This is a genomic window from Herminiimonas sp., from assembly GCF_030655415.1.
On record NZ_JAURVN010000017.1, the window covers coordinates 1 to 57671 of the forward strand.

Sequence of the window (57671 nt, forward strand, 5' to 3'; positions counted from 1 at the left end):
GATGCTCTATGCATCTCTTTTACTTTTATGCTTTACTAGAAAAATGCCACAGCGCATTGTACAAATGCGCTTGAGTTCTCGCATCCCATATTCTTGGGAGGTCGGAAATCAAGCGCATTTGCTTTGCTATGCGAAATGATGAGAATGGTTGCTGATTTGCAGCGAAAGCTGACCAACGTTTAGAACACTATCCTACTTACCAAAATGAGTATGAGATTGGAGTGATCGACGTGGCATTACTTGGAATTATTCGACGCTGGCACCTTCGTGACCAGGTCTCATTGAGGGAGATATCCAAACGATTGGGTATCTCTCGAAATACCGCCAGGCGTTATCTACGTGCTGAAACTGTCGAGCCAGCCTACGCTGATCGACGTTCCCCGGCTTCAGAGTCAGACTTTTTCCCAACAGAAAATTTTGAAAGAGCAGATAAAAGCCATTCCGCTTGTTCTGTTATGTGCAGTATCCCTATGCGTACGGGTGGCGCGATAACATGTTTTTCTCGATCTGGAGTTTTGCTAAGATTTTCTTGCTTGATGTGTTCTGTACGCGTGTCGGTTCGCCTGCGCATCATAAAGCGCATGATGTTCTGGCAATCCTGAGTGTTTAAAAAAATCATAAAGCATTAACTCAACGATCTCGTTGCTCACCAACTTATATCGGCACCAAGTTGGCACGCGATGATCTAAAGCGTCACAGAATAAATCCCAATCTGTTTGATAATCGACGCAAATAAATACATCTTCTTTGTCGCGTCGGACGATGTCAAGCCATTTGATAATTTCCAGGTGAAGATTATCGATCGTAAAATATGAATGCGGTATTTGACGCAGCAAGGGTATGACTGCTTCTCGGACGAATGCAGAGCAGGCGTGGTCCGGATATGGAACTTCAGCGTAGAAGTCCTCCCCGTACTCGGATGCCATGCCTAAACTGATAAGGTGGGGATTAAAAAAATCCGTGAATTCAGTATCTATAAAAACATTCATATATGTTCATTTATGAGAGTATCGACTCTTTCGTATATCCTGCGGTATGAAATTCCATTCCGCATAATTGGCACATATCTACAAAACTTTTTACCTCTGACCTGACGATGCATATTACTAATTGGGTTAGGAATTGAACCCTTGAACAAGTAAAAATTTAAAGTTTATCTTTATAAAGATTAGCATTCCTCTTTAAATCTTTCGCCGTGTGCTTTCCTTTATTATTAAATGGTATGACCTGACTAGACTTTTTGGTCCCCTTCGTGATGGCGCGCTTAACATCCGACAATCGACGACGTTCGTCAACAGACAACGCGGCAGTGAGTTCTGCTTCTGCTAATAGCTCTTTTCTAAGCGAAATCGAAGACTCAAGAAATGTTGTTGCCGAATTATTTGGCAATGGGATCGGACACCACAAATCCTTCCTTTTAGGGTCGGGGCAATTTTGAATTTCCTGCGTAGTTAAAATTTCGGTCTCATCACGGTACACAGCATACTCACTTGAGAAATAGGCGCGCCTTATCGCTTCTCGGTCCACTTTTTTACTTCGTGTGTATTCAGCGCGGAACGCCAACACAATCAGCTTTGCCATGGCACGCTTCCGTCCTGCCGAGTATGCATGTAAGGCTTCCGAATCCAGAACTGGATCAAAAATCAGCACCTCCGGAGCAACGTCACGCTGCGCTTTGAGTGTGTTCTGCCAATCAAGACTCTTACCGTGATCAGGAAAAAGAACGATCGGATCTGCGAGCAATCGCTGTTGCTCCTCACCTGGGCGGCGTTGGAGCCGACGAATCAAAGTGAAGTTCGCTGCGAATACGAATGGAAGACCAATGTATCCAAGGGAAAGTAACATTTGTGCGACACGTGCATTCGCACTTTCGCTCCCTGTGGCAAATTGGAACTCATCACCAATAAGACAAGGTATCCCATCACGATAGGCCAAACGACGGCACTTCTTGATCAGATCAACAAGACTCCCCTTCACTTGCGTAAGGGAACAAAGAACCTCCAAAGGAGAGCTACACGCCTGCACAGTTATTTTCCAAGGTCCTTTTACCGGAAAGGGGGAATGGCTTTCATCGACCAAGATTTGCTGTTCATCATTACCGCAAACTCTGCAAAATGCGTTTATCAGTTCTGATTTCCCAGTGCCTGCCAAGCCTGTTAAACATATTGGTGAAGAAAAACTGGGAAGTGGCGATTCTTGCGCATATAAGCCATTGAGAAATGTTTTCCCATCTGGATATTTGGCTACGCAATGTGCGTGCGCCACTCCGACCAAGCGCTTAAGGACTGTTATGCATTGCTCGGTCGGATAGAAAACCGTTTGAAGCGCCGTTTCAAGTTGGTGACATGCCAATTCAACCGGGAAAGAAGACAAGTTAGATAAAGGGGGGACCGTTACTAATGCGCGTCGCTTGAGTTCATCGGTATCAAGCAATGTCTCAAAGCGATCCGCCCAATAAGAAGTTGTTCGGATAGTCACGCTGCTTTCCTCTTCTTAGTGGTTCTTGATTCGTCCTGCTGTTGCACCTTAGCTCGTTTAGGCTTTCCAGATCTTCGCTGCCCCGCATCCCATGATTTTCCAGTGTTTGATTCAAAACGTTCACGAAAGTCCGAGGAATTAGCATTCTGATGCACACGAAACGCCGATTTAATTTCACGACGAACATCTACCCATTGTTCAAGCTCAACAACCGACGTCCATAGTGTTTCTTCATCCCCTCTTATCCGCAACATTGCGTCGAGCATAAGCAACTTTCCATCGACCTCCACCCATACATGACGTACACACATATCCAAGACGTACCCCTGAATGCGCGGCTTCATGCCGTGAGATATGTTGCATCTTTCTAGAGCACCCGTGCATTCAAAATCTGATGAGTAATAGCGACGGCCATTCAGATATACCCCGTCTTCGCTCACCAAAAATTCGGTAGGTGTCAGGAACGTGCGAATTGCCTCATCGATTCGCATTGGATGAGCATCATTCCGAAAAATTTTGTCGTAGTAGTTCCATAATCCGATCGGGCTAGGAGTGACGAATGCCAATTCACTATCTGGATCGAAACGGGCCTCCATATCCGCTCCGTTATTAAACTCAATCAATCTCAATATTTCTCGCTTGGCTAACTCCACAGGAGTAAGTGCACTTTGTACGTAAGTCGGCTCTCCTTCAAATTTCAGATCTTTGGGGTGCGACGACTCGACTGTTGCTTTGGATTGCCCAGACCATGAGGGAGCCAGATCTCGTATTGGGAAACGTTGCTCCATCGCTTCGATCAACTCCTTTCGAGCACCAGGACCGCGATCAATACCAAAGTGACCAGGCAACCCAACGCTGCTCCACTCAATTGTGTCGAATGGAACTCCAAATAATCGACAAAAATAATCTTTGGGGACTGCCATGCAGAACAACATCATTCGATAAGCGGTGGATCGTTCCGCACCAAATGAAAATCCGATGCCAAGCTTCAAGCCCGAGAGGACATCTCGACTAACAACGACACATAGTGGCGGAAGATTTTTTCCTTCTATATATCCTTTGGAACGCTCCTTCAAGTAATAACCATCTGCCTCTACTTTTTCCATTAGATTGCAAATTTCTTCCGAGAAACGTCCCTTGGACGCTGCGATACGAGTTCTGTGCCGAGTAGATCCATAAAGTGATTTCTGAACCTGCTCCATTCCAATGTTTTTAACAACTCGATATTTGAACTGCCAATACGTTGGGATTGGTTCGCCTTGCGGGTGAACATAAACCTTCATGCCAGACTCATGAGTGACAATCCTGCAATGAAAATCCTCTACCATTGCGTCCTCAAAGATCTTGGTCATGAATTTACCTATTCCAGCCCGTTTTAAATAACTCTTGATGCAGGCTTCTTCCAGTTCCTTGCTGCAACCGTGTCCATAATTCTTTCCGAATGCAATGGACGGTGCACCAAATTTTTGATCCGGATAGCACTCCCGATCCCAATGGCCGATTCGATGAAAAGGCGGAAGCAATGTCCATATATCTTGACCAAAGCAAAGGTAAGTAAGAAGCCACAAACGAAATCTTGATTCGTTCTGAGGCGGATTGCACTGAGCTGCGCGACGATTAATTTCCGCTTGTGGATCTGTACTGGACAAAATACTTTCCATATCTCGAACCGACGGAGCGATGTGTAGAAAACGGTTTTCGACGCGAACTTGATGGGAAATCTTTGCCTTTGTACGCAGGCGATCTATCTGATCAAGATTCATTCCGTCCAACGATTCAAGCCAAGGCGGCAGGCTCATTTGATGAGGTAATGGCATGATTTGATCCGAAGCTGCCCCCTCTTCAAAAGCTCGTCTTGGCACCGTCAAGAGATGCGCTTTAGGCTGCCCTATATTGTTACCGTTATCAAAGTGCACGATAAAAACCCGGCCGCTCTTGAAGTCACTACGTAAGAAGTAATAAACTAGACCCTTCATCAAGGTCCCACAACCATCCGCTGCAATGATTTGAGTACCTATCTTCACAGTTTTACTCCGAACCACTCAGCATAGACAACTGTCACATCTCGCACTTCAGGATGCATTGGTCTATTGATAAGGATCGGTTGAAATAAATCGACCCTAAGCTGTCGATACCAAATTGCCTGATAAAAAACTGTCCGGCATTCGTCAACGGAATAACGACCTCGCTCAACAAATAAAGTAATAACTTCCGCAGGCGTGATACCTAACGCCATGGCGTCTTGGAATTTTTGAAGAATTTCTGCGCGCTGATTTTCCGAAATAGATAACTGACGACGGTGATAAAGGAAGAGCTGCCTCAAGTTGGCCGCAACATTCAAATTAATCTCTTCGCCAGCTATCCGTATAGTTTTAATATTTGCATCCAAATATAAAGTCGCTTCAATTTCATGGCGCGCCAAGATAGCCCGAGTAGGCTCTGATGACTGAGGTCTTCCATATCGGCTTGGCCCAGCTCGCATGAAATTTTGGCGCTTGTCTTTAATCGTCCAATTAATGCAATCGATATGACTGCCGGCTCTGGCGATCGCCCACAACAGATCGCCGCACCATGGATAAACAACCGTCATTTGTTCGCCAGCTATTTCTGGATGCGAAACCTTAATACGAGGCAGAACATCCAAAGCATCGAGTCGATCTGCAACATCAATCAATCCATTCAAAGGACGTAGTGAGCTACGGTCGATACCTGGATATGTCCAAAGGGGATGCACGGCAGGTTCCGGTGCGAGTATCCGTTGTTCCTGCAGTCCCACTACATCCGGATGATAAATTCCAAGTAAAGCCGCATCTCGTTCAGCAGTGGATAACAAATGAATTTCCCGACCGCCAAATTTCTTTGGAGTCAGAATGAAAGCACGCGAAATGGAGGGGGCCTCCTGAGGAGTGGCCAAAATCCCCGGCACATAATTCAAATCCCACATGGGATTTTGTTGGCGCTGATAAAGAACCTTCAGCTTCGCAGACGAGATGCGTTTTTGATAACTCACTATCGCCTCAGAAGGCAAGGTGAGAAAAGATTAGAGGACATGTAGCACTCCTTGAGCTAATCAAAGTTATTTATTCCATACACTCACTAAGATTTATGAATGTTTGGACGACACAAGACCTTTGACTTACCCGAAAAAACAGGAGATACTTCAAGTGCTAGCAAGAAGTCTCCCTGCGTAAGCAGGTAAGCCGGATCTTTCAGTAATGAGGGGTTCGGCTTTTGTTTTATATCCAGCTAATCTCCTATTTTTCAGAATCTAATGCCGTCAACTGCTCAACAAGTTGACGCGACAATTCGTCTATACCCAAGGCAACGCCTTGCTTTAATCCAAGTGCAAGCGCAATTTTGTGGCTTTGCCCTCTCATACACTTTCTACGCCCCTCAAGAACTTGATAAACCAGTCCCGCAGAAAATCCTCGAACCCTAGCCCACTCGGCAACTGAAGTGCCAGAGCGCTCAAATAAATTTTTAGCAGCAGAGGCATCAAGGACAGGCTCATTCATGGATTCTACCAAAATGTATGCTTAAGCGATCAATTTATCACATACTTGCCTATTTGCGCTTCTGTACATACAATTAATAACATGACTGTACAAATATCTACACTTCAAAGCGTTGGCATCCCTCTAGGTTTTGGAATTCGACTCAAAGAAGAGCGCAAACGTTTGGGTCTAAATCAAGCCGAATTTGCGCAAATTGGAGGAGTCGGACGTTTGGCTCAGTTGCAATATGAGTCTGAAGCGACTGCGCCGACAACACGCTATCTATCTGCAATTGGCGCCATTGGTGTCGATTTGGTTTATCTCGTAGCAAACATACGTTTAGAAGCAGATGGTTTGAGAGCGGCGCAACGAGAGAGCGTCGAACGGCGTGCGTTCGAGTGGGTGGAAACATATGCAGAGACTCTAGCAAACGGAAAAATGAGTGCAGAAGCTAGGCGTTTTATCTACCAAATCATTCGTGGCGTTCTGATTCAAATGGAATTGGGAGCATTGCCGGAAGACTTCGACATCGGTCTTTTAATGTCACAAAAGATTGGTAATTTTCAGTAAGGGGTAATTGCAATGGACGAGATGAAACTCCTTCCTGCCTTTTTAGCCGCACTCAGGCAAACCATCAGTGATCACCAAACCTCTCGTCATAATGACGATGCACTTGATCAAAAATTCAAATCTCTTTTCCACGAAAAAGTAGCCAGTGTTACGAATAGCGATTGTAAATCGTCTCAATCCTTCACTGGACGTGTAGTTCGTTTACCAACTCGTGCGCTTAATAAAAATCCAAGTGAATCAAGGGTTCTTCTTGAGATTTGCAGACCATTACCTGATGAGATTATTCAAGGCTGGAGAGGGCGTATGCGAGCCGCAAACTGCATAAGCCCAAAAGAAAAAATTGAAGAACTGATTGAAGCGCATGCACGCAGCATAGATAGAGATGTCACAGTTGGTACTGATTTTTTTCAAGATGCTGCCTGCATTCTCAATATGCAACGTGAACAACTGTTGCAGCAACACACACTGACACCTTTTTTCAATTGTCTTCACGGATTAAAAGCTAGTGGCAAACTCGGAACTAAATCCTCGAAGCACAGAGAGGCTAGAGAACGTTATGCTCTTTTCAGTTTTGGAGGAAAGCATCCTCGGTATTGTTGGCAATGTGCACAAGAGGATCGCTCCTCTTTAGGCTTCTCCTACTGGCGACGAGCTCATCAAATTCCAGGATTGCTTTGGTGCCCTAAGCATAGCAGCCAACTTTTAACTGTTCCGCGATCTGATGCCTTCAATCACGGTCCGCATGAGATGACGGACACTACAGTCAATGAAAAAATTCATGACCTCAATAACGAGCAAACAGAATTATTAAAAAGGTATGCATTCATCGTAAATGAGATATTCGAACAGATGCCTGAGATTGACAGTCGAACGGCAAGTGCCACCTTTGGAAAAATGGCTAGGGCTGCCGACCTACGATTTTCAAAAATAGGGACGCGTTCAACTGTAAGTAATCACCTCATGGAAAGACTTCCACTATGGTGGCTAAATGACGTCTCACGAGTAACCTGGATCCCAAACAAATATATTTCGACTGTTGATGGCATATGCACTCCTGATGCCACTCGGTACACCACCGTGACATTGTGTCTGTTGGCAGCATTGTTTTATGACGACGCGGAATTAGCCGTTGCCGAAATTCTCAAACCAGCATCACTTACTCAAAGTAAAACGCTTGGCTCAATTTTTTGGGGTAGCAAGAAAGTTTTCGATGAATACGTTGCTCAAAAAGGAAATGTTAGTAATGTTGCGGAACAACTTTCAATTCCAGTCAGCACGACTTCACTTGGGTTATTGAATCAAGGATTGCCTGGTTTGGGCAAATCGACCACTGTAATTAATGCGGTGCATGCTTTTTTATCAGGCGAGCCGCTGGCTGAGGTATGCACAAATTACAACGCCACAAGCGATGAGGTCAAAGCATTCTTGCGCCTGTCTGGTACTAAACTAAAAACTGCGCTTGATAAAATTCATGGAAAATCCTGTGAGAATTCGCAGTCAAGTAGCCCAACCATGAAAAAGCAAGTGTCAGTAAGATCGGCCTAGTACGACCGTACTCCTACTAAAAACAAGTACTTGGGCACGCCGCTAAAACCGCCTTTCATCGCCCTAGTAATTTATCCTCATAGGGAAACTAGAGCAGTTTTCCATTATTAAACCTTTCACAGGTACTTCTCCTCTATCCGACAGACTTTATTCCGCCCCCGACAGACTTTATTGTTTTCGGTCAGCGACTTGAAATATAAGGCAACCGTCCCTATACTTAGCACTCACCGGAAGAGAGTGCTAACAATTCTCCCCGACTGACCCAACTTTCTGGTGCGGCACGTATGCACTGTAAAGCGCGCTTTGCAGCAGCAGTGCCGCAAAAAATTATCCTAACTTATTGAAAACTAAGGAGTTTGTATGAACCTTCGTCCTTTGCACGATCGCGTCATCGTCAAGCGCCTCGACCAGGAAACAAAAACTGCGTCCGGCCTCATCATTCCTGAAGCAGCAGCTGAAAAGCCTGATCAAGGTGAAGTTCTGGCTATCGGCAACGGCAAAATCCTCGACGACGGCAAAGTTCGCCCACTCGACGTTAAAGTTGGTGACCGCGTTTTGTTCGGCAAATATGCTGGTCAAGCAGTCAAAGTCGACGGCAACGAAGTCCTCGTGATGCGCGAAGAAGACATCATGGCAATCGTACAAAAATGATGCCGATTTTTCGAACGCGCGGCACTGCTGCAGCGATCGAAACCGGTTTCATCCCACAGTGATCAACTCGCTCAACGCGAATCACTTAACGAATATCAGGAGCATTAAACATGGCAGCTAAAGAAGTTATTTTCGGCGACGCAGCCCGTGCAAAGATGGTCGAAGGCGTCAACATTCTGGCCAACGCAGTTAAAGTCACCTTGGGCCCTAAAGGCCGTAACGTGGTGTTGGAACGCTCGTTCGGCGCGCCTACCGTTACTAAAGATGGCGTTTCGGTCGCTAAAGAAATCGAACTCAAAGACAAATTGCAAAACATGGGCGCGCAGCTCGTGAAAGAAGTGGCTTCCCGCACCAGCGACAACGCAGGCGACGGCACCACTACTGCTACCGTTTTGGCACAAGCGATCGTTCGCGAAGGCATGAAATACGTTGCAGCCGGCATGAACCCTATGGATCTGAAACGCGGTATCGACAAAGCTGTTGCAGCAACTGTTGAACAACTCGCACTGATCGCTAAACCATGCACCACAACTAAAGAAATCGCTCAAGTTGGCGCGATCTCGGCGAACTCGGACTACTCGATCGGCGAGCGTATCGCTGAAGCGATGGAAAAAGTCGGCAAGGAAGGCGTCATCACAGTTGAAGACGGCAAATCCCTGAACGACGAACTCGATATCGTTGAAGGTATGCAGTTTGACCGCGGCTACCTGTCACCATACTTCATCAACAGCCCGGAAAAGCAAACTGCAATTCTGGAAAATCCGTTCATCCTGTTGTGCGACAAAAAAATCTCCAACATCCGGGACCTGCTCCCGGTATTGGAACAAGTCGCTAAAGCCGGTCGTCCACTGCTGATCATCGCAGAAGACATCGAAGGCGAAGCACTGGCAACTCTGGTTGTGAACAACATCCGCGGCATTCTGAAAACTTGTGCTGTTAAAGCGCCAGGCTTCGGCGATCGTCGTAAAGCCATGTTGGAAGACATCGCTATCTTGAGTGGCGGCCAAGTCGTTGCTGAAGAAGTCGGTCTGACACTGGAAAAAATCACGCTGGAAGAATTGGGCCAGGCTAAACGTATCGAAATCGGCAAAGAAAACACCACGCTGATCGACGGTAACGGCCAAGCTATCAACATCGAAGCACGCGTTAAACAAATCCGCGCGCAAATCGAAGAAGCAACTTCGGACTACGACCGCGAAAAACTGCAAGAACGCGTTGCCAAATTGGCAGGCGGCGTTGCAGTCATCAAAGTCGGTGCAGCTACCGAAGTTGAAATGAAAGAGAAAAAAGCACGCGTTGAAGATGCATTGCACGCGACTCGCGCTGCAGTCGAAGAAGGCATCGTTCCTGGCGGCGGCGTTGCATTGTTGCGCGCACGTGCCAACATCAATGTCAAAGGCGACAACTCGGATCAAGATGCTGGTATCCGCATCGTTCTGCGCGCGATGGAAGAACCACTGCGCATGATCGTGCAAAACGCCGGTGAAGAAGCATCCGTCGTTGTAGCTAAAGTACTCGAAGGCAAAGGTAACTTCGGTTACAACGCTGCCAACGGTACCTACGGCGACATGGTTGAAATGGGTGTTCTCGATCCAGCTAAAGTAACTCGTTCGGCATTGCAAAATGCTGCTTCGATCGCTGCGCTGTTGTTGACCACAGATTGCATGGTTGCCGAAATCGCTGAAGACAAACCAGCTGGTGGCGACATGGGTGGTATGGGCGGCATGGGTGGTATGGGCGGCATGATGTAATTGCTGTTCCGCTTCGGCATCGTGCAAACGATGTCGAACACCATGCACTTTTCAGCAATGAAAACGCATAGTAAAAAGCCTGCAAGGTTCACGCCTTGCAGGCTTTTTTGTTTTCGTGTGAAGAATGTTCGTCAAAAATGCGGGCGAATCTGCAGCATGCATTTTACGAATATGGATATAGGAAAAGCTTCGTTGTTCATCGGCAATGCCTTCGGTAATGTGAGCGCTTAACGTTTTTTTAACAAAGGATTTCGATAGCGAAATCTGAAAAAACGAATTAATTAACCACCGGAGGAGAGCAATGAAGATCATCAAGTCCCTGCTGATTGCAGGTAGTTTATTACTGGGTACGGTGCATGCTGCACCTAGCGATTTCCTCGTCAGCACAGACTGGCTAGAAAAAAACATCAGCAACCCAAAAGTGAAATTGATTGAAGTCAGCGTCAATCCTGGCGTGTTCGAACGTGCACACATTCCAGGCGCCATCAACTTTGAATGGCACACCGATCTGGTCGATACCGTACGTCGCGACATCGTCAGCCAACAAAATTTTGAAACCCTGCTGCGCAAAGCCGGCATCAATAACGACAGCACCATCATCTTGTACGGCGACACCAATAACTGGTTCGCAGCATGGGGCGCGTGGGTGTTCGATATCTATGGCGTGAAAGAAGTCAAACTGCTGGATGGTGGCCGTAAAAAATGGGAAGCAGAAAATCGCCCATTGGTCGCTGTCACCAAAATCCCTAGCGTCGGCAACATCAAAGTCAGCGCAGCCAACCCTGCCCTGCGTGCACGTTTATCCGACGTGGTTGCCGTAGCAGAGAAGAAAAGCAATGTCGCATTGGTCGATATCCGCTCGGCTGATGAATACAGCGGCAAAGTATTCGCACCTGCCGGCGTACAAGAATTGGCAGTCCGCGCTGGTCACGTACCAGGCGCGACCAACGTACCTTGGGGTCAAGCAGTCGCGGCCGATGGCACATTCAAATCAGTCGATGAACTGAAAAAAATCTACGCTGCAGCCGGCGTCGATGGCAGCAAACCTGTCATCACTTATTGCCGCATCGGCGAACGTTCGAGCCACACATGGTTCGCACTGAAAAAATTGCTGGGCTATGACGTACGCAACTACGACGGGTCGTGGACGGAATACGGTAACGCAGTTGGCGTACCGGTTTCCAACCCTGCCGGTACGGTGTGAGGCGGCAAATAATTGGCTGAACTTGCATTGCCGCCAGCACGGCGGCTGGTGCCCGCTGCAATCGTTATTGCAGCGGCACTCTGGTTTGTCCAAACCCTGGGCGGCATTGCCGAGGGTGGTCGGGAGCTGGCCCTTTCTGCATTGATCGGGCTGGCTTTTGGCATTGTGTTGCAGCGTTCGCGCTTCTGCTTTTTTTGCGTGAGTCGCGATTTTATCGAGCGACGTGATGCACGCGGTTTGCTCGGCATACTTGCGGCATTGGCCGTTGGGCTGATCGGCTATCACGTTGTATTTGGCGCGTTCATGCCGGTGCCGACTATCGGTCGTCTGCCGCCACAAGCGCATATCGGACCATTGAGTTGGGTGTTAGCTGCGGGTGCATTCAGCTTCGGCATCGGCACGGCAATTTCTGGCTCATGCATCAGCGCGCATCTGTACCGACTGGGCGAAGGCGCAACTGCTTCACCATTTGCATTACTTGGTGTGTTGTTCGGTTTTGGGCTGGGCTTTTTGAGCTGGAATTATCTGTATCTGTCCGGCATCCAGGAAGCACCTGTCGTGTGGTTACCGCATCATCTTGGTTACGCCGGATCGCTGGCTTTGCAATTATTTGCATTGGCCGTGATTGCGGTGCTGCTGTGGCGTGGACATCGCGAGCAATTACCGTCTGATCTTTCTACCGAACAAACTGGCGGTATCTGGTCGCGTCGCTGGCCAGTGTATGTCGGTGGTTTGCTGATTGCCTTCATCGCTGTGCTGTCTTATTTCCGCATTGGGCCTTTAGGCGTGACGGCGGAACTGGGTAGCGTGGCGCGTACTGGTGGCAATGCACTTGGCTGGTTGCCGACACGGCTGGAAGGACTGGATACGTTTTCCGGCTGTGCGACTGCAATCAAGGAAACGCTGTGGTCGCAGAACGGCGTGTTTGTCGTCAGCTTGATATTGGGATCACTGGCTGCAGCTTTATCGGCGGGTGACTTCAAACCACGCGTGCCGCGTCTGCAAGAAATCGTGCGCGCATTCTTCGGCGGCATCCTGATGGGCTGGGGCTCCATGGTGGCACTGGGTTGCACGGTCGGCACGCTGCTGTCGGGCATCATGGCTGGCGCAGCATCGGGCTGGGTGTTTGCCTTGTTCCTGGCAGGCGGGCTGTATCTGGGCTGGCGTGTGCGGACGCGCTTCAACTGGTTTTGAATCAGACGCTTAAGCTAATGTAGTGAACGCATTCATAACAGTAGAAACAAAAAAGGAATCGCATCTGCGATTCCTTTTTTTATTAACGTCGTCGAACGAATGGCTCGTCTGGACTTTCTTCTTCTGGTTCTTCCGGCTCACCTTCGACATCACTCAACGAAGGTGGCGGCTGGAAAGTCGCCAGCAATTCGACGCGACTTTCCGGTGTCTCCAGGCTGATACGTCCGAGCAGGCCGGTCCGATAATCTTGCAGGAAAATATGCGCAGCTTTTTCCAGGTCGAGGTCACCGCCCTTGATGCGCAAACCGCGACGCACAGCGACGCCTTCGATCACACTTACGCCATCGATGCCTTCGACATTCATGCCGTAACGTGCAGCCACCAGCGCCGGATAACGCGCAAGGATGATATCGGCCAAAAAGGTCGCAACTTCTTCTTCGATCAATGCATTGCTACCAATTGCATGGCTGGCGGCCAGCATCAGGCCATCGCTCGGATACGCGATCTTTGGCCACATCATCCCCGGCGTATCGGTCAGCACGATGTTATTGCCGAGATAAAGACGCTGCTGCATTTTGGTCACGGCAGGTTCATCACCCACCTTGGCGACGCGCTTCTTGAGCAGCGCATTCATCAAGGTCGATTTGCCGACGTTAGGAATCCCCATGATCATGATGCGCAAAGGCTTCAAGGCCGTACCGCGATGCGGCGCGATCTTCATGCTCATTGCAGGAATCTTAAGGACGTCGGATGGTTTCTTGCAACTGAGTGCGACTGCATGCACGTTCTTTTGCTTGTTGTAAAAATCCAGCCATTGCTGGGTCGCAGCAGGATCAGCCAAATCACTCTTATTGAGGATCTTGAGGCAAGGCCGCTGGCGGAAGGTGCGCAGCTCTTCGATCATCGGATTGCAACTGGCTTGCGGCACGCGCGCGTCCAGTACTTCGATGATCATGTCGACCTTTTCCATGGCTTCCGCCGCCTTTTTGCGGGCGGCGTTCATGTGGCCTGGGTACCATTGTATGGACATGCGTAACTTTATCTGTGGGAAGCAAGGCGCTATTTTACCTGCTGGCGACCTTATCAGCGGCAGCCGATTGCGTTCTCACCCTGATTTCGCTGCCAATTGCCCCTACTTTGTCACACGCGCGTCATATCCCGGGCGCAGCATTTGCATCCAGCGCCATCGGGGCCTGGCGCGAAAAACGGCCCCGACCAATTTTTGTCCGGCTTTTCATTCGATTAAAAGCCGCAGTTCAAACAAACTTGTCTATCGTGCATCGTCTTTCTCTCATCTTATTTTTTCGCACATACCATTCCCTGAATGCGCCCGCGCTTGTGCGCTTGCCTTTAACCCAATGATCGCGTCGTCCAATCTTAACTACGGCTCCGATCAATCCGGACTGATCTGGGGTTTTGTGTTCGGTCGCGATGAGCGCGCGACTTTGATCAATTCGGCCGACGCGTTGGCATGGCTGAAAAATCACGAGCAACATTCCGCACATGAATTCATCTGGCTGCATTTCAACCTGAGCAATACTGCCAGCGAAAAATGGATCACGGAACATGCAGGCGTCGCCGAAGAATTTAACGAAGCCTTGCATGACGGCTCACGCTCGACGCGCATTGAGCTGGCCGACAATACCCTGATCGCGGTGGTGAATGACGTGTTGCACAACTTCTCACTGGATTCCGCCGATATCGCAACCTTGTGGTTAAGCGTGACGCAACGCGTCGTCATCAGCGCAAGACGCACGCCCTTGAAGTCGATCGAACGTTTGCGACAAGCGGTGGAACACGGCGACACCATCCGCTCGTCGGTGGAATTGCTGGTGCATCTATTACGCGATCAAGCTGACGTATTGGTGAAGATCGTGCGTGACGCAGTGGCGCGCGTGGACAAAGTAGAAGACAACTTGCTCGCCGGTCGCCTCAATCGACAACGCGGCGATCTCGGCGCATTGCGACGCATACTGGTTCGCTTGCAGCGCTTGCTCGCGCCCGAGCCTGCTGCGCTATTCCGCCTGCTGCAAAAACCGCCAGTCTGGGTCGCAGAACTGGACACTCAAGAGTTGCGACAATCAACTGAAGAATTCTCCGTGGTACTCAGCGACATGAGTTCGCTGCAAGAACGCATTAAATTGCTGCAAGAAGAAATCGCCGCGCAGGTCAATGAAGAAAACAGTCGCAGCCTGTACGTGCTGACCATCGTCACGGTACTCGCGCTGCCGATCAACATCATCGCCGGCTTGCTCGGCATGAATGTAGGCGGCGTGCCGCTGGCGGAACATGAATACGGCTTCTGGATCGTGGCGGGCATCGTTGCCACCTTCACTGTCGTCGCCGGATGGTTTGTCGTGCGCAAGCAAAATCAAGATTGACGCCGCGGCCGTCGTTTCATCTTTCATCTCTATGAATGTGAGCATGACAAATTGTTCACCTTCTTCGCGAAACCAAGCACATTTTCCCGTACGCACTAATCTCGCTTAGAATCTGACTCGCAAGTCAAAATTCTAAACGCGCATTTGTTGACGCGTTATCACTCAATCTTCCACGGAAAATCGAATGTTCGCTAAAGTGCATGCAGTCGCGAAACAAGTCAGTGAAATCGTTGTTGGCAAGGATCTGCAAATACGTCAGGCGCTGGTTTGCCTGCTTGCTGGTGGTCATCTATTGATTGAAGATGTCCCCGGCGTCGGCAAAACCACCTTGGCACATGCACTCGCCATTTCTCTCGGACTGCAATTCAATCGCCAGCAATTCACCAGCGATTTACTGCCGGCAGACGTGGTCGGCATTTCGATTTTTGATAGAGAAAAAAACGGTTTCGTATTTCATCCTGGCCCGATCTTTACGCAAGTCTTGCTGGCCGATGAAATCAATCGCGCCACGCCGAAGGCACAGTCCGCTTTGCTGGAAGCGATGGAAGAACGCCAGGTTACTTCTGATGGCGTGACCCGCAGTTTGCCGCAACCATTCTTCGTCATCGCTACGCAAAACCCTACGCATCAGATCGGCACCTTTCCTTTGCCTGAATCGCAGATGGATAGATTCTTGATGTGTCTGTCGTTGGGTTATCCAGATGCTGCTTCCGAGCGTGCATTGCTGATGGGCGAAGATCGACGCACCTTATTGAAGTCGATGAAGATGGCGATGCAACCAGCCGATCTGAGCGAAGCGCAAGCCGAACTCAAAAAAATCCACGTCTCGGCAACCTTGATCGATTACATCCAGGCACTGGCACAAGCGTCGCGCCAAAACGGTATGTTCGCCGAAGGCTTGAGTCCGCGCGCCACCATTGCACTATTGCAAGCGGCACGCGCATGGGCTGCGATGGAAGGACGCAATCACGTAATCCCGGAAGATGTGCAAGCGGTATTGGTACCGGTTGCAGCGCATCGATTGCGCACCTTGAAATCAATCGCCGGTAGCGCCTTGAGCAGTCGCGATATGGTCTTGCAATTAATGAAATCAGTTAGCGTTTGATTCTGCACGAGCACCTGCGCTGCACTCATGACTAAGACCCTGCGAAAAATGTTTCACGAATGGACAGCCCGCTGGTTGTTCAGGCTGCGCGGCGCGGAAGTGGGCGAAGTATTTCTGAATCAACGTCGTGTCTTTATCGTACCCACACGCGCTGGCCTCACATTTGGCGTGATGCTGGTCGTGCTCTTCCTTTGTTCGGTTAATTACAACCTCAGCCTCGGCTTTGCATTGACATTTTTGCTGGGCGGCTGCGCAGTCATCGACATGCATCTGACCTTTCGCAATCTGGCGCATCTGCATTTACGACCTGGGAATACACCAGCCGTGTTCGCCGGCGAAGATGCGCAATTCGAACTACATCTGAGCAATCGCCGCAAGCACGATCGCTATGCAATCTGGGTCAATTTCATAAACGACGACGTCACGGCCGTTGAGCATGTCACCGACATCGCCGCCGGCAGCACTCGTAGCGTCACGCTCAATACACCAACCAAGGAACGCGGCTGGTGCAATGCTCCACGCATACGATTGGAGACGCGCTTCCCGCTTGGCTTGCTGCGTGCATGGAGTTACTGGCAACCGGCAATGCAGGTATTGGTTTATCCACAACCAGAAGAAAACGGACCGCCGCTGCCTTTACTGGAAGGTGAAAAAGCTGACGGTTCCGGTCATGCTGGCCACGACGATTTTGCAGGTATACGCGCGTATCAGGCAGGCGATTCAATACGTCAATTAGCGTGGCGACAAATTGCACGTATTGAAGGCGGCGCACTGGTAACCAAGCAATTTGAAGGTGGCGCTCGCAGCGAACTGGCCATCGATTACGACAGCCTGCCGCGCGCAATGAATATTGAATTGAAGTTGTCGCGGATGACGCATTGGGTATTGGCGGCAGAGATGCGTGGACAGCCTTATGCATTCCGTATTGACGGCACACATTTAAAACCGGCAATTGGGCCGGCTCATCAAGCCGCGTGTCTGAGCGCACTTGCCCTTTTTGAGCGAGCATCAGAACAGACAGCGGAGCGTGCCGCGTGAGTTTCTTGCATAAGGCATGGCCTGCGATGGCGACGCGCAGCACGCGCCCGATGTCGCGCGCCAAAGCCGATACCTTGCTTTTATTACTCGCTTGCGGCTTGGTGCTGGCACCGCATGCATTACATCTGCCAATATGGATCACCGGCATCTGCCTAGCGATGATGGTTTGGCGTGGCTGGATCACATTTCGCGGCAATCGCATGCCGCCTCGCTGGTTGTTGTTGCCGATCGCAGTGTTGGCAATGGGTGGTGTGTACTTCACGTTCAAAACTTTTTTCGGACAGGAAGCCGGCGTGGCGATGCTGGTGCTGCTGCTGACATTTAAATTATTGGAAATGCATGCCAGTCGCGATTTGTTTGTCGTGGTGTTCTTGAGTTTTTTTCTGCTGCTCACGACCTTCTTTTATTCTCAGACCATTGCCACGGCACTGTTGATGATCGCCGCAGTGATTACGATGTTGACGGCGCAATTATCTTTTCAATATACCGATGCGGTCCCGCCTTTACGCAAGCGCCTGCGCTTGGGCGCGACCATCTTTGCGCTGGCGGTTCCGCTCACCGTCGTGTTGTTTGTCTTGTTCCCGCGCATACAAGGGCCGCTATGGGGAATGCCTGCTGATGCCAACGCAGGCCGTAGCGGCTTGTCCGACAATATGTCGCCCGGGAATATTGCCAAACTGGCCTTGTCTCAAGATGTCGCGTTTCGCGTCAAGTTTATCGACGCGGTGCCTGAGAATTCAAAACTATATTGGCGCGGCATCGTACTCGATCAATATGATGGCCGCACCTGGACCAAACGCCCATCTCGCAATCAAGCGAACCCGCAAATCATGTGGACTCCGCGCGGCACACCCGTGCGTTATCAAGTTACGCAAGAACCCAATATGCGACGCTGGTTATTTGCACTTGAACTGCCGGAAGCTGCGCCCCAGCTACAGAACAATCGCACCGGCATTACACCTGATATCCAGTTGATCTCAGAACGCCCAATCTCGTCACGGATTCGTTACGATGTGACGTCCTATCTAGACTATGATCTGCAACCGAACGAGACGCGTGCGTCTTTGCAAGAATGGCTGGAATTGCCCGCCAGTTACAACCCGAATACGCTGACATTCGCGGCCGAACTGCGCAAGCAAACGGATGACGATTTGACTGCAGTGAACTCTGTGTTGAAATTTTTCCGGCAAGAAAAATTCAGCTATACCTTGCAACCGCCGTTACTCGGTCGCAACGGTATCGATGAGTTTTTGTTTTCTACGCGCGCAGGTTTTTGTGAACACTATGCCGGCGCATTCGTTGTGATGATGCGCGCGATGGATATTCCCGCACGCGTCGTCACCGGCTATCAAGGCGGACAAATGAATCCTGTCGATGGCTTCATGACCGTTCGCCAAGCCGATGCGCATGCATGGGCCGAGGTCTGGCTCGCAAATCGCGGCTGGGTGCGCGTTGACCCGACAGCTGCTGTCGCACCAGAGCGCATAGAACGCAATAGCAATTCATCGACCACACCGGCGTTCGGTGGCTTGATCAATATGAATATCGGACCAGATTCGTGGCTGCGAAAAATCCGATTTTCTTGGGATGCTGTCAACAACGGCTGGAATCAATGGGTATTGAATTACACCCCAGACAGGCAAAAGAGTTTGCTACAGTCGCTAGGCTTCGGTAACATCGACTGGCGCACAATGACGGCATTGATGTTTGCAATCGGTAGCGTGCTGACGTTGCTGATCGCCTTTCCCTTACTTGCGAATCGCAAGAAAATAGATCCACTCGATGCCGCCTATGCCAAGCTCAGCAAGCAAATGGCGCAACACGGATATCCGCGTCAGGCGCATGAAGGACCGCGCTCTTATTCCGTACGATTGTTGAATTCTGCTTCCAGACTTACGCAGGAACAGAAGCATGCGATCAAGAATTTTCTGATTATTTATGAGGCAGCACGTTACCGTCCGCTTGAAAAATCTGCGCTACCCGACGTGCTGTCCAAACTCACATCATTATTGAAAAAGTCTCGATGAAATCTTTCTCCAAACGTGCATCGCTAGTCGCCCTCTCTTCCGTATTAGCGTTAACCGGTTGCGCCTTTGCAGGTGACAACAACAAGAAGCCAGCCACTCAGGCCAAAGCAAAAAAGGTCGTCAAACCAGTTCAAGGCGATGAGTTCGCCAACTTCAATCAATGGAGTGATGTCGCCGCTTTCATCGATCAAATGGCCGAGAAAAACGGTTTCGACAAGAAAGAACTGCAAGCGACATTAAATAAAACGCACTTCGTCGACAGCGCAATCCAGTTGATGAAACCAGCACCACCCGGCAAGCCGAAGAACTGGGCCGCCTATCGCAGCCGCTTCGTTGAACCTGTGCGCATCGATGCCGGTGTCGCCTTCTGGAATACCTATGCAGATGCGTTGGCGCGCGCTGAGGCTCAATACGGCGTGCCGGCAGAAATCATCGTCGCCATCGTCGGCGTGGAAACCGTCTATGGCCGCAACACTGGCAACTTCCGCGTGATGGATGCGATCACAACGCTGGCCTTCGCCTATCCGGATACACCTAATCGCACTGCACGCATGAACTACTTCCGCGGCGAGCTGGAAAACACTTTGCTGTTCGCACGCGATGAACGCATCGATCCATTTTCATTGCTGGGTTCATATGCTGGTGCGATTGGCTGGCCGCAATTCATGCCTGGCAGCATACGTAAATTCGCAGTCGATTTCGACGGTAATGGCCACATCGATTTGCGCAATTCGCCGGTAGATGCAATCGGCAGCGTCGCCAGCTTTTTGGTCCAGCATGGTTGGCGCAAAGGTGAGCCAATTACTTATCCTGCCAGAATCGATACAACATCGACAGAATGGCAACGTTTTATTGGTCAGGGGCTGGAGGCAAAATTCAGTCTGGAAGAACTACGGGCCGCAGGCGTAACGCCGGTCATTGATCCGCCGGTCGGCATGCCTTTTGGCTTGGTCGATTTACAGAATGGCGAGGATCCGACTGAATACTGGCTGGGTGCAGCCAACTTCTATGCGATCACCCAATACAATCGCAGTTTTTTTTATGCGATGTCAGTGAATGATTTGAGTCGCGCGATGCGGACTGCGCGTAATTACTGAATCAAATAATTATTTTAGAGATGTTTAATACAAGCGACGTCGCCAAATAATTATTTGGCCGCGTCCGCTGGCACTTTCAAAGTCTGCAAGTCAATCAGCAACGATTCACCGTCACCGTTAATCCAGACTTGCGCATCCTGGATCGTGCATTGCAATTGCATATTGCGTTGCGCAAGTTTGGCAAGCGCCTGACTGGTGGCAGCGGGTAAATTAAAGACACTCAGATTCTTCGCTCTATCTACCTTGTTCGCAATCTGATTCCACCAGATATTGCTCATGCTGCTATAGCTGTAAATGATGACTTGATTCGAACGGCCGCAGGCTTTCAGAATGCGTTTTTCGTCAGGCTGACCTACTTCTATCCACAGATCAATCGCGCCCGTTAAGTCTTTCAGCCACACATCAGGTTCATCATCAGCGCTGATGCCTTTGCCAAATGTCAGTGCTTCACTGGCGTTCAAAACAAATGCCAATATCCTCACCATCATGCGTTCATCTGTTTCTGACGGATGACGCGCGATAGTCAGCATATGTCCGTCGTAATATTGCCTGTCCATGTCGGCAATTTGCAGATCAGCTTTGAAGATGGTGGATTTGAGAGCCATGAATGTACTTGTGTCGAAAACGTATGAATTAGTTAAAAATAAATACTGAAATAGAAATTTGAGTGGCGATGCGGTAATGCTTTATTCGCAGTTTGGTAGTGCAGCGCGCTCGCAAGAATAGCCGATCTATCGCGATCCTAGCGATGATTTTTCAGGCTTTGTTTATCAGATCAAGCAAATAAGGCTGATGAATGTCGCGCGCGCAGAAATTATTCTGCGAATCAAACGTTTAAAATGAGCGCTTAACGAGAACAAACCTAATGCAAACATCTTCCCCCGCAAGTCCTGAGCACCACGACCACGCCATTATTGCCGCGACTCAGGCATGGATCGAAAAAGCCGTGATCGGTCTCAATCTCTGTCCCTTCGCCAAAGCAGTCTATGTCAAACAACAGATTCGCTATGTTGTCAGTAAAGCGAAAGAAGTTGAGGCACTCGTGGCCGAGCTGGAGTCAGAACTGCAGGCTTTACAAGCCGCCGATCCAACGCAGATAGACACGACGCTGATCATCATTCCCGATATGTTGAGCGACTTCCTCGATTACAACGATTTTCTGAGCGTAGCCGACAACCTATTGGAAGACTTAGAACTGGATGGCGAAATCCAGATTGCAAGCTTTCATCCGGACTATCAATTTGCGGATGCTGCAGCGGACGATATTGAAAACTACACCAATCGCTCGCCGTATCCGATCCTGCATTTGCTGCGTGAAGCCAGCATAGAGCGCGCAGTGGATGCATTTCCCGAAGCAGAAATGATTTTCGAAAAAAATATGGAAACCTTGCGCAAACTCGGTAACGAAGGATGGCAGAAGCTGGGACTAATACCTAAAGCGTAACAATGAATGTCATCGCTCATAACGCCGCAAGTAATTTCCCTTAAGAAATATTCAAGCCACTCTTTCATAATCAAGCTCCATCCCTATATAAGTAATTGATGTTTATAGGGATACGCGCATACCGTTTGTTTCTTTTTTTACATTTTTTTCAAAAGAAAACTTGTTTTGAGGAACTCTAAACGATCTATGCGGCCGAATAAGGTATAAAAAGTACATTGTTTTTCAATTGCTTTTTTGGAATTTTTTGCTATATTGGTTGCCTACGGTTAATTTTTTTATATGAAATATTGTAAAAAATCATCGTCTTTTGCAACTTTACCAATGTGGCAATACTCCAAGAAGTAGCTGATGAAATTGCATATATTTGCATTTCCCCATTCCACCTTTGACTTTTGAATCGAAGATATTATGACTACTCAGGATAGCCCAATGACTAGTAACCGACTCGCAGATCAAGTTGCTTATGATCCTAATCACTTGCTGGATTCGCTGATTGAAAAACTGCACCTGAAAAATGATGCAGCCCTTTCACGTGCGCTGGAAGTTGCACCGCCGGTAATCAGCAAAATTCGCCATCGCCGCTTGCCGGTCGGTGCTTCGCTATTGATCCGTATGCACGAAGTCAGCGACTTGAGCATTCGCGACCTGCGCATTTTGATGGGTGATCGTCGCGATAAATTCCGTATCAGCGACAAACAGTTCAAGCCGAAAGATGGCGTGTCTGTAGATCAAGCAGCAGAATAAAACAACCGGCTACTCTCGGCTAAGTCGAAAAAACTTACGCCGGGAATACGCCTGTTGAAAGATAGCGGTCGCCTCGGTCACATACGATAAACACTATCGTTGCATTTTCTGTTGTTTGAGAAATTCGCAGTGCGACTTCACATGCTCCAGCCGCTGAAATCCCGCAAAAAATCCCCTCTTCAATTGCTAAACGTCGTGCAGTTTGTTCTGCAACGGCTTGGCTGACATATTCCAAATGATCGACCTTGCTGGCATCGTAGATCTTCGGCAAATAAGCTTCTGGCCATTTTCTGATACCAGGAATTTGTGAACCCTCTTCCGGTTGCACACCGATAATTTTGATATCGGGATTTTGTTCTTTAAGATATTGCGAGACGCCGATAATGGTACCAGTGGTTCCCATCGCGCTGATGAAATGCGTGATCTTGCCGCCAGTGTCGCGCCAGATCTCAGGTCCGGTCGCTTCGTAATGTGCGCGAGGATTATCTGGATTAGCAAACTGATCGAGGATCAGGCCTTCACCGTTTTTCTGCATCTGCTCTGCCAGATCGCGCGCGTACTCCATGCCGCCGGTTTTAGGCGTCAATACAATCTTGGCACCGTACGCGGCCATCGCTTGACGACGTTCTTCGCTTAAATTTTCCGGCATTAACAAGATCATCTTGTAGCCGCGCATAGCTGCGACCATCGCCAATGCGATACCTGTATTGCCGCTAGTCGCTTCAATCAGCGTGTCGCCTGGTTTGATCGTGCCGCGCGCTTCCGCATGCTTGATCATCGACAAGGCTGGTCTATCCTTCACCGAGCCGGCTGGATTATTACCTTCCAGCTTGCCGAGAATGATGTTGTTACGACGCGCAGTGTCTTCACCATCAAGGCGTTTGATTTGCACCAGCGGCGTATTACCGATGGTGTCTTCGATAGTCAAATATGGCATAAGGGGATTGAGTTAATTCCTGAAGAACGTCATTTTAATCGACAGCGCAGGAGCGCGTGCAAACCTGATTGTAAACTGTGCAGACAGAAAAAAGCCTTGGTGATTTCCATCGCCAAGGCTTTGATACTTATACGCTTGTTTACAGCTTGGTCATTTGTGCGGACATTAGGTTTTCGCTGGTTTTTTGACGTCAATCGTTTTGTCAGTGACTGCGCCCTTTGTTTTCTCTGTTTTTACAGCGGGCGTTTTTGCTGCGGCAGGTTTTTCTGCACCAGCTTTAGCTTTGCCATTAACGGTCAGCCCAGCCTGCGAAAACTTGTCCGAGCTCTTTTCGCCTACGCCTTTGACGCGCGTTTGTAGATCATTCCAATCTTTGAAATTGCCACCCTTTTTACGTGCATCCAAAATCGCTTTCGATGTTGTTGGTCCTATGCCTTTAATACCGTCAAGCGCCGCTTGATCGGCCTGATTAACTTCAACGCTTGCGAACGCAAAGCCGATTGAAGCGATCAGCGCACCTAAAGCCAACAATAATTTATTCAACATGGGGAATGTCTCCAGTGTATTGGTGATAAAGCTCGGAACCGCAGGCGATAAAGCCTGAATTTATTGCCTAATTTGCAATAAACCCGTTTGAACTTTAGCAGCATTGGATAGGAATAACATTCCCATAAACAGGTGAGTTTTCACCGCCTCAGCGGTGAAAATCATGATTGAAGATGATGCAATGGTGGATGTGATCCAGACACTCAATTCATTACATTTAATTCTTCAGTACGGCGTGGTGGATAGCTTTCCCATTTGCTGCAACCAGGACATTGCCAATAATACTGCCGCGCCTTGAATCCGCAATTGCTGCACTGATAGCGCGCGAGCTTTTGCGTGTAGCCATGGACCAGATTCTTGACCATCGATAGTTCGGTACGCATCTCGGGCGGCGCATCCAACAAACGCGCTTCCAGCAATTTATCCAAACCCAACAAGGTTGGCGTACGGCGCAATTCATCGCTGACCATCTGCGTTGCCGCATCCACACCTTCCAACTCCAACACGGCTTGAAATACAACTTCCAGCAAGTCGATGGAAGAAGCTTCCGTCAAATAAAATTTCAGCAGGTTCACGCCTTCTTGCGCACGCCCTACAGTGCGATAACCATCCATCAAGCGCTGCGCTACCAATGCCACGTGCGGCACGCTCTGATGTTCAACGCGACGCCACGCAAGCAAAGCAGACTCAATATCGCCCTTCGCTAAAAATGCATCGCCCATCAACATGGTCGCGCGCACGCTCTTGCGATCGGCGGCCAAGGCTTTTTCCAGCAGGGTAATCGCGGCATCTGGATGCGTATGCACCAACTCGTCTTGGGCCAACTCACAATAAAATTGTGCGACCTCTTTTTGACGACCACCGGCACCAGATTCTTGCAAAGCTTGCGCGGCTTCGATGGCGCGGTGCCATTCCTTTTCGCGCTGATAAATTTCAAGCAAGGCACGACGCGCTTGCGCGCTGTATTGTGTATCAGCCAAAAGGTTGAAGGTCTCTTCTGCTCTATCCAGCAAACCAGCGTTCAGATAATCCTGACCCAGTTCATATTGCGCATGCACCTTGTGCTCTTGCGGCAAATCTGGACGCGCCAACAAATTCTGATGCACACGTATCGCACGCTCGGTCTCGCCGCGACGGCGGAAAAGATTGCCGAGAGCGAAATGCAGTTCGACTGTTTCCGGATCCAGTTTGACGATTTCGATGAAGGCATCAATCGCTTTATCAGGTTGCTCGTTCAGTAAAAAATTCAAACCTTTGAAATAGCCGCGCGGCAGACTGCGCGACTCGGAAACCAGTTGTTTGATATCTACGCGCGCAGCAATCCAGCCCAGAGTAAAAAAGGCCGGAACAGCGAGCAACCACCAAGTTTCAAATTCCATGCAATGCCGTATTTATTATGTGTTGATCAAATGGCTGAATATGCCGTTTAAAGATGTGCGGCTACGGCGATTTCAAGATGTAATTTATGCTGCAGATTTTATAGCTTCAGTTATAGCTGAGAAACCGCATCCGGTTGCGGCGGTTGCGATTTAGCCAGCAAACTCGCCTGCGCTTCATTCTGTATCGTTACGAGCGCTTTCTTGTTCTTTGCTACTTCTCTACGCGAGCGGAACACCATAGGCAACATGGCCAACACGCCCAACACTGCGCCAGCAACGAAGAAGCCCAGCAACAGTAAAACCAGCGGTCCTTGTATGACGTAACCCAAGAAAAACCGTAATGTCACTTCGTCCGTATTCTTCAAGGCGAAGCCGAAAAATATGATGAAAAATATGGCAGCAAGGATTCTGAACAGGATCTTCATGACGCTGATTCCTTTATTTAGACTAGACGGATGGCTTTTTTAGCCAACCTGATCGGTACAACTTTTAACTAGCGAAATTGTACGTGAAAAGAAACGTCATCTTCAGATGGCGTAAAAAAAACGGCATCCGAAGATGCCGTTCCATATTTCATTGCACACAACTTAGTCTTCAATGATCGGTTGTCCAACCATCGCATCCACACGCTCGCGCAACTGTTTGCCAGGCTTGAAATGCGGTACCCGTTTTTCGGGAACCATCACTTTATCGCCAGACTTCGGGTTGCGACCAATGCGAGGTGGACGGCTGTTAAGCGCAAAGCTGCCAAAACCACGGATCTCGATCCGCTGTCCGGTTGCCAAGGCATCGGACATCGCATCGAGGATGGTTTTGACCGCGTAATCCGCATCCTTGGCTACCAGTTGCGGATAACGCTCAGCCAGACGGGCAATCAGCTCCGACTTTGTCATTGATGCTTACTTAGTTCTTGCTGTTGTCGAGCTTGGCTTTCAGCAATGCGCCGAGGCTGGTCGTACCCGACGCAGCGTTCGAATCTGTCGATGTCGACATTTTTTGCATTGCTTCTTGCGTTTCAACATTGTCTTTCGCTTTGATCGACAGTTGAATACCGCGTGCTTTGCGATCAACGTTGATAACCATAGCTTCGACTGTGTCGCCGACTTTCAGGTGCGTACCAGCATCTTCCACGCGATCGCGGGAGATTTCGGAAGCGCGCAAGTAGCCTTCAACTTCTTCGGACAATTGGATCACTGCGCCTTTAGGCTCAACCGATTTAACGGTACCAGTAACCAATGCGCCTTTGTCGTTCATCGCAGCGAAGTTGTTGAATGGGTCGCCTTCGAGTTGTTTGACGCCGAGGGAAACGCGTTCACGTTCCACGTCGATTGCTAACACGATTGCTTCCAGCTCGTCACCTTTTTTGAAGCGACGAACAGCTTCTTCGCCTGTTTCTGTCCATGACAGATCCGACAAGTGAACCAGACCGTCGATGTTGCCAGCCAGACCGATGAACACGCCGAAGTCGGTGATCGATTTGATCGCGCCGCGGACTTTGTCACCTTTCTTGTGGGTGACTGCGAAGTCGTCCCAAGGATTGGCTTTGCACTGTTTCATACCGAGGCTGATACGACGACGTTCTTCGTCGATTTCCAGAACCATGACTTCAACTTCGTCGCCCAATTGGACAACTTTGTTTGGTGCCACGTTTTTGTTGGTCCAATCCATTTCGGAAACGTGAACCAGGCCTTCGATGCCTTGTTCAACTTCAACGAACGAGCCGTAGTCTGTGAGGTTTGTGACTTTACCGAACAGGCGTGTGCCTTGTGGGTAACGACGTGACAAACCGGTCCATGGATCATCGCCCAATTGTTTAACGCCCAGCGAAACACGGTTTTTCTCTTGATCGTACTTGAGAACTTTAGCTGTGATTTCTTGACCGACAGTCAGCACTTCCGATGGGTGACGCACACGACGCCATGCCAGATCGGTAATGTGCAACAGACCATCGATACCGCCCAGATCCACGAACGCGCCGTAGTCGGTGATATTTTTGACGACGCCGGTTACAACGGTGCCTTCTTTGAGTGTTTCCATCAATTTTTGACGCTCTTCGCCCATCGATGCTTCGATGACAGCGCGACGGGACAACACTACGTTGTTACGTTTGCGATCAAGTTTGATAACTTTGAATTCGAGGGTTTTGCCTTCGAATGGGGTCGTGTCCTTGACAGGACGTGTATCGACCAGCGAACCCGGCAAGAATGCGCGGATGCCATTGGTCAAAACGGTCAGACCGCCTTTAACTTTACCGTTAACGGTACCGATCACGATTTCGCCAGACTCCATCGCTTTTTCAAGCGAGAGCCACGACGCCAGGCGTTTAGCCTTGTCGCGCGACAAGATCGTGTCGCCAAAACCGTTTTCGAGGGATTCGATTGCGACGGAAATAAAGTCGCCTACGTTGACTTCGAGTTCGCCATTGTCGTTTTTGAATTCTTCGATTGGAATAAATGCTTCCGACTTCAAGCCGGCGTTGACGATAACGAAGTTATGGTCAAGGCGAACGACTTCAGCCGAAATCACTTCACCGGAACGCATGTCCTGACGTGACAACGATTCTTCAAAAAGAGCGGCAAAACTTTCCATGCCAACAGGTGTTTCTGATGTGGAGGTGACAACAGTAGTCATAAGAGATATTTAAGCAGGTTGACCAGGATTCGTATTTTCTCGTTTCACTGCAAACTGAACTGCACAGTAAAAGACGAACGAATAATGGGTTAGGTTTTTCAAAGCCCGCCAGACTTTGCGTCTGAACGGACAACGGGTACAACAATTTAAAACAAAACTTATACGGCTTGCTTCTTTGCTGCATACCAGCCAAGTACCTTTTCCACCGCTTGATTCACGGTTAAATCCGAGGTATCCAGCAAATACGCGTCTTCTGCGGGCTTGAGCGGAGCAACTGCGCGATTTGCATCACGGGCATCACGTTCGTTCAAATCTTTCAGGAGGTCTTGCATGTTAGCAGAAAATCCCTTGCCAATCAATTGCTTATATCGTCTTTCGGCACGTGCTTCGGCACTCGCCGTCAGGAAGACTTTCAGCTCTGCGTCAGGGAAAATCACCGTACCCATGTCGCGCCCATCGGCGATCAAGCCCGGAGCCTCACAAAAACGCAGTTGCAAATCGACCAAAGCCTTACGAACTGCGGGCAATGCTGCAATTTTTGATGCCGTATTACCAACTTCTTCTGCCCGTATCGACATCGTTACGTTTTCCCGATCCAGGAAAATGTCGCCATCCTTGAAGCCACACTTCAGACTTTCTACCGAATTAGCCAAAGCCTGCTCGTCATCCAATGCGATGCCGCGATACAAGGCGGACAAAGCAGTCAGACGATATAGAGCGCCGGAATCGAGGTAATGGAAGCCGAGTTCAGTTGCGACTAATTGCGCGACTGTGCCTTTGCCCGATGCGGTCGGACCATCTATCGCGATGACGGGAATATGTGTGGGTGTGGTCATTTTAGGAAATCAGTTAAGTGCACTCGGCATTCATGGGCTGTATTGCTCGGGCAAGCGAGTACTAACTTGCCGCCTTTAGAACAAAGTGTCTTCTGTCACTTTGGCAAAAGCGTCAAAGTAATCCGGGAAAGTTTTAGCGACGCATTGCGGATCGTTGATACGCACTTTATTGCCGCGACGTGCTGCACCATCCAGTGTCGCGAGTGAAAAGCACATCGCCATACGATGATCATCGTAGGTATCGATTGCTGCGGTCTGAATCCCTTTCGGTGGTGTGACGCGCAAATAGTCCGCCCCCTCTTCCACAATCGCACCCAGCTTGCGCAGTTCAGTCGCCATCGCACTAATGCGATCAGTTTCCTTCACGCGCCAGCTAGCAATATTGCGCAAAGTACTCGGGCCATCGGCGTATAAAGCTGCAACAGCAATCGTCATCGCGGCGTCAGGAATGTGATTGAAGTCGGCATCGATAGCGCGCAACACGCCATTCGATTCGGCTTCTATCCAGTTATCGCCCATGCGTATCGTCGCGCCCATTTGTTCGAGCGCTTCGACAAAACGTACGTCACCTTGAATACTATCCTTGCCCACACCTTCCACACGCACCGGGCCGCCAGCAATTGCGCCGGCAGCAAGGAAGTATGACGCCGACGAGGCATCGCCTTCCACATGAATAGTGCCTGGGCTGACATAGCGTTGACCAGCGGCAATCGTGAACGACTGCCAACCATCGCGTTGCACGGTCACGCCAAAACGTCGAATCAGATTCAGCGTAATTTCGATATACGGTTTGGAAATCAATTCACCGATCACATCGATCCGCACATCTTCATCGCGCGCCATCAAAGGCGCGGCCATCAACAATGCAGTCAGGAATTGGCTGGATACATTACCGCGCACTTGCATACGTTGCGCATGCAGTCGGCCGCGCTGAATATGCAATGGCGGATAACCTGCCACGCCGGTGTATTCGATATGCGTGCCAACGGCATTCAATGCTTCAACCAAATCAGCAATCGGACGCTCATGCATACGCGACACGCCATGCAAGGTGTAGTCGCCACCGGTAACGGCCAACGCAGCTGTCAGTGGACGAATCGCCGTGCCTGCATTGCCCATGAATAGATCCGCTTGGTGCACAGGGAATGAACCGTTCACACCATGCACGACATAATCCTGCGACTCGCCGATTTGCTCCCATTTGACGCCAAGTTTTTGCAGCGCCATTAACATCACATGCGTGTCGTCGGATGCCAGCAAATCCTTGATATGCGTGGTGCCATCGCACAGCGCCGCCAGCAACAACGTGCGATTGGAAATACTTTTTGAACCCGGCAAACGCACAACGCCTTTGGCGTGCATCGCTGGTTGCAGGTCAAGATAATGCGGATAGTGTTTCATTTATCGTTGTCTTGTTTAGGCTGGATTTCAGCAGTTTCGATACTGCGCTGCCAGTTTTGGCGCGCACGCTGTGCATTGGAAAACATTGCATACATTGCGTCACCATCGCCTACTGCGAGCTGGCCACGGAAGCGCGTGAGTTGAGCAATGTAAGCATCAAGCTCGGTCAATATTGCATGCTGATTGGTCAGACTGATATCACGCCACATCTCTGGCGACGAACCGGCAATCCGTGTGAAATCGCGGAACCCACTTGCGGCATATTGGAACAACAAATCGGCGTGTGGCTTGGTCGCAATATCATCGACCAAAGCGTATGCCAACAAATGCGGCAAGTGACTGACTGCCGCAAAAACTGCATCGTGATTTTCCGCCGTCAGTTGATGGATGATGGCACCGCATTGTTGCCACGCTTTTTCCACTACGGCGACCTGCTCGGCAGAGTTTTCTGGCAACGGCGTCAGGACAATTTTTTTGCCGATATACAAACTGGCAATCGCGGCGTCCGGACCAGTCGATTCCAAGCCTGCGATCGGATGGCCTGGAACAAACTGTCCAATTTTTTCACCAAGTGCGCGACGTGCGGCAAGCACCACTTCGCCTTTGATACTGCCAGCATCGGTGATGACTGTTTGCTTTTGCAAATAAGGTTTGATCGCAGCAAGCGTTGCTTCGGTTTGCGCTACCGGCACCGACAACAACACCAGATCGGCATCTAGCAGCGATTCTTCGATAGACGTGCTGATGACGTCAATAATGCCGAGTTCCTTGGCTCGCAACAGCGAAGCTTGGGTTCGTCCGACACCAACGATCTGTTCTACTGCACCGGCTTTGCGCAATGCGAGCGCGAACGATCCGCCTATCAAACCCACACCGAAGATGACGATTTTTTTTAGCACGTGAGGAGTTGGAAAATAGTTGATCAGTTAAGTTTAAAAGTCGAACGTTGGCTTTGCATTACAAACTCAAGCCAAGGCTTTTTTCAATGCGGCGATACAAATAGTATTTTCTTCTGGCAGGCCGATTGAAATGCGCAACCATTGCGGCAAACCATAGTTACCAACTGGACGCACAATCACACCTTGTTTTAACAAGCCCAGATTGATGCGCGCCCCAGCACTATCGTCATCACCGACTTTGACCAATACAAAGTTGGCGCTCGATGGAACATAGCTGAGCTTCAATTCATCAAAGGCTTGCGTCAACTGACGGTAACCTGCGGCATTCATTTGCGCGCTTTTTTCTACAAACGCTTTATCATCCAAGGCTGCAATCGCAGCGGCTTGCGCCAGCGAATTGACGTTGAATGGCTGACGTATGCGATTCAACAAATCGGTAATGCCAGGCTGCGCAATGCCATAGCCAATTCGCAAACCCGCCAAGCCATAAACCTTGGACATCGAGCGCGACACCAACAGATTCGGATATTGACTGACCCACGCGATCGAATCGTATTGCAATTCTGGTGCGAGGAATTCTGTGTAGGCTTCATCCAGCACGACGACGACATTCGGCGGCACACGCTTCAAGAATGCCTCGATCTGAGGCCCAGGAATAAATGTCCCCGTTGGGTTATTTGGATTCGCAACAAATATTAAACGCGTATCAGCTTCAATCGCGTCAAGCATCGCATCCAGATCGTGGCCAAAATCTTTTGCAGCAATAACGAGCGAACGGCCACCGACAGCCTGCGTCGCTAATGGGTAAATCGCGAATGAATACTGCGCATAGATCACCGATTGTCCCGGCTGCACAAATGCATGTGCGGACAATTCCAGAATATCGTTGCTGCCGTTACCGAGCGTGATCCACTCTGCAGGGACGCCATATTTTGCGGTGATCGCAGCTTTTAAATCGAAACCATTGCCGTCGGGATAACGGCCAGCATCTGCTATGGCAAGCGCCATCGCTTTCTTGGCCGACTCGGGCATGCCGAGCGGATTTTCATTGGATGCAAGTTTGACGATTTTTGCTTCGTCTAGACCGAATTCACGCGCAACTTCTGCAATCGGTCTGCCACCTTGATAAGGCGCAATCGCACGAACGTAATCAGGGCCGAACTGAATTGACATAAAGGATTCCATAACAAGAATGACTATTGCCAGAATGACGTTGCTGCGTTTGCAGGCAAGCGCTCACGGCACAACAGCAGAACTAAATTACAAACTGAATGGATACGAACCGAGCACTTTGAAAAATGCGGAGTTGTCTTTCAGCTCCGTCAATGCGTCTGCCACTTTGCTGTCTTTCAAATGGCCTTCCACATCAACGTAAAAATAATATTCCCACGTACCCATGCGTGCAGGACGCGATTCAAAACGCGTCATCGACACGCCATGTTTCGCCAGCGGCGCCAATAGATTGTAGACAGCACCGGCTTTGTTCGGCACCGACAGCACCAGCGATGTTTGATCCTTGCCACTAGGAGCAGTATGCAAACGACCGATCACCGCGAAGCGCGTGCGATTGTGAGGATCATCCTGGATATGGGCTTTGACGATTTGCAGACTGTAATTCTTGCCGGCGATTTCACTGGCAATGGCTGCGACCGATGTATCTTCGCCTGCCAAGCGTGCGGCTTCACCATTGGAAGCTACAGCGCGACGTTCTATGTTTGGATAGTTTTGGTTGAGCCACAATTGACATTGCGCCAGCGCTTGCGAGTGCGCGCATATGCTTTTGATCTCGCTCATGTTGCCGGAGCGCGTCATCAAGCTGTGATTCACTTGTATCGATACTTCGCCGCTCAAGGTCAACGTCGTTTGCAGCAGCAAATCAAGGGTGCGATTGATCACGCCTTCAGACGAATTCTCAATCGGCACCACACCAAAATCTGCAGTGCCAGCTTCCGTGGCGCGAAACACTTCATCGATAGATGCACATGGCATGCCTTCGACTGCACGACCAAACTGTTGATACACCGCTTGTTCGCTGAAGGTTCCTGCAGGGCCGAGATAGGCAACCGTCACGCGCTTTTCCAACGCACGACAAGCCGACATCACTTCACGAAAAACGGTTTGAATATCCGTATCCAAAAGTGGGCCGGGATTGCGTTCTGCCACACTGCGCAAAACCTGCGCTTCACGTTCAGGGCGAAAAACCGGTGCGTTGGTTTCTGCCTTAACGTGGCCGACTTGCTGTGCGACGCGTGCGCGCTGATTCAACAAATCCAGAATTTGCGCATCGATTGCGTCGATTTGCACGCGCAGCGGTTTGAGCTTGTCGTCCATCGTCATCTTATTCAAAGACCTTAGATGTTTTGATTCAAACGAGAATCAAGCGTATTTTTTCTCGAAGTCCTTCATGAAGGCAACCAGCGCCTGCACGCCTTCGATCGGCATTGCATTGTAAATCGATGCACGCATACCGCCTACTGAGCTATGACCTTTGAGTTGCACCAGATCGTTTTGCTCAGCTTCAGCGATGAACTTGGCGTTCAAGGATTCGTCTTTCAAGAAAAACGGTACATTCATGCGCGAACGGTTCGCTGCTGGCACTTTATTGATATAGAAATCTGTTGAATTCAGATAGTCGTACATCAATTGCGCTTTGGCGATATTGTTTTTCTCCATTGCTGCAACACCGCCATGGCGTTTCATCCATTGGAAGGTCAAGCCAGCAATATAGATAGGATACGTTGGTGGCGTGTTGAACATCGAGTCATGTTCTTCAACCATTTTCCAGTCGAATGCGGACGGGCAAATTGGCAAAGCGTGGCCAAGCATATCTTCACGCACGATGACGATGGTCAAACCTGCAGGACCGATATTCTTTTGTGCGCCAGCGTAAATCACGGCGTACTTAGAAACATCGATTTCGCGCGACAAAATGTTCGACGACATATCCGCGACCAAAGGCACATTGCCTACGTCTGGCACGAAATCGAATTCAACACCGCCGATAGTTTCATTGGTGCAGATATGCACGTAGGCAGCATCTGGTGTCAGCTTCCAGGTATCGCGTGCAGGCACGTGATCGAAACCTGAATCTTCTGACGATGCGGCGATGTTGACCTTCGCATACTTGTGCGCTTCTTCAATGCTCTTGACTGACCAGTGACCGGTATTGACGAAATCGATCGTCGCCGGTTGTGATTTATGGCCAATCAAATTCAAAGGCACGATTGCATTTTCAGCAATCGCGCCGCCTTGCATGAACAGAATTTTATAGTTATCCGGAATCGCCATCAGCTCACGCAGATCGCTTTTTGCAGTTGCCAGGATTTCCGTGAATTCGCGCCCGCGATGACTCATCTCCATGACTGACAAACCGCAACCTCTCCAGTTTGTCATTTCATCCGCAGCTTGCTGAATCACTTCTTGCGCAATTGCAGCAGGGCCCGGTGAAAAGTTAAACACGCGCTTCATTATTATTCTTCCTCTGTACCGGATTGATCTTCTTCAATATCTGATTCAAGTATGCGTTGCAGTCCGCTCAGCTTGGTGCCGTCTTCGACCGCAATCAAGGTCACGCCTTGGGTCGCACGCCCCATTTCGCGAATCTCTGCAACGCGGGTACGAATCAACACACCACCGGTTGTGATCAACATGATTTCATCAGCAACGTCCACCAGAGTAGCGGCAACAACTTTGCCGTTACGCTCGCTGGTCTGGATTGCAATCATGCCTTTGGTACCACGGCCATGACGTGTGTATTCGGTGATCGGCGTACGTTTGCCGAAACCGTTTTCTGTCGCGGTCAGTACTGATTGCTGTTCGTTTTCAGCTACCAGCAAGGCGATGACTTGTTGTCCGTCTTCCAGATTCATACCACGCACACCACGCGCTGTACGGCCCATAGGACGCACATCGTTTTCGTCAAAGCGCACTGCCTTGCCGGAATCGGAGAACAACATCACATCATGCTTGCCATCAGTCAGCGCAGCACCGATCAGGAAATCGCCGTCATCCAGATCAACCGCGATAATGCCGGCCTTGCGTGGATTGCTGAAATCGCTGAGCGAGGTTTTTTTCACGGTGCCAAGACTGGTCGACATGAAAATATAGCGATCTTCAGGGAACGTACGGTTCTCGCCGGATACCGGCAGAATCACGGTGATTTTTTCGCCGTCCTGCAGCGGGAACATATTGACGATAGGTTTGCCGCGCGAATTGCGTGAACCTTGCGGCACTTCCCACACTTTCAACCAGTACATACGGCCGCGATTACTAAAGCAGAGGATGTAATCATGCGTGTTCGCGATGAACAGTTGATCGATCCAGTCGTCTTCCTTGGTCGCCATTGCCTGCTTGCCGCGACCGCCACGTTTTTGTGCGCGGTATTCGGTAATTGGCTGCGACTTCATGTAACCGGTATGCGACAAGGTCACGACCATATCTTGCGGCGTGATCAAATCTTCGGTGCCCAAATCGGTCGCGTTCAGTTCGATAGTCGAACGACGCGCATCCTTATTGCCGATGCCATATTCATTTTTGATTGCTGTCAGTTCGTCGGTGATGATGACGGTGACGCGTTCAGGCTTGGACAAAATATCGAGCAGATCGGCGATTTGATCCATGACTTCTTTGTACTCATTGACGATCTTGTCTTGTTCCAGACCAGTCAAGCGTTGCAGACGCATCTGCAAAATTTCTTGCGCTTGATCGTCCGATAATTTGTACAAACCGTCAGGCTGAATACCATAATGCTTAGGCAAATTCTCAGGACGGAAAGCATCGATGCCGCCGATGCCCTCGCCGGTACGCGCCAACATCTCGCGCACAACTGACGAATCCCAGGCACGCGCCATCAAGTCAACTTTCGCTACCGGCGGCGTTGGCGCCGCTTTGATGATGGCGATGAAGTTATCAATGTTGGCCAGTGCAACGGCCAGGCCTTCCAAGACATGGCCGCGTTCACGCGCTTTGCGCAACTCAAATATCGTACGACGCGTAACGACTTCACGGCGATGCGAAAGGAAGCATTCCAGCATTTGCTTCAGGTTCAGCAACTTCGGCTGATTGTCGACCAGCGCAACCATGTTCATGCCGAAGGTGTCTTGCAACTGAGTCTGTTTGTACAGATTGTTCAGTACGACTTCCGGCACTTCATTGCGCTTCAATTCAATGACAACACGCATACCCGATTTATCGGACTCATCGCGAATATCGGAAATACCGTCGAGCTTTTTGTCGCGCACTAATTCTGCAATGCGTTCCAGCAGCGACTTTTTGTTAACTTGATATGGCAACTCGTCGACGATGATCGCCGCGCGATTTTCCTTGCCGTATTCTTCGAAGTGCGTTTTCGCGCGCATGACAACGCGACCGCGACCTGTGCGATAACCATCGCGCACGCCCGACACACCATAAATAATGCCGCCCGTAGGGAAATCCGGCGCCGGAATGATTTCGATCAGTTCATCAATCGTCACCTCGGCATTGCGTAATACATGCAAGGCGCCGTCAATGATTTCAGTAATGTTGTGCGGTGGAATATTGGTCGCCATACCAACTGCAATACCGGACGAACCGTTGATCAGCAGATTCGGAATTTTGGTCGGCAGTACCGACGGTTCACGTTCCTTGCCGTCATAGTTGGGCACGAAATCGACGGTGTCTTTGTCGATATCAGCCAGAATTTCATTCGCCAGTTTGTCCAGACGACACTCGGTATAACGCATCGCCGCAGCGTTATCGCCATCGACAGAACCGAAGTTACCTTGGCCATCGACCAGCATGTAACGCAGCGAAAATGGCTGCGCCATCCGCACCAGCGTGTCGTAAATCGACTGATCGCCATGTGGATGGTATTTACCCATCGTCTCGCCGACGACGCGCGCGCATTTTACATACGGGCGATTCCAGACGTTATTCATTTCATGCATCGCAAACAGAACCCGGCGATGCACAGGCTTCAAGCCATCACGCACGTCAGGCAGCGCACGACCAACAATTACGCTCATCGCGTAATCGAGGTAACTCTTGCGCATTTCTTCTTCAAGCGAAATCGGGATTGTTTCTTTAGCGAATTGATCCATTGGCGGTTCGTCTGGTCTTTGGCTAGGGTTTGATAATGAAGAATCAGGCGCTTATTTATAAGCAAATACGGCAAATACGCGCACGATCCGGCAAATCATAGATTTTAACACGGCCGACAACTCTTCTTATCGCTTTTGGCATCCAGGGAACTTTGTAAGCGATGGTTAGCGCCGGGACTGAATTCCGGGAAAATATGTTTAAATGCGGGCTGCTGAAAATCGGCATCCACTTCAGAACACCGTCCATCAAGAGAAAATATGCTTAACAAACTGGCCTTAGTTATATTGGTCGGCGCCGCGTCGCCTTATGTCACAGCGCAAACCAAGGCGGACATCTCAGCGCCATCCAGCCATTCTTATAGTCAAAACAGTAGCGGAGTCATCACCCGCAGCGAATTTGGCCTGTGCTGGAGATCAGGATCATGGTCAGAAAATGACGCCATCGCAGGCTGCGACGGCGCCCTCGCCTCACCTATTCCAAACCCCATCGCGCCCGATATCGCCAACAACTTGACCAAGGCCGTGCCGGCTCAGGCCGCCAAGCCATGCAACTTCACATTAAGCAGCGATCAAACCTTTGCCTTTAATAAAGCTCAATTAAATAAAGCTGCTAAACGCCAGATAGATCGCGACGTCTTACCCCGCCTAGCTGAATGCCAGAATATCAAAAGCATCACGATTACTGGACACACTGACAATCTGGGCTCGATTCAATCCAATCAAATCCTTTCGGAAAACCGCGCGAAAGCCGTCGCCGATTATTTGAAGGCAAAAGGAGTCACCACCAAAACGAATGTAATTGGTGCGGGATCAAGCCAAGCACTGAAAGCGTGCAACGACAAATTAACGCATACAAAATTGATACGCTGCCTGGCACCAAATCGGCGCGTCTTGATTGAAGTTATAAATTCCGAAAAATAATAAAAATGCAATTAACCAATAAAAATTTCTTCAGAACATGAACCTTTTTTGATGTACTAAGGTCAATGTTTTGCTATAAGAAACATTGAACAGCCGCCCGTTGTATTGTTACAACAATTATAGAAAAACGATAATCTGTGTATTTAACAAGGGGCACTGAATCGATAGGCTGTGGCAAAATAGTGGCAAGTTAAATTATTGCATGTGAACAATTTGTCTCATGCGGTTTTTGAAGCGCGTGTTACCATCCATTTCCGATGTCATTTACGTAATTTGCGCAGTTTATCTGCGGATATCTCACTCGAGAGGAGAAAGAAATATGAATAAATTAGCAAAACTCGTCTTCGCTGCGTCCGCGGTCGTTGCGTTCTCGGCCCAAGCTCAAACAGACATCAAAGCAAGCACTCCAAAAAGCGCTTACGCTCAAGCTTCAAACGGCACTATCGTTCGTAGCGGCACTGGTTTGTGCTGGCACACAGGTTACTGGACTCCAGCTGATTCAGTTGCAGGTTGCGACGGCGCGTTGGTAGCTGCAGCAGCTCCAGCAGCTCCAGCAGCTCCAGGTGCAGTAGCTCCAGTTCCAACAGCAGAAAAAGTCACATTTGCAGCTGATGCATTCTTTGACTTTGACAAAGCAACTCTGAAACCAGACGGCAAAGCTAAGCTTGACGACCTGGCATCCAAGCTCGGCGCGTTGAACTTGGAAGTTATCATCGCAGTTGGTCACACTGACTCCGTTGGTTCCGATGCTTACAACCAAAAATTGTCGATCCGCCGCGCTGAAGCTGTTAAAGGCTACCTCGTGAACAAAGGTGTTGATACAAAACGCGTCTACACTGAAGGCAAAGGCGAGAAACAACCAGTTGCTACCAACAAAACAGCAGCTGGCCGCGCACAAAATCGTCGCGTAGAAATCGAAGTTGTCGGTACACGTAAATAATTCGTTTCATACGAATTAAAAAACCCCGCTTCGGCGGGGTTTTTTTTTCGCACATAATTTGTGCAGTGAATTTCCAACTGATGGAATCCCGCTCTTTGCACTTTCCAGTTATTATTTAGCCCATGAATGCTGACCCATTAGAACTGAAAAAATTTAGCGATCTGGCCCATCAATGGTGGGATCCCACATCAGAATTTCGTCCTTTGCATGAAATCAATCCATTACGACTTGAATGGATTAATAGTCGCGCACCTTTAGCGGGCAAAACCGTAATCGATATTGGTTGCGGCGGCGGCATCCTTGCCGAATCAATGGCAAAAAAAGGCGCGAATGTAACCGGCATAGATCTGTCCGAAAAAGCACTCAAGGTCGCTGACTTGCACAGCCTCGAATCAGGCGTACAAGTGCGTTATGAGTTGATCGCTGCAGAAAGTATTGCAGAACGTGAAGCAGGAAAATTCGACATCGTCACCTGCATGGAAATGCTGGAACACGTACCCGACCCTTCTGCCATCGTCGCGGCTTGTGCGAAACTTGTGAAACCGGGTGGCAACCTATTTTTCTCCACCATCAATCGCAATCCAAAAGCATATTTGCACGCAGTAATCGGTGCAGAATATCTATTGCGCATGCTGCCAAAAGGTACGCACGATTACGCCAAATTCATCACGCCTGCGGAGCTATCACGCTTTGCGCGCGAAGCCGGATTGACGATCGATGCGTTGAAGGGAATGGGTTTCAATCCGCTCACGCAAATCTATTCGTTGCACCAAGACACAAGCGTCAATTATCTGGTCGCTTGCACCAAGCCCGCCTGATTTTCAATTTCAGTGAACGCTTTTTCGCAGACGCGATAAAGCGTTCACTTGATCTGACCACCTCATTGAATCCGCATGACATTACCTAAACCTAAAGCCATCCTGTTTGATCTAGATGGCACACTTGCGGACACCGCACCCGACTTGGCTGGCGCAGTGAATCAATTGCGTATTTCTCGCGGCATGGCACCAACTGATTATGAATTATTGCGCCCTGTCGCTTCTGCGGGTGCGCGTGGTTTGATCGGCGTTGCATTCGGCATTACCCCGCAAGATGAAAGCTACCCAGAACTGCGCGACGAGTTTTTGCAAAACTATGAGACCGCGATTGCGGTGAACAGTCGATTGTTTGATGGCGTAACAGAATTATTGTCGGGCTTGCAGGAAAAAGGGATTGCATGGGGCATCGTTACCAACAAGGTCGCGTACCTCACTGACCAACTCGTACCCAAGATCGGCCTGCAACACGCGGCCTGCGTTATCTCAGGCGACACAACCGCACATCCAAAACCGCATCCCGCACCTTTGTATGAAGCTGCTAAGCGCATCAATATTCAAGCTGAACACTGCTGGTATGTAGGTGACGATCTGCGCGATATTCAAGCTGGGCAAGCTGCGGGTATGACAACCATCGCCGCGGCATGGGGTTATTGCGGTGAAGTTGCACCGGCAACATGGAAAGCAGATTTCTTGGTCGAGACGCCGCAGCAATTGCTGGCATTGCTCAACCAACATTGATAAGCCCCTACGCGAAGACTTATAGTCTGCCACATCATCGAACGACACAGGCCCTTGAATCAGGCGTGAAGCGCCTCATCTAATACGTTACAATAGTAATGCATGGGGGCGACCTGGTTTCGACGGGGGTTGCAAAGCAGTGCAGGGCATACCGAGGGCGGGCTACCTCGTAAATACAACCTGAAAAAACTTAACTGCAAACGATAACTCGTACGCACTAGCAGCTTAATTGCTGTTAGCTCTACAACACCTCGTCCTTGGGGTGGGCCGTTAAAAGCTGTAGAGTCATTTACAGGGACTCGTGTAATGTCGGGTTACTTGGCATCGCACTAAATAATAGGTAACTCGCTTGTACACAGCGTGCACGTCCGCGTTGTACCGGTTAAATTAAATGGCAGTGCTAAGTATGTAGAACTGTCTGTAGAGTACTTTCGGACGCGGGTTCGATTCCCGCCGCCTCCACCACGCATACGCTAAACCGTTGATCCGTCAACGGTTTTTGCGTTAACGACGATCTGATCTGGCTCGGAACCCCGAATGTCCACCCCGAAAAGATCATGTCGATATCGTTCCCGTCGCATCTACATCGCAGCCGACAAGGTACGCTGCAATTTAGAATCACTATACCGCTCGACCTGCGGCAGCACTTCTGTACCAAAGAGATATACATTGGACTTGGCACTGCGAGTGTTCGCCTAGCAAGTCGAGAAGCCCAATCTCTTTCTGCTACGTTCTGGCGAGTGTTTGAAGTCCTTCGAGCTAACCCGCTCTGCCCTACGATCGGTTCCATGTACTCAAAAGATATTACAACCAAACTTATTGCCGACATGCGTGCCACAGAAGCTAGGCATGAGCGAGCCATCCATCTTGATGAACTTAATACCGAGCTGGCAGAGAGCCGCAGTAAAAATCGACAAGATAAAGCAACGCACGAACGGGAAATTCAGCTCATGAAGTCGATGGTGATAGAAAAAAGCCTGAAACCAAAAAGTGACCTGAAATTATCCAGCTTCATTAAACCTTACTTCGATGGTATGCCTGCAGAGAGCCGCCCAAACGCGAAGACACTCGAATCCTATAACGCAGCGATCAATACGTTTATTAAGATCGTAGGTGACAAGCTGGTTGATGACTTAAGCATTGCCGATCAAAATCGTTTTGAGGATGTGATCTTTCGCCTCCCGTCGAACAGCACGAAAATTCAATCATCAAAACATCTCGGAATTGACGAGATGATTGCACTTCGGCTGAAATCCATTAGTATTCAAAGCGCTAAAAATATAGCGCGTCGTACCAATTCATTTCTGTCTTGGACGTTTCGTAGATTAGAGTCAAAACCGCCATTTGTACTCTTGGAAACAACCAAGATTACCAAGCGCAAGAAAGCCAAGAAAGTGCGGCGCCCTTTCACTGATCTTGAACTCGCCAAGGTCTTCGATCCTCAAACATTTGCATCAAGTAATCAGCCAAGCCCGTACATGTTTTGGCTTCCCTTGATAGCTTTACATTCGGGAATGAGAATTAACGAAATTGCACAGTTTTCAATTTCGGATCTTGTTGTCATTTCAGGCATTGATTGTTTTAATGTGACAGACGAGCCAGATATTGAAGATTACGATGATTGTTTGGTAGAGAAGCATCTCAAAACTGAAGCAGCAAAACGCCTCGTACCAGTTCATCCGAAACTTCTCGAATTAGGACTACTTGAATATGCAAAAGCATTGAAGGATGCGAAGTTCGTTAGACTTTTCCCAGATCTTGTAGGTGGCCGCGACGGACCTGGGCAGCCAGCATCGAAACAATTTGCTCGATATTGTGACCGTATCAAGCTCACAGATAGGCAACTAGTATTCCACAGCTTTCGGCATGGTGTAATCGGACGTATGCGGGCCGCCAGACAGCCTAAGGAGCTACGAAAGCTTGTTGTCGGTCACAGTGCCATTGAAGACACCCATGACGCGTATGGTGACATGGACACGGACTACACGGCACTTGACAGGCGAGATGCCATTCATTCAATCAGCTATGAAGGTGTAATTGACTATGCCGGATTGCAGTCCATTTCACCGAAACTTGGAGATCTGAAAAAAGCTTTAAGAAGACAGCAAACACGGTGAACTGCAATGTTGATTCAGTGAATTAGGTACCAGATCCAGCACAATCCACAATGCAATAACGATTTGACCATCGTCAGCACTTACCATGACAGTCCCCTATGCCAAAACGCAAATACTTAGAGACGATTTTCAGCAATTTCGGAAGCTATGAGTCGCCCAACGGTGTTTTTAACCAAGCCGACCTGAATAACTCACCGTTGATACGTGCGCGTATAAGTCTGAGGACTGGCCAGGTTCATGGCATTAAACGGGAGGCCATCAATGCATTGTACGGTCTTACTCATGCGATCTACACGGGGACGGATCGGTACCGACGGGGCAGTACCTTCAAAGAAATATCCGATGCCGTTTTCGATACTCTAATGGAGTTCTTTGATCAGGCTCCCGCCAAAGTTGATGCCGATACCATTGCTACAATCGATCGAAAAATTGAAGCATGGTTTTGCGCAAAGGCGACGAGTACGTACTTATATATACCTTGCGACATCAATCCCTATCCTGCCAAGTCGTTCACAATTGGGGCGATTCGTTTCACCTTCCTGACCGAGTTCATCCCAATTACTGAAAAATCCGTTCCTAATTCGTTTGTGTTCGAGCAGATGTATGAGGCAATGAGACAACACGGCACGCTCTGGATGGCCGAAATAGAAGTACATGATTGCTTACCGAATAGAGCAGCGGAAATTGGCGATTTAGCGGTGGACCTCGCGCTCGTCGCACTGCAATTGATCGTACCGCTTAAATATTCGGAACGCATTGCTCGTTTGCATGCCAGAAGGGTTCCGCAATTAAAAAACTCAGTATCCATATCAAATGGGCATGTTTCTGCCGATGGGACCAACCAGCAACCTGGACACGGATTTGACGGCTCAGTACTTGAGAAAATAATCTCGCAAGAGAGTCATGTGCTTGCTTCAGTTGGCAAGCGAATCAATGCATTCCTAAACGGGCATGGGTCTCTTCCAAGACTAAATCAGAGCTGGAATGATGCCGCCTATTGGTTTCATGAAGGGATTGCAGAACCTCTAGATACGATTGCGGTACCAAAACTCGAAACCGCGATCGAAGTGTTGCTGTGCGCGGTTAGCTCTAAAGGTAGTGAGGTTCGTATCATCCAGGCAATTAAGACTTTCTATGGCCTAGAATCCGATCAAACGTTAAGTCCCGACTCCATTATCACTGTTAAGGAATTTGCAAAAGGCTTGGTCAGAGACCGCTCACGTCTTCTGCATGGAACTTGGTCTACCCTGACTACTGACATGCGTAGCAGTCGCTCAAGCCTCACCGTACTTGCACACGAGTTGCTGATTCAATTCAGCATGGAACTCGATGAGTATGAAGCCGCAGGCACAATGATTGACGATATTGATCCCTTCTTAACTTGGATAGAGGCGCGAAGGTAAACAAATAACCAGTTGCTCGGAGTTACTTTTTGCGGTTTTTGCGTTTTGACGCTTTCTGCATCTTCTTGAGCCGATTTGCAGTCTTCTTTTTATCTACTACTCGCGATTGTGTAGATTTCGTTGGAATTTCGTTGATGCGTTCAAGCGCAATCCGTTGGTCTGCTTGAGGAAATTCATCCTGACGATAACGCCAAACCTCCATTGCGTCACCCCACAAGCCAAATTCTCGCCGCTTAGACTCAAGCTCCGCCATCTCTTCAATAGTCCAGGTTTTCTGCATCAAGATAAACATGTCCTCGGAACCGCCCCGATAATCTTTGTGTATGTTGTCAAAAGCTATTCCGACAAACGTTGTTCCCAAAGGCGCAATCAGCTTTGCTGTTTTCACATAGGCATGCAAGACAGCTAAACGGTATTGTCGGTAATCATCGTAGGTATCATCAGCGCGTTTTGGCACGACAAGAAATACATATACAGTCTCTTCCGGCACATTTCCGGGGCATAAGCGACTTCGGCGCTCTCCAGGCGCGGCGTTTCGTAGCGCACCAATAAACACCTCAGCCAATTGGCGTCGACGGAAACGCGTTTCAGCAGCCATGAGGCGCAGTCCCTGCTCCGTTTCGACAGCAGTTTGATTGACATACTGGCTTTGTAAGCTAGGATCGCCATACTCTAGAAACCTATCAACAAGCTTGTCCCATTCATAGCTGATTAAGTCTGCTTGTTTTTTACGGATGTATTCTGGCTTGTCTTTTAAGGATTGGTAGATACCCGTATCAAGGAGTACGGTATCCGGTTGCCCTTCGCCGTCAGGTATATTGAAAAACACGTGTTCGGATTCGTCTGAGTTCATGGTTCCTAGATACAGCGCTAGCAAATCCTCTTCACCACAGGCCGATACTAATGTTCCTCGCCGTCCCAATAGGGCTTCTCGTTTGTTGAGATAGTCAAGTAGATCGGCAGCGGTATCAAGCTCACTAAGCAATAGTTCAACTGATACTTCGTCTAGGACATGTACGAAGTGTTTACTTGGTTCAGGCAATCCAACGGCAAATGGGTTACGCAGATGCGCATCGCCTTCAATGGAGCTATCCAAAGCTAATGAACCTAAACCGCCGTTAAAAGCGAGTGCAGGCTCGCGACTGCCTCGAGTAACAGCTACTAGATGAATTCTTACTGGGACATCGGTTGGCACGGTTACAGGTAACGGGCGCGTACACTTCGCATCCAAAAACGTCCGATTTGGGAATCGCTGCAACCACGATCTTGCACCGTGTAGCTGCTGACAAGATTCTAAAATCGCTCGCTTATACCAACGACCCCATGCTACAGATAGATCTTTGTTGGTCTGGAAGGTAACGTGTTTGTCCGAAAAAACGATGATATCGCTGCCGAAAATCACGAGCGCATCGCACAATTCTCTTGTGCTGGCTTTGCCGTTCTTGAACCCTTCATCGGTGAAGACATTAGGTTGCGACCAAAGCCGCAAGAATGACTTCTTGCATAGCGAAGTGAGGATCCGCTCGGAGTCGTTTAGCCCGTCAGAATCTGCAAGATCGAATAGACGCCGGATATCTTCAACCGGCGGAATGGATTCATTGTTAGTAGCCATCAAGCAGTATTGATCCCTTGAAGAAACGTGTATTTCTAAGCTTGTGGATCTTAACTCACCAATTCCATTAGATTGCCAAGCGAGCTACCAATCGTTGCAATTGGATCAATGTCCAAGTCCGACCCGTTGCAGTGCCGATGCGTAGATCGTTCAATTCTGCAACCATTTGACGTTGCGTGAGTAGTCGCAGTCTAAAGCCATCGATCTGACCCCGCATTCTTTCTGCGAAGAGGTTGGCGTCTTCTATTCTTCTATCAAGGCATGGCTTGAGGTTCGCATGACCTGCGGCTCCTAGAATCACACCGCGTGCCTTTGCTGCCGCTAGTGCGGCCTTCGTTCGGCTTCCAATCCGACGGCCTTCAAACTCAGCAAAGTTTGCCATGCCAATTAGAAGCATTCTGCCCTCGTCGGTTTTTGGATCGATGTCTGCAAACTCGGCAAACCTAATCGATACACCAGAATCGTCTAGCGTTTCTAAGAAGAACCTTACATCTCTCGCCAGACGGTCGAGTTTGGCAATCACCAGCGTGCAACCCTCCCTTTTGCATTGCGCGATCGCGGCTAGAAGCTGCGGCCTGCTTTTTGCTGCACTTCGACCCGATTCTATTTCAACGTATTCATTTACCTTGATCCATTCGTCATAGCACGTGAATTGGTCAACTGCGGTTTGTTGCGCTTCTAACCCAAGTCCTGACATGCCCTGCTTCTGTGTAGAGACCCTGAAGTAACCGATGTATCTTTTCCCCATTTTCATCCCCTGACTACATGACAAATCGATCGTTTAATGTGTAGTCAGGTTAACACGCCAAGCTAACAATGCCGGATGTTAGAAAACATATCCTCAACCCTTATATGCAGCGGTTTACCAATCGTGTATGCTCAGCGGTTGTACATCGCGTTTTATCGGCACCCTAACGTTCGGGCGCGATGAGTTCGGAAATAGAAGGCTACGGCATATTTCAAGCGGTGGAGTTGGCTCGCAAGAGGCTTCGCAGACCGTGCCGGTGACATGCATCAACGCCCCTGACCTCGATCAGTTGATGCACTACAGATAACTGCGATCGAGATTGAGTTTATAAAAAACTATACCCATGTCCTATGGGGTAGCTCAGGTAACCACCTAACCCCCAATCGTATTGGGGTTAGGGGGAGTTTGCCCAGAACTGCCCCATGTACCGAAACCCCATTAAAAGCTTCTTAACAGCTTCAAATTCTTCGAATTTGAACCGGTTCTTTCTTTTGTTTGCCTTAGCTACGCTCGAAGCTATCCAACACAATCACTTGTTCGTTCCGTACTCTTTAGAGTTACGCAAAAATTTGCCCGCTCGGTGAAGACCACACCCAGCATAAATCGTTTAGTCACAGTCCACAGCTCTGCCTGCATCGGTAATGCTTGTCCGGCATGTGTGAGTGGTTCCGTCCTTCATAACGTAAGTGTCGTATCTATTCCCAACACCAGGCACCGAACGAATGTGCCGTACCGCTTTCTTTTCGTATTCAGTTGACCCAGCCCGCTGAGTAGCGTCGAACGCTGCATTTGCCGCTTCCGCTTCCGCACGAAGCTCGCTCGGCTCTTTTGTTCGAATGGTGTGCCTCACTATATTGAGTCTACTTTTCATCGCGTAGCAGGTATAGCCACTGCCGGCGGGCGTTGTTTGGGCAACGAGTAATGCATCCGCTGCATCGAGATAATCTGCCTTCGAGTTTGCTTTCCAAGGATCGCCGCCGTTAAGGTTGCATTCTTTGCACCCAAAGTGCGTAAACGATTCCAACCGACTAACGCACTCAGCTTTCTCTTTGTCATATTTCGCTTGTTGTTCCTTACTGGTACATCCTGTAATCAGACAGAGCAAAAATAGCGGTGTCAGAAAAGCGAGTTTCTTCATCGGTAGCAGTCATGGAGTGGATTATGGATAGCGTCTAAAAGCGCCTCCTAAAATCGATGTCTCGATTAGAGAGGTAACGATTAGAGCGTGGCCATGCAGTGTACATTAGCCCACATTCTCGGGGGTGAATACTCCACTTCGAAAACAGTTTGGCTCTACGGTGAAAGCTATGAGACTTGACACTGGGATGTCCCAGGAAGCCTTTGCTGACCGTTGCGGGTTTGCGCGCAGCTACATGAGCCGACTAGAACGCGGTAATGCGAACCCGTCGCTAGACGCTATTGAGAAGCTTGCGACAGCGTTTGAAGTGGACGTTTCGGAGTTGTTCACGATCCAGGTAAAGTCTGCAAAGTGATAAAGCGTGCATAAGAAACGCTCAAGGAATTCGCCCGTTTTTTGTCTTATACATTGGATAGTCTTAGATATATAAGAGTCGACGCGGAAGGGATGCCTTCATCATTCCGGGGAAAATCTGAACTGTCCTTATACATCGTCTAATTCAGTTTCACCGCGGTCCAGTTTCCATTACACAGAACTTATTGTGGGCTGACAGAGGCTGTGTCGACGTATGCAACGACTGCCGCAGAAGCCTTGCGTGGACAAGGGAAATGTCTGCAAGATGGTTGAGTATGCGGATCAACCTTGCTACCAAGTAGCATCTCAAAGTTGCCACTTCATCGCAAACATGCAGATGTTAAATGTCTGCCTTTCGACCCAAAGCGGACGTTTGTCATGCAATGCTACAGCCCTTCTGCTGCATTTTCATCATTGACACATGCCCAACATAGCAACAAGCGTTCGATCGTTTACTACAGCGCGTTTAAATCGATCCGTCGCACGCATGCCTTGGTTAAGCTCTCGACGCAATCTAGCCACTATTATTTATTGATTGGCAATGAGTAGTCATTGATAATACGTAAAACCCAGTTCGGCTGCCTAATCAGTTCAGTTCAGTTCTGATCAGTTGCGTTGCTGACGTACGATGAATCGAAAGAAGTACACGTGAAAATTATTGAAGATTTCATCACCGAAGTAACGAATATACATAAAACCGGAATAGCAACTGAACATTCCTACCGTTCGGCCATTGAAGCTTTATTTCAAGACCTTTCTACAGACATCAGGGCTCTAAACGAACCCAAAAGAGTAGCTTGCGGGGCGCCAGACTTCATCATCAACCGCGATGAACTAGCTATTGGTCATGTAGAGGCTAAAGATATTAATGTTGGCCTTCGTGGCATGAAGGATGCCAATAAGAATCAACAGGAACGCTACCGCAAAGCTCTACCGAATCTAATTTACACCAACTGCCTCGACTGGGACTTCTATCGCAACGGTGATCTTGTAGCTTCTGTCACTGTTGCTGACTATTTGATGGGCATTCAGCCCAATCCCAACCAGTACGAGCGACTGGAAACTTTTTTGCGCGAATTTATCGCGCATCGTCCGCAATCCATTACCAGTCCGCGTGTACTAGCAACGAAAATGGCGGGCAAGGCTCAGCTGATTAAAGATGTTCTGCATAAAGCACTCAAGGCTGACGAAAACTTGCAAACGGAACTCTCTGAACAGTACCACGCGTTCAAAGAACATTTGATCCACGACATCACGCCCGAGGATTTCGCTGATATTTACGCCGAGACGATTGCTTACGGCATGTTCGCTGCCCGTCTGCACGATACGAACTTAGAAACTTTCAGCCGCCAAGAGGCCTTAGCTCTTCTTCCAAAGTCGAATCCTTTTCTGCGTAACCTGTTCACCTATTTGGCAGGCTATGACCTTGACGAACGTATCGCGTGGATTATTGATGATCTAGCGTCGGTGTTCCAAGCTGCTGACGTCGCCAAAATCATGGAGGGTTTCGGTAAGCTCACGGGTCGGAACGACCCCTTCCTACATTTTTACGAAACCTTTCTTGCGGCTTATAACCCGACAAAGCGCAAGGCCCGTGGCGTTTGGTACACCCCCGAACCCGTGGTCAATTTCATTGTTCGTGCTGTAGACAAAGTATTGCAAACCGAATTTGGCATTCAAGAAGGTCTTGCGGACAGCTCCAAAATCAAAATTGACTGGGACACAGGACAAACTGACAAGAAGGGAAAAATTACAACCAAAAAAGAGGTGCATCGGGTCCAAATTTTGGATCCAGCTACTGGAACCGGCACCTTTTTGGCTGAAGTGATCAAACAAATCGCACCTAGGGTTAAAAATGTAGGATCAGGTATGTGGTCGCCCTATGTGGAAAACGAATTGATTCGTCGTCTGCATGGTTTTGAGCTGTTGATGGCATCTTACGCAATGTGCCACATGAAGCTCGACATGATCTTAACGGAGTTGGGCTACAAACCTTCTGGTGCGCCTCCACGCCTTTCTGTTTATTTGACTAATTCTTTAGAGGAGGGCAACCCTGCGAATCAAGCCCTACCTTTTGCCCAATGGCTATCGAACGAGGTTAAACAGGCCAACACGATCAAGCATGACATGCCAATTATGTGCGTAGTGGGCAATCCCCCCTATCTAGGGGAGGGCGGAAAATCGGAAGGTTGGCTGGGTGGGCTCATGGACGATTACAAAAAGGAGCCAGGAGGAAAGGAGAAACTGAAGGAAAAGAATCCTAAATGGCTAAACGACCTTTACGTCAAGTTTATCCGCATGTCTTCACACTTAATCGAAAAGAACGGTGAGGGAGTATTAGGTTTCGTCACTAACCATGGCTACCTCGACAACCCTACTTTCCGTGGAATGCGCTGGCATCTACTAAAAACTTTCGACAAGATCTGGATACTGGATCTACATGGTAACGCAAAAAAGAAAGAGGTTACGCCCGAAGGCAAGCCCGATAAGAACGTTTTCGATATCCAGCAAGGGGTGTCTATAATCGTCGCGGTAAAGAAGAAAGGCGATGCTAATGGCCTGGCAAGTGTAATGCATGGTGATCTCTGGGGAGATCGTGCAACTAAATATGCCGTACTCTCAAAAGAAGAGATTGATGGGCCTATCTTCGCTCCGTTGGAATACAAAGCTCCTCGATTTGCGCTGGTCAGGACGGATCATTCCAGACTTGACATCTATTCCAATGGAATACTGCTATGTGACCTAATGCCGTTACATGGAAACGGCATTGTCACCAAGCGTGATCCTTTAAATATCCAACACACACCAGAGGGAGTGACCCAGGTCGTTCAGGATTTTTTAGGACTTAGCGAGCAGGAACTGCGGCAGAAATACCGTTTACCAAAAGATGTTCGTGATTGGCGATACGAATGGGCCAAGAAAGACATCAAAGATCACGTATCTGATGTGCCTATTCAAGAGATTGGTTATCGACTTTTTGATCGGCGCTTTATATTTTATTCTGGTCGAGCGCGTGGTTTAGTCGGCTGGCCTGTTGCACAGGTCATGCGGCACTATATTCGTGGCGAAAATATAGGCTTAGTAACATCGAAAGCACACCGAGACGCGGACTTCGCTCACGTATTTGTAACTGACAAGCCCACAGAGGCGATTTATTTTTCAGCCACTACAGGCTCGAATGCAATGAATTTCCCTCTTTACCTCTACCCAGAGGAAAACGGACTAGATCAGACCCGCCTTATTAATTTTGAGCCGAACCTACACCGTCGCCTGAAAGAGATTGCCACCCATCCTACTCGTGGCGAACCTAACGAGGTAGAGATTTTTGACTACATTTATGGCGTATTGCATTGTCCGAACTATCGAAAAATTTACGCGCCGTTTTTGAAGTCAGACTTTCCTCGCATTCCATGGCCTGTAACCCCGGACGAGTTTTGGGATATATCGTCTCAAGGTACGACTTTACGTAAACTTCACCTGATGGACAGCAGCACTGTCGGCCCCACATCCTTCCCAATTATGGGTGAAGGCACCAGCATCGTCGAAAAACATCGCTTCGAGAATGGCAAGATCTGGATCAATTCGACTCAGTATTTTGACAATGTTTCCCAAGTGGCTTGGGACTTATACATTGGAGGCTATCAGCCTGCTCGAAAATGGCTTAAGGACCGCAAAGGTAGCGCCCTTACCTTTAATGATGTACAGCACTATCAGCGCATCCTGAAAATACTACTCGAAACAGATCGGTTAATGGGGAAAATGGCAATGACAATGGTTTCCATTGCAGCATGAAGTGTCTGACGCGAGCGTGATTGCTTGCTCTATTACCGCCATATGTATGTGATATCGGAGGGAGCGATAATAAATTACACTGCGTAAATATTATAAAAACTAATAGGTCGGAATATGCCTCAAATATTGAGTTCGTCCGCTTGGCAAGAATTTCGCGGAAAGCCTAAAGGTAAAACATTAAACGAAACCGCTATCCATTTTGCTATCGTTAAAGACGCTCAAGGCAAGCGCCGAAAATGCGCGGTGAAGTTTGTAGATTTGTCGGCTCGCCCAGGTTTGATCTGCGAAGGGTTAGGGTGGCTGCTTGCTGGAGCAACGGATGTACACATCCCAGCATTTGCCGCAGTCTTGATGGTTCCAATCGCCAAACTGAGCGATTGCATGGCTTTGCCAGACTTTTTACATAGTCACACCGAATATCCTGCTTGGTGCGTTGAAATTGTCGACGGCTCGGCCGTAGCACAACTGAGCAAATGGGCCTTCTGGCTAGATAGAGGAAAACATAAGTGCCTGGAAGCGGCAAATACTGCGGTCATGGCGTCTTTTGATTATTGGGTTGATAATCAGGATAGAAACTACGGTAACGTAATCAAAGGTGCAGATGGTAGGTATGTAGCAATTGATCATGAGGCACTTTTGCATGCTCTGCTCTACAAGCCCAGTGGCATCAATTTCGAACTCAGAAGCTTACTAAAAGAAGCTGAGATACGAATGAAACCAGCTCGATTCTTGAAATTCAAATGCGATATGGCAGCTGCCGCGTGCATGCACGACGTAGCAATCACAAACATGAGAGTGCGGTGCATGTCATTTCTAAGCGCAGTTTTGCCCGGCGCCACTCAATCGGCTGATCTTTGGAAAGATGTTGAAATTTTCTTGGATGAGCGTTGCCAAAAAGGCTGGATGTCTAATGAGCTGAAGGTGACGGTATGACTATTAATTTCTTTAATCAAGACGGACATCCGTTCGCACATATCATCGCTGCATCCGAAAAAATAACTCAGTCCATGCACGAAGGACGCTGGATGACCGTGGAACTGCAGCCGGATCTATTTGTCCCGCAACACTTCAGCGTGGGAGTAATTTTTCACGACGGTGACCGATTGCACTATCACCTACTCAGCGACTTCAGTAAGTTCGACTGTATATATGGAAATCAGCTCAACCGAGGAATGGTTGCTGACATGCTGGGGCGCGCCGAAGAAGTATTGCGCAACGCCGCTCAGGCAAAGTTCACTGTTGATAGAGTGGATTTCGGATCGGCTAATATCTTTATTTCTGAGCCCGCCCACACCTCGGGAGAGTCTTCGGAGGCTATTGTTCTTCGTCTTTATAAGGAACTGATTATCCTTGAGCCTCATGAGGAAAAGAAACAGGGAAAACAGTTCGATAGTATGGATACCGCAAAAGTGCGGTCGTTGGTCAATGAAGCCCTTAAAAAGCTAGCGCGAAATGATTATGAAAAGATAGTGCTAGACACTCAAGAGGGAATCATTGTCCCTGGAGAAAACGGGCATTCGCATTACTTCGACATTAACCTTAAAACTCAAAGTGCATGCGGTAGTGTTGTGTCGGCAGTGTATAAGACGCCGAACTCTACTGAAATGAACCTATTGCGAGCAAATCTTGACCTCTCGGCATATGCTCGGATGCAAAATTTGAAAGATAAGGGCGTATTCATGATGTTGCCCGAGCGTAGTAGGTTACAACCTGCAGAATGGAACAAGATCGAAAATGTAGTCGCCGAACAAAGCTGGAAGCTGGAACGCGACGGCTTTCGAGTAGTAGGCTTAGACACTGCAGATGGACTGGCGGAACAGATATACGAATGGGCTAGACCGACGCTGTAGACATCAAGTTGAAGATATTTATACGGTACACAGCCAGGGTTGCAAGACAATCTTGGCGTGGCTTTCACAGCGACATCTGCTTTATGCCGCCTGTACCGCTATACAGAAGTAACGTGTTTAGCCGTGCGTGCCAAGCGATTTCCCATCACCCATGACACATTGATTTCCGCTTGTATGCATTGTGGATCGTCGACGGGGTTCGTAAGCAAACTACCATGAAGTTCAATAGAGTCAATACGGTGTGCTAATGGACTTGCATTTACCAGTCTGATCTCTTGAAGAAGCTCCAGGACGACCTTAGCGGTACTGGCACGAGATAAAGGTAGGTAGGGAGCGGATTTGACTAAGGCGATCGCCAGCGCAGTCCTAGTTAACTGGCACACGTTATCGTGATGGTTAAGAATCTCAAGATACCCGCTTTCGACCAATTTCTCGATTGTTGCTTCTGCCGTCGCTAGGTCAATGAACAGCCAAGCACCAATTACATCAACATTAAAAAGATCATCATGGTTGATGAACATTTCTCGAACGTTCAAAGCGGGCTGACCTGCGATGAAGTCTCGATTTGATATCAGTGAGTGAACGTGTTCCATCAAGTGCATGCCATAGAACAAAGAAAAATAGCCGGTATAAAGTTTTGATACTCGAATGAAAAAAGCATAATTGGATCCCCCTGGTCAAAGTTTGCGCTGTCACAGCTATACCAAGGATAGTCTGCGCACAACTTGGAATGAAGGCGATTGGAGATGTGAGCTAAATCAAAGACGGGTGAAAGCGGCGACTGATACAATCAAACCCCGATTGGCACCCCGAATGAGGTGTCCAAACGAGCCTAATCAGAACGGCAAGTCATGGGAATCAAAGGGTTAGCCATTACGGTAGAGTGCTTCGGGACGCGGGTTCGATTCCCGCCGCCTCCACCACTAATACGCCAAGCCGCTGATTAATCAGCGGCTTTGTCGTTTCTGTCTTATGCAATTTATGCATTCTGAAGTGATAAACGTTCTAGCTTGGTCTGCGTAGCAGCAAGCATCTGTTCAAATTTTTCTGATTGAAAGAAACGATATTCGACTACGCGTTGTTGCGCAATCTCATCATCGGGATAGGCTTCCGTCGCTGGGTGACACATGATTAGCATGCCGGCTTGTGCAGCATCGAGCCAGACTTTAAAACAAGCTGCGTAGTCTTCTTGATCAAAGCCGTACACACCTGCAAAACCGTTATTGCTGGCAACTCTCGCATTCTGCAAATCTTTGGCAAGCGACTGACCACCAAGATATTTTAAAATTTGCGGCTTACCATTCCACTCAGAATTTGCAGGCACAGTGTTGCGTACCCAGATCGCATGATCGGCATAACGCCGCTTGATCACCTTCAGCAGAATTTGGCGCACGCCTGCGAATTGATGCACATGCTGATGACCATCGATAAAATCCGGTGCTTGTCCGAATCCATCTTCAAATGCATCAAGCTGACGCTCCAGTTCGAGCTCCACTTTTCGCAGATCCATGCTGCGCAGCAGGCTGCGTAAAATAACTGTATTCAAACTAGGTGCGTTGGCACCAAAACCCTCGGTCAAATTGAAATGCAAACCGATATCAGCTTGCTCGCGATAAGCGCGCAAAGGCGGTGCCGATATCGACAACCAATTAGGCGCAGTGCTAAAACAACTGACTGCGCTAAGGCGACCTACAGCCAATAACTCAAGAATGCCGGCATCAATCCCTGGATTCTGCGCATAGTCATCGGAACAAAGTGCAATCGGTTTCATGGATTTTTTTATCAATGTGCCGCTTGGCGAAACGCCCACAAGCGGCTGAGTACATAAGTCATCAAGGCGACCGTAAAAACCACCACTGCTAAAGCAAAATAATACGGCCAGCCTGCGTAACGCAACAGCAAATAGAACAGCAATTCGTTCATGCAAAAACCTAGTAGCGCGACCAGCAAGAAGCGTAGAAAAGAGGAATGCTTGCCATCGGTATGCGTAGCAACTGCATCGGAAAACGTCCAATGTCTATGGCCAAAATAACTGACCCAGAATGCAACGAAAAAACCACCGACATTCGCTTGCAGCGGATCGATATGCAACAGCTCAACCAGCGCAATCACAACCCAGTAATGCACAGCAGCAGCGGTCAAACCGACTATACCGAAGCGCGCAATCCGTAATAATTCAATCAGGCGCATGCGCTTCTTTTGCAGTACTCGTCAACGGACCATTATCGATGTCATGCGCAACTACATAGAGTGGACGTTTTTTGACTTCGTCATATACGCGCCCTACATACTCACCCAACACGCCGATAGAAATCAGCTGTATCCCGGAAAAGAACATCAAGCCTGCCGCCAACGTAGACCAGCCCGGTACATCATTACCAAAAAAGATGGCTTCGCCCGCAATCCAGAATGCGTACAAAATTGCGATGATGGAAATCACGACACCGACCGCGCTCCATATTCTCAAAGGCAAAGTGGTGAATGCAGTCACGCCGGCCAAGGCTAGGCGGCTCAGGCTGCGATAGCTAAAACTCGAAACGCCAGTGGCTCTATCGTTCGGTACAAAAGGCAACGCGATGCTACTGAAGCCCACCCATGCATACAAACCCTTCATGAAGCGATTGCGTTCAGGCAGTTGACGCAAGGCATTCACGACCTGTCTATCCATCAAGCGGAAATCACCAGCATTGCGTGGAATCGTGATCGGCGCGCCGGACTCCATCAGATGATAAAACATGCCTGTGCCCCAGCGCTTTAGACGTGACTCATTACTGCGATCACTGATTACGCCGTACACCATATCGATGCCGCTTAGCCACAATCGCACCATTTCAGATAGCAATTCCAATGGATGCTGGTAATCGCCATCCAGCAAAATCACTGCATCGCCTTTGGCCGCATCGATGCCGGCCGACAGTGCAGCTTCCTTGCCAAAATTTCTGGAAAAACTGATGTAACGCAAACCCGCATCTTTCAGCAACGGCGCCATTACCACATCGGTATTATCTTTACTGCCATCATTGACGACGATGATTTCATAACAGGTGGCGAAGCTTTCCAGAGTTTTTCGCAGGTCTTGCAAAAACGCCGCGAGATGCGCAGCCTCGTTGTATGCGGGAATCACGCAGGAAATCAACGCATCGGCCGGGCGATGTTTCGGCAGTGCGGTCAATGTCACCATGAGAAAAACCTTTCTGGATAATGCGGACAAACAGCCTAGAAGCCTTTAACGATCAGTGAATCAGGCCGGCTGCAGGGTAAAAAAGTTAGCGGAGCATTCTGGCCAACGATTATAATTCACCGCCACTGTATGCGATTGCCAAACTGGAATTGTTTGCATATTTCGACGTACACAACCTACTTTCTAACGATGATGCCAACTCAGCCCCTACAGCCAGTTTCTTCGTCCAATAAATTCATTCGACTGTTTTCGCCCAGCGCGGACAATATCGCGCCTCTGGTCATCCTGCTACTCTTGTTGCATCTGGTGTTATGGAGCGTCTTCACCGGCATCAGCCATAGGTCGCCGGACTGGGACAATATGGAAGAGCTGGTCTGGGCCAGCGGTCTGGAATGGGGATATTACAAACATCCGCCGTTACCTTCATGGATACTGTACGGCTTGGTATCGATCTTCGGCCGCCCAGTCTGGCTGACTTTCTTCACCGGCCAGTTGAGCGTGATCCTGGCCTTGTGGATGGTCTGGAAGCTCGGTTGCGAAATGACTTCGCAACGTCGCGCCTTGATCGCTACTTTGCTGGTTTCCGTCGTTGCCTACTTTACGGTACGCGGCGTGATGAACAATCAC

Annotated in this window: 51 protein-coding genes, 1 other RNA gene and 1 pseudogene (1 of these 53 running past the window's edge); 26 read left to right on the forward strand and 27 right to left on the reverse strand. The window is 49.0% G+C overall.

The genetic code is table 11. The annotated features are described in order from the left end of the window. Positions 1 to 221: 221 nt before the first annotated feature. Positions 222 to 389 (forward strand): annotated as a pseudogene (locus Q7T66_RS15775) (helix-turn-helix domain-containing protein); the annotation flags it as partial. A 129-nt stretch (positions 390 to 518) separates the two neighbouring features. Here Q7T66_RS15775 and Q7T66_RS15780 read toward each other — a convergent pair. The 5 genes from Q7T66_RS15780 to Q7T66_RS15800 all read right to left on the reverse strand — a co-directional run bounded on the left by Q7T66_RS15780 (position 519) and on the right by Q7T66_RS15800 (position 5993). Next, positions 519 to 989 carry a 3'-5' exoribonuclease gene (locus tag Q7T66_RS15780; protein ID WP_304934059.1) on the reverse strand — a complete coding sequence of 157 codons (471 nt, stop codon included), beginning with the start codon at positions 987 to 989 and terminating at the stop codon, positions 519 to 521. Between the two features lie 157 nt (positions 990 to 1146). Next, entirely contained in the window at positions 1147 to 2478 is a 1332-nt protein-coding gene (locus Q7T66_RS15785) for a hypothetical protein (protein WP_304934060.1), read from the reverse strand. Further along, positions 2475 to 4502: a hypothetical protein gene (locus Q7T66_RS15790; protein WP_304934061.1), complete on the reverse strand. Its 2028-nt coding sequence runs from the start codon at positions 4500 to 4502 to the stop codon at positions 2475 to 2477. The genes Q7T66_RS15785 and Q7T66_RS15790 overlap by 4 nt, the downstream gene beginning before the upstream one ends. Then, the gene (locus Q7T66_RS15795; protein ID WP_304934062.1) at positions 4499 to 5488 is read right to left on the reverse strand and encodes a hypothetical protein; all 990 of its coding nucleotides are present in this window, start codon (positions 5486 to 5488) and stop codon (positions 4499 to 4501) included. The genes Q7T66_RS15790 and Q7T66_RS15795 overlap by 4 nt, the downstream gene beginning before the upstream one ends. 244 nt (positions 5489 to 5732) lie before the next feature. Next, positions 5733 to 5993 (reverse strand): DNA-binding protein, encoded by a 261-nt coding sequence (locus tag Q7T66_RS15800; RefSeq protein WP_304934063.1) that lies wholly within the window; start codon positions 5991 to 5993, stop codon positions 5733 to 5735. A gap of 81 nt (positions 5994 to 6074) precedes the next feature. Between Q7T66_RS15800 and Q7T66_RS15805 the strand changes: the two genes are divergently transcribed. The 6 genes from Q7T66_RS15805 to Q7T66_RS15830 all read left to right on the forward strand — a co-directional run bounded on the left by Q7T66_RS15805 (position 6075) and on the right by Q7T66_RS15830 (position 12887). Then, a complete protein-coding gene (locus Q7T66_RS15805; RefSeq protein WP_304934064.1) occupies positions 6075 to 6542 on the forward strand; it encodes a helix-turn-helix domain-containing protein in 468 nt (155 codons plus the stop codon). A 12-nt stretch (positions 6543 to 6554) separates the two neighbouring features. Next, positions 6555 to 8087 (forward strand): TniQ family protein, encoded by a 1533-nt coding sequence (locus Q7T66_RS15810; RefSeq protein ID WP_304934065.1) that lies wholly within the window; start codon positions 6555 to 6557, stop codon positions 8085 to 8087. A 360-nt stretch (positions 8088 to 8447) separates the two neighbouring features. Then, on the forward strand, positions 8448 to 8738 hold the full coding sequence (gene groES / locus Q7T66_RS15815) for a co-chaperone GroES (RefSeq protein ID WP_112991133.1): 291 nt from the start codon (positions 8448 to 8450) through the stop codon (positions 8736 to 8738). Between the two features lie 110 nt (positions 8739 to 8848). Then, complete coding sequence (gene groL, locus Q7T66_RS15820; protein WP_304934066.1) at positions 8849 to 10489, forward strand: chaperonin GroEL; 1641 nt, start codon at positions 8849 to 8851, stop codon at positions 10487 to 10489. A 301-nt stretch (positions 10490 to 10790) separates the two neighbouring features. Continuing rightward, entirely contained in the window at positions 10791 to 11693 is a 903-nt protein-coding gene (locus tag Q7T66_RS15825; protein WP_304934067.1) for a sulfurtransferase, read from the forward strand. Positions 11694 to 11705: 12 nt separating this feature from the next. Beyond that, on the forward strand, positions 11706 to 12887 hold the full coding sequence (locus Q7T66_RS15830) for a YeeE/YedE family protein (protein ID WP_304934068.1): 1182 nt from the start codon (positions 11706 to 11708) through the stop codon (positions 12885 to 12887). An 82-nt stretch (positions 12888 to 12969) separates the two neighbouring features. Here the strand turns inward: Q7T66_RS15830 and ylqF are convergent, their stop codons facing one another. Then, positions 12970 to 13917: a ribosome biogenesis GTPase YlqF gene (gene ylqF, locus Q7T66_RS15835; RefSeq protein WP_304934069.1), complete on the reverse strand. Its 948-nt coding sequence runs from the start codon at positions 13915 to 13917 to the stop codon at positions 12970 to 12972. 328 nt (positions 13918 to 14245) lie between these two features. On the opposite strand from ylqF, the gene Q7T66_RS15840 reads away from it, so the two are divergent. From Q7T66_RS15840 to mltB, 5 genes are all read left to right on the forward strand, one after another. Then, on the forward strand, positions 14246 to 15268 hold the full coding sequence (locus Q7T66_RS15840) for a transporter (RefSeq protein ID WP_304934070.1): 1023 nt from the start codon (positions 14246 to 14248) through the stop codon (positions 15266 to 15268). A gap of 184 nt (positions 15269 to 15452) precedes the next feature. Beyond that, positions 15453 to 16373, forward strand: coding sequence for a MoxR family ATPase (locus tag Q7T66_RS15845; protein ID WP_304934071.1), 921 nt, complete (start codon positions 15453 to 15455; stop codon positions 16371 to 16373). 27 nt (positions 16374 to 16400) lie between these two features. Next, complete coding sequence (locus Q7T66_RS15850; protein WP_304934072.1) at positions 16401 to 17411, forward strand: DUF58 domain-containing protein; 1011 nt, start codon at positions 16401 to 16403, stop codon at positions 17409 to 17411. Further along, positions 17408 to 19438, forward strand: coding sequence for a transglutaminaseTgpA domain-containing protein (locus tag Q7T66_RS15855; protein WP_370691656.1), 2031 nt, complete (start codon positions 17408 to 17410; stop codon positions 19436 to 19438). The genes Q7T66_RS15850 and Q7T66_RS15855 overlap by 4 nt, the downstream gene beginning before the upstream one ends. Then, a complete protein-coding gene (gene mltB, locus Q7T66_RS15860; RefSeq protein WP_304934073.1) occupies positions 19435 to 20535 on the forward strand; it encodes a lytic murein transglycosylase B in 1101 nt (366 codons plus the stop codon). The genes Q7T66_RS15855 and mltB overlap by 4 nt, the downstream gene beginning before the upstream one ends. A 50-nt stretch (positions 20536 to 20585) precedes the next feature. On the opposite strand, the gene Q7T66_RS15865 is transcribed toward mltB, so the two are convergent. Beyond that, positions 20586 to 21140, reverse strand: coding sequence for a YaeQ family protein (locus tag Q7T66_RS15865; protein WP_304934074.1), 555 nt, complete (start codon positions 21138 to 21140; stop codon positions 20586 to 20588). 260 nt (positions 21141 to 21400) lie between these two features. Between Q7T66_RS15865 and Q7T66_RS15870 the strand changes: the two genes are divergently transcribed. Continuing rightward, entirely contained in the window at positions 21401 to 21979 is a 579-nt protein-coding gene (locus Q7T66_RS15870) for a DUF1415 domain-containing protein (protein WP_304934075.1), read from the forward strand. A gap of 408 nt (positions 21980 to 22387) precedes the next feature. Then, on the forward strand, positions 22388 to 22723 hold the full coding sequence (locus Q7T66_RS15875) for a hypothetical protein (protein ID WP_304934076.1): 336 nt from the start codon (positions 22388 to 22390) through the stop codon (positions 22721 to 22723). Positions 22724 to 22757: 34 nt separating this feature from the next. Here the strand turns inward: Q7T66_RS15875 and cysM are convergent, their stop codons facing one another. The 13 genes from cysM to gyrA form a co-directional block, all read right to left on the reverse strand. Further along, complete coding sequence (cysM, locus tag Q7T66_RS15880; RefSeq protein WP_304934077.1) at positions 22758 to 23660, reverse strand: cysteine synthase CysM; 903 nt, start codon at positions 23658 to 23660, stop codon at positions 22758 to 22760. 165 nt (positions 23661 to 23825) lie between these two features. Beyond that, the gene (locus tag Q7T66_RS15885; protein ID WP_304934078.1) at positions 23826 to 24206 is read right to left on the reverse strand and encodes a helix-hairpin-helix domain-containing protein; all 381 of its coding nucleotides are present in this window, start codon (positions 24204 to 24206) and stop codon (positions 23826 to 23828) included. Positions 24207 to 24409: 203 nt separating this feature from the next. Continuing rightward, positions 24410 to 25585 (reverse strand): lipopolysaccharide assembly protein LapB, encoded by a 1176-nt coding sequence (lapB, locus tag Q7T66_RS15890; protein WP_304934079.1) that lies wholly within the window; start codon positions 25583 to 25585, stop codon positions 24410 to 24412. A 110-nt stretch (positions 25586 to 25695) separates the two neighbouring features. Next, positions 25696 to 26010, reverse strand: coding sequence for a lipopolysaccharide assembly LapA domain-containing protein (locus Q7T66_RS15895; protein ID WP_304934080.1), 315 nt, complete (start codon positions 26008 to 26010; stop codon positions 25696 to 25698). Between the two features lie 162 nt (positions 26011 to 26172). Next, positions 26173 to 26478 carry an integration host factor subunit beta gene (locus Q7T66_RS15900; protein WP_011871954.1) on the reverse strand — a complete coding sequence of 102 codons (306 nt, stop codon included), beginning with the start codon at positions 26476 to 26478 and terminating at the stop codon, positions 26173 to 26175. A gap of 10 nt (positions 26479 to 26488) precedes the next feature. After that, entirely contained in the window at positions 26489 to 28174 is a 1686-nt protein-coding gene (gene rpsA / locus Q7T66_RS15905; RefSeq protein ID WP_112991105.1) for a 30S ribosomal protein S1, read from the reverse strand. Between the two features lie 200 nt (positions 28175 to 28374). Next, complete coding sequence (gene cmk / locus Q7T66_RS15910; protein WP_304934081.1) at positions 28375 to 29052, reverse strand: (d)CMP kinase; 678 nt, start codon at positions 29050 to 29052, stop codon at positions 28375 to 28377. A gap of 75 nt (positions 29053 to 29127) precedes the next feature. Beyond that, positions 29128 to 30453, reverse strand: coding sequence for a 3-phosphoshikimate 1-carboxyvinyltransferase (aroA, locus tag Q7T66_RS15915; RefSeq protein ID WP_304934082.1), 1326 nt, complete (start codon positions 30451 to 30453; stop codon positions 29128 to 29130). Beyond that, the gene (locus Q7T66_RS15920) at positions 30450 to 31352 is read right to left on the reverse strand and encodes a prephenate dehydrogenase/arogenate dehydrogenase family protein (protein WP_304934083.1); all 903 of its coding nucleotides are present in this window, start codon (positions 31350 to 31352) and stop codon (positions 30450 to 30452) included. Before Q7T66_RS15920 ends, aroA begins: the two co-directional genes overlap by 4 nt. A gap of 66 nt (positions 31353 to 31418) precedes the next feature. After that, entirely contained in the window at positions 31419 to 32525 is a 1107-nt protein-coding gene (gene hisC, locus Q7T66_RS15925) for a histidinol-phosphate transaminase (RefSeq protein ID WP_304934084.1), read from the reverse strand. 87 nt (positions 32526 to 32612) lie between these two features. After that, on the reverse strand, positions 32613 to 33689 hold the full coding sequence (gene pheA, locus Q7T66_RS15930) for a prephenate dehydratase (protein ID WP_304934085.1): 1077 nt from the start codon (positions 33687 to 33689) through the stop codon (positions 32613 to 32615). Between the two features lie 39 nt (positions 33690 to 33728). Continuing rightward, positions 33729 to 34820 carry a 3-phosphoserine/phosphohydroxythreonine transaminase gene (gene serC, locus Q7T66_RS15935; protein WP_304934086.1) on the reverse strand — a complete coding sequence of 364 codons (1092 nt, stop codon included), beginning with the start codon at positions 34818 to 34820 and terminating at the stop codon, positions 33729 to 33731. Between the two features lie 2 nt (positions 34821 to 34822). Then, the gene (gene gyrA, locus Q7T66_RS15940) at positions 34823 to 37432 is read right to left on the reverse strand and encodes a DNA gyrase subunit A (RefSeq protein WP_304934087.1); all 2610 of its coding nucleotides are present in this window, start codon (positions 37430 to 37432) and stop codon (positions 34823 to 34825) included. Between the two features lie 258 nt (positions 37433 to 37690). Between gyrA and Q7T66_RS15945 the strand changes: the two genes are divergently transcribed. The 7 genes from Q7T66_RS15945 (at position 37691) to Q7T66_RS15975 (ending at position 44369) form a co-directional block, all read left to right on the forward strand. Continuing rightward, entirely contained in the window at positions 37691 to 38353 is a 663-nt protein-coding gene (locus tag Q7T66_RS15945) for an OmpA family protein (protein ID WP_304934088.1), read from the forward strand. Between the two features lie 319 nt (positions 38354 to 38672). Beyond that, on the forward strand, positions 38673 to 39293 hold the full coding sequence (gene ompA, locus Q7T66_RS15950; RefSeq protein ID WP_304934089.1) for an outer membrane protein OmpA: 621 nt from the start codon (positions 38673 to 38675) through the stop codon (positions 39291 to 39293). A 122-nt stretch (positions 39294 to 39415) separates the two neighbouring features. Continuing rightward, positions 39416 to 40111 (forward strand): bifunctional 2-polyprenyl-6-hydroxyphenol methylase/3-demethylubiquinol 3-O-methyltransferase UbiG, encoded by a 696-nt coding sequence (gene ubiG / locus Q7T66_RS15955; RefSeq protein ID WP_304934090.1) that lies wholly within the window; start codon positions 39416 to 39418, stop codon positions 40109 to 40111. Between the two features lie 75 nt (positions 40112 to 40186). Continuing rightward, positions 40187 to 40849 carry an HAD family hydrolase gene (locus Q7T66_RS15960; protein WP_304934091.1) on the forward strand — a complete coding sequence of 221 codons (663 nt, stop codon included), beginning with the start codon at positions 40187 to 40189 and terminating at the stop codon, positions 40847 to 40849. 104 nt (positions 40850 to 40953) lie between these two features. Continuing rightward, positions 40954 to 41314, forward strand: a transfer-messenger RNA (tmRNA) gene (ssrA, locus tag Q7T66_RS15965). A 92-nt stretch (positions 41315 to 41406) separates the two neighbouring features. Beyond that, on the forward strand, positions 41407 to 42966 hold the full coding sequence (locus Q7T66_RS15970) for a site-specific integrase (protein ID WP_304934092.1): 1560 nt from the start codon (positions 41407 to 41409) through the stop codon (positions 42964 to 42966). 98 nt (positions 42967 to 43064) lie between these two features. Further along, a complete protein-coding gene (locus tag Q7T66_RS15975) occupies positions 43065 to 44369 on the forward strand; it encodes a hypothetical protein (RefSeq protein ID WP_304934093.1) in 1305 nt (434 codons plus the stop codon). Positions 44370 to 44391: 22 nt separating this feature from the next. On the opposite strand, the gene Q7T66_RS15980 is transcribed toward Q7T66_RS15975, so the two are convergent. The 3 genes from Q7T66_RS15980 to Q7T66_RS15990 form a co-directional block, all read right to left on the reverse strand. After that, a complete protein-coding gene (locus tag Q7T66_RS15980) occupies positions 44392 to 45981 on the reverse strand; it encodes a hypothetical protein (RefSeq protein WP_304934094.1) in 1590 nt (529 codons plus the stop codon). Positions 45982 to 46048: 67 nt separating this feature from the next. Next, on the reverse strand, positions 46049 to 46735 hold the full coding sequence (locus Q7T66_RS15985) for a recombinase family protein (protein ID WP_304934095.1): 687 nt from the start codon (positions 46733 to 46735) through the stop codon (positions 46049 to 46051). A 601-nt stretch (positions 46736 to 47336) separates the two neighbouring features. Then, complete coding sequence (locus tag Q7T66_RS15990) at positions 47337 to 47867, reverse strand: hypothetical protein (RefSeq protein ID WP_304934096.1); 531 nt, start codon at positions 47865 to 47867, stop codon at positions 47337 to 47339. Between the two features lie 124 nt (positions 47868 to 47991). On the opposite strand from Q7T66_RS15990, the gene Q7T66_RS15995 reads away from it, so the two are divergent. From Q7T66_RS15995 to Q7T66_RS16010, 4 genes are all read left to right on the forward strand, one after another. Next, on the forward strand, positions 47992 to 48222 hold the full coding sequence (locus Q7T66_RS15995) for a helix-turn-helix domain-containing protein (RefSeq protein WP_304934097.1): 231 nt from the start codon (positions 47992 to 47994) through the stop codon (positions 48220 to 48222). 647 nt (positions 48223 to 48869) lie between these two features. Beyond that, a complete protein-coding gene (locus Q7T66_RS16000) occupies positions 48870 to 52013 on the forward strand; it encodes a type ISP restriction/modification enzyme (protein WP_304934098.1) in 3144 nt (1047 codons plus the stop codon). 114 nt (positions 52014 to 52127) lie between these two features. Beyond that, entirely contained in the window at positions 52128 to 52946 is an 819-nt protein-coding gene (locus Q7T66_RS16005) for a hypothetical protein (RefSeq protein ID WP_304934099.1), read from the forward strand. Continuing rightward, positions 52943 to 53863 (forward strand): hypothetical protein, encoded by a 921-nt coding sequence (locus Q7T66_RS16010; protein WP_304934100.1) that lies wholly within the window; start codon positions 52943 to 52945, stop codon positions 53861 to 53863. The genes Q7T66_RS16005 and Q7T66_RS16010 overlap by 4 nt, the downstream gene beginning before the upstream one ends. Positions 53864 to 53961: 98 nt before the next feature. Here Q7T66_RS16010 and Q7T66_RS16015 read toward each other — a convergent pair whose 3' ends face one another. The 4 genes from Q7T66_RS16015 to Q7T66_RS16030 all read right to left on the reverse strand — a co-directional run bounded on the left by Q7T66_RS16015 (position 53962) and on the right by Q7T66_RS16030 (position 57044). After that, positions 53962 to 54456: a hypothetical protein gene (locus Q7T66_RS16015; RefSeq protein ID WP_304934101.1), complete on the reverse strand. Its 495-nt coding sequence runs from the start codon at positions 54454 to 54456 to the stop codon at positions 53962 to 53964. Positions 54457 to 54842: 386 nt separating this feature from the next. Continuing rightward, entirely contained in the window at positions 54843 to 55634 is a 792-nt protein-coding gene (locus Q7T66_RS16020) for a ChbG/HpnK family deacetylase (RefSeq protein ID WP_304934102.1), read from the reverse strand. Positions 55635 to 55645: 11 nt separating this feature from the next. Continuing rightward, the gene (locus Q7T66_RS16025; protein WP_304934103.1) at positions 55646 to 56053 is read right to left on the reverse strand and encodes a GtrA family protein; all 408 of its coding nucleotides are present in this window, start codon (positions 56051 to 56053) and stop codon (positions 55646 to 55648) included. Further along, complete coding sequence (locus Q7T66_RS16030) at positions 56040 to 57044, reverse strand: glycosyltransferase family 2 protein (RefSeq protein WP_304934104.1); 1005 nt, start codon at positions 57042 to 57044, stop codon at positions 56040 to 56042. The genes Q7T66_RS16025 and Q7T66_RS16030 overlap by 14 nt, the downstream gene beginning before the upstream one ends. Before the next feature lie 192 nt (positions 57045 to 57236). Between Q7T66_RS16030 and Q7T66_RS16035 the strand changes: the two genes are divergently transcribed. After that, positions 57237 to 57671: the beginning of a glycosyltransferase family 39 protein gene (locus Q7T66_RS16035; protein WP_304934105.1), read on the forward strand. 1164 nt of this gene lie beyond the right edge of the window; only the first 435 of its 1599 coding nucleotides appear in the window; its start codon is at positions 57237 to 57239; its stop codon lies beyond the right edge, outside the window.

Bases quoted from the DNA above. Each gene is read 5' to 3' on its own strand.
- Q7T66_RS16025 (WP_304934103.1), bottom strand. From the start codon at position 56,053: ATGCGCCTGATTGAATTATTACGGATTGCGCGCTTCGGTATAGTCGGT.
- groL (WP_304934066.1), top strand. From the start codon at position 8,849: ATGGCAGCTAAAGAAGTTATTTTCGGCGACGCAGCCCGTGCAAAGATG.
- Q7T66_RS15875 (WP_304934076.1), top strand. From the start codon at position 22,388: ATGACTACTCAGGATAGCCCAATGACTAGTAACCGACTCGCAGATCAA.
- hisC (WP_304934084.1), bottom strand. From the start codon at position 32,525: ATGTCAATTCAGTTCGGCCCTGATTACGTTCGTGCGATTGCGCCTTAT.
- Q7T66_RS15845 (WP_304934071.1), top strand. From the start codon at position 15,453: ATGTTCGCTAAAGTGCATGCAGTCGCGAAACAAGTCAGTGAAATCGTT.
- Q7T66_RS15945 (WP_304934088.1), top strand. From the start codon at position 37,691: ATGCTTAACAAACTGGCCTTAGTTATATTGGTCGGCGCCGCGTCGCCT.
- Q7T66_RS15990 (WP_304934096.1), bottom strand. From the start codon at position 47,867: ATGAAGAAACTCGCTTTTCTGACACCGCTATTTTTGCTCTGTCTGATT.
- Q7T66_RS16020 (WP_304934102.1), bottom strand. From the start codon at position 55,634: ATGAAACCGATTGCACTTTGTTCCGATGACTATGCGCAGAATCCAGGG.
- Q7T66_RS15975 (WP_304934093.1), top strand. From the start codon at position 43,065: ATGCCAAAACGCAAATACTTAGAGACGATTTTCAGCAATTTCGGAAGC.
- groES (WP_112991133.1), top strand. From the start codon at position 8,448: ATGAACCTTCGTCCTTTGCACGATCGCGTCATCGTCAAGCGCCTCGAC.
- Q7T66_RS16005 (WP_304934099.1), top strand. From the start codon at position 52,128: ATGCCTCAAATATTGAGTTCGTCCGCTTGGCAAGAATTTCGCGGAAAG.
- rpsA (WP_112991105.1), bottom strand. From the start codon at position 28,174: ATGGAAAGTTTTGCCGCTCTTTTTGAAGAATCGTTGTCACGTCAGGAC.
- ubiG (WP_304934090.1), top strand. From the start codon at position 39,416: ATGAATGCTGACCCATTAGAACTGAAAAAATTTAGCGATCTGGCCCAT.
- Q7T66_RS15970 (WP_304934092.1), top strand. From the start codon at position 41,407: ATGTCGATATCGTTCCCGTCGCATCTACATCGCAGCCGACAAGGTACG.
- cysM (WP_304934077.1), bottom strand. From the start codon at position 23,660: ATGCCATATTTGACTATCGAAGACACCATCGGTAATACGCCGCTGGTG.
- Q7T66_RS15985 (WP_304934095.1), bottom strand. From the start codon at position 46,735: ATGAAAATGGGGAAAAGATACATCGGTTACTTCAGGGTCTCTACACAG.
- mltB (WP_304934073.1), top strand. From the start codon at position 19,435: ATGAAATCTTTCTCCAAACGTGCATCGCTAGTCGCCCTCTCTTCCGTA.
- Q7T66_RS15850 (WP_304934072.1), top strand. From the start codon at position 16,401: ATGACTAAGACCCTGCGAAAAATGTTTCACGAATGGACAGCCCGCTGG.
- Q7T66_RS15980 (WP_304934094.1), bottom strand. From the start codon at position 45,981: ATGGCTACTAACAATGAATCCATTCCGCCGGTTGAAGATATCCGGCGT.
- ylqF (WP_304934069.1), bottom strand. From the start codon at position 13,917: ATGTCCATACAATGGTACCCAGGCCACATGAACGCCGCCCGCAAAAAG.
- Q7T66_RS15960 (WP_304934091.1), top strand. From the start codon at position 40,187: ATGACATTACCTAAACCTAAAGCCATCCTGTTTGATCTAGATGGCACA.
- Q7T66_RS15825 (WP_304934067.1), top strand. From the start codon at position 10,791: ATGAAGATCATCAAGTCCCTGCTGATTGCAGGTAGTTTATTACTGGGT.
- Q7T66_RS15780 (WP_304934059.1), bottom strand. From the start codon at position 989: ATGAATGTTTTTATAGATACTGAATTCACGGATTTTTTTAATCCCCAC.
- Q7T66_RS16015 (WP_304934101.1), bottom strand. From the start codon at position 54,456: ATGGAACACGTTCACTCACTGATATCAAATCGAGACTTCATCGCAGGT.
- cmk (WP_304934081.1), bottom strand. From the start codon at position 29,052: ATGACCACACCCACACATATTCCCGTCATCGCGATAGATGGTCCGACC.
- aroA (WP_304934082.1), bottom strand. From the start codon at position 30,453: ATGAAACACTATCCGCATTATCTTGACCTGCAACCAGCGATGCACGCC.
- Q7T66_RS15840 (WP_304934070.1), top strand. From the start codon at position 14,246: ATGATCGCGTCGTCCAATCTTAACTACGGCTCCGATCAATCCGGACTG.
- pheA (WP_304934085.1), bottom strand. From the start codon at position 33,689: ATGACGATGGACGACAAGCTCAAACCGCTGCGCGTGCAAATCGACGCA.
- Q7T66_RS15885 (WP_304934078.1), bottom strand. From the start codon at position 24,206: ATGTTGAATAAATTATTGTTGGCTTTAGGTGCGCTGATCGCTTCAATC.
- gyrA (WP_304934087.1), bottom strand. From the start codon at position 37,432: ATGGATCAATTCGCTAAAGAAACAATCCCGATTTCGCTTGAAGAAGAA.
- Q7T66_RS15895 (WP_304934080.1), bottom strand. From the start codon at position 26,010: ATGAAGATCCTGTTCAGAATCCTTGCTGCCATATTTTTCATCATATTT.
- Q7T66_RS15900 (WP_011871954.1), bottom strand. From the start codon at position 26,478: ATGACAAAGTCGGAGCTGATTGCCCGTCTGGCTGAGCGTTATCCGCAA.
- Q7T66_RS15870 (WP_304934075.1), top strand. From the start codon at position 21,401: ATGCAAACATCTTCCCCCGCAAGTCCTGAGCACCACGACCACGCCATT.
- Q7T66_RS15810 (WP_304934065.1), top strand. From the start codon at position 6,555: ATGGACGAGATGAAACTCCTTCCTGCCTTTTTAGCCGCACTCAGGCAA.
- Q7T66_RS15800 (WP_304934063.1), bottom strand. From the start codon at position 5,993: ATGAATGAGCCTGTCCTTGATGCCTCTGCTGCTAAAAATTTATTTGAG.
- ompA (WP_304934089.1), top strand. From the start codon at position 38,673: ATGAATAAATTAGCAAAACTCGTCTTCGCTGCGTCCGCGGTCGTTGCG.
- Q7T66_RS16030 (WP_304934104.1), bottom strand. From the start codon at position 57,044: ATGGTGACATTGACCGCACTGCCGAAACATCGCCCGGCCGATGCGTTG.
- serC (WP_304934086.1), bottom strand. From the start codon at position 34,820: ATGAAGCGCGTGTTTAACTTTTCACCGGGCCCTGCTGCAATTGCGCAA.
- lapB (WP_304934079.1), bottom strand. From the start codon at position 25,585: ATGGAATTTGAAACTTGGTGGTTGCTCGCTGTTCCGGCCTTTTTTACT.
- Q7T66_RS15805 (WP_304934064.1), top strand. From the start codon at position 6,075: ATGACTGTACAAATATCTACACTTCAAAGCGTTGGCATCCCTCTAGGT.
- Q7T66_RS15865 (WP_304934074.1), bottom strand. From the start codon at position 21,140: ATGGCTCTCAAATCCACCATCTTCAAAGCTGATCTGCAAATTGCCGAC.
- Q7T66_RS16010 (WP_304934100.1), top strand. From the start codon at position 52,943: ATGACTATTAATTTCTTTAATCAAGACGGACATCCGTTCGCACATATC.